The organism is Candidatus Eisenbacteria bacterium, assembly GCA_016930695.1.
Classification (GTDB): Bacteria; Orphanbacterota; Orphanbacteria; order Orphanbacterales; family Orphanbacteraceae; genus JAFGGD01.
The window spans coordinates 1-57,671 of sequence record JAFGGD010000055.1; the positions used below are offsets into that span (position 1 = coordinate 1).

Genomic DNA, 57,671 nt, shown 5'->3' on the forward strand with positions numbered 1-57,671 from the left:
CTGGGAATTCACGACGGCCACAACGCCGCCGCCTGCCTCCTCGAAGACGGGGAGGTGCGCGCCGCCCTGCAGGAGGAACGCCTCACGCGGGTGAAGAACGAGAACTGTTTCCCCGCCCGCGCCATCCGCAAGGTGCTGGAGATGACCGGCACCGACCCGGGCGACATCGACTTCGTGGCGATGCACTCCAGGCACATGCCCTACGGCATGACCCGCGACGAGATCCTGAAGGAGTTCGCCGAGTCCCAGACTTTCAAGAGCGCGGTGAAGCAGCTCATCAAGAAAACACCCGCCAACGAATGGTTCCGCGGGAAGCGGCGCAAGGTGCGGTTGGAGGAGATGGCCGCCGCCGGGCTCCCCCTGGACCGGGCGCTCTTCGTCGACCATCACACCTGCCACGCCGCCGCCGCCTATCACGGCTCCCCGTGGAAAGAGGGGAAGGTCCTTGTCCTCACCAACGACGGCGCCGGCGACGACTTGTGCGCCTCCGTACGGATCGGCGAGAACGGCCGGCTCGGCCCGCCGATCGCGACGGTGGACTGGTCCCACTCCCTCGGCCTCATCTACGCCCAGGCGACCTTCGTCATGGGGATGGTCCCGAACGAGCACGAATACAAGCTGATGGGGATGGCCCCCTTCGCGCCGGAGAGCGGCGCCCGCGTCGCCTACGACCGGTTCAAGGCGATGCTCGCCTTCGACGGCGGCAAGGGGCTCACCTGGCGGCGGCGCCCCGGCGTCCCGCACACCTACTACAGCTACAAGTACATCCGCGACCTGACCGAGCGGCTCCGCTTCGACTGGATCTGCGCCGGCCTGCAGCAATACACCGAGGAGCACCTCGCCACCTGGACGCGCAACGCGATCAAGGAAACGGGCGTCCGCCGGGTCGCCCTCGGCGGCGGCGTCTTCATGAACGTGAAGGCGAACCAGCGAATCTACGAACTCCCCGAACTGAACGAGCTGTTCGTCTTCCCCTCCTGCGGCGACGAGATGAACGCCGTCGGCGCCGCTTTCCAAGTCTACGCCGAGGAGCGCGCCAAGAAGGGTGAGCCGGCGGACATCCCCGCGATCGGACCGATCTACTGGGGGCCGGAGCCGACCGACGAGGAGCTGGAATCGATCGCGCCGTCGCTCCGCTCGAAGGGATACAGCGTGGAGCGCCCCGACGACCTGGAGACGACGGTGGCGGACATGATCGCCGACGGGGCGGTGGTGGCGCGCGCCTGCGGGCCGATGGAGTTCGGCGCCCGCGCCCTCGGCAACCGGTCGATCCTCGCCGACCCGACCCGGAACGACGTGGTCCGGATCATCAACGACATGATCAAGAACCGCGACTTCTGGATGCCCTTCGCGCCGGCCATGCTCGCCGAGCGGAGCGACGAGTACGTGGTCAACCCGAAGAAGATGGACGCGCCCTACATGATCATGACCTTCGACACCACCGAGCGGGTGGTCGACTTCCCGGCCGGCACCCAGCCCTACGACCGGACCGCTCGGCCCCAGTTCGTCCACAAGGAACAGAATCCGAAATTCCACCGGCTCATCTCCCGGTTCGCGGAGAGGACCGGCCGCGCCGTGGTGCTCAACACGTCCTTCAACCTGCATGGCTATCCGATCGTCTGCACCGCCGCCGACGCGGTGGACGTGCTCGAGAAATCGGGCCTGGAGAACCTGGCGGTCGCGAACCACCTGATCCGGAAGTCGAAGGGAAGCTAACCCGCACGGGCCGCCCGGCGCGGCGGTCCGGCGACGGAGGGACCCATGAGCCGTGAACCCTACCTGATCTTCGAGGACCCCGAATGGGACCGCCGCCCGGGGCGGCGGGTCCTGGTCTTCGCCAACCTCTACCCCCATCCGGGCGCGGAGAACTACGGCACCTTCGTCTACGACGAGGTTCGGATGCTCCGCCGGCTCGGTGTCGCGGCGGACGTCTTCTACCTGAACGGCCGGGCGAACCGGGCGAACTATTTCCGCGCCGTGCCCGGGTACTTCCGGCGCCTCCGGGAAAAGCGGTACGAAGTGGTGCACGCCCACCACACGCTGAGCGCGGCGGTGGCGGCGCTCCAGCGGCGGCTGCCGCTGGTGATCACCTTCCACGGGCCCGAGGTCTCCCAGTCCTACACCGCCCCCCTCTCCCGTTACCTGGCGCGGCGCGCCGAGGGCGCCATCGCGACGAGCCGCTGGGTGGAAAGCCACCTCGGCCGGAAGGCGGACGCCATCATTCCTCCCGGCGTCGACTACGACCTCTTCCGCCCCATGGACCAAGGCGAATCGAGGGCGAAGCTCGGCCTTCCGCCGGACCGCCGGCAGGTTCTCTTCGTCGGCCTCGACCGTCCGGAAAAGCGGGTCTGGGCGGTCCGGGAGGCGACGGAGAAGCTCCGCGCCGCCGGAGAGCCGGCGGACCTGCTCCTCGCTCAAAACCTCGCGCATGAAGAAATCCCTCTCTACATGAATGCTGCGGACGTGCTGGTGCTCGTCTCTGAAGCGGAGGGGTCGCCGATGGTGATCAAGGAGGCGATGGGCTGCAACCTCCCGATCGTCGCCAGCGACGTGGGAGACATCCGGGAGGTGATCGAGGGGACCGAGGGGTGCTTCCTCTGCGAAAAGACGGTGGAGGGGACCGTGGAGGCGATCCGGAAGGCGCTCGCCTTCGGCCGGCGCACCGACGGGCGGACCCGGACCGCGCCGTACTCGCTGGAGACGAGCGCTCGCAGGGCGATGGAAGTGCACGAGAAGGCGCTGGCGAAGAGGGAGGGCGGCCGGTGACCGACGGCGGCGAAAGCGATCGGCGGATCCGGATTCTGATTCCCCTCGGCGAGGGAGGGCACTCGAAGGAGATCCTCCACTTGGTCAGCCTCCTCGGAGACCGGTACGATTACCATTACATGATGGTCCGGGAGGACCCGATGAGCACGGACCGGCTTCCCGTGAAGGGGCGGGTACACCGCTGCCACCGCCCCCACCTGAAGGAGCGCCACCAGTGGAAGGCGCTCCTCGGCTACGGCGTGCTCGCCCTCCATTCCGCGGGGATCCTCCTCCGCGCCCGCCCGCACGCCCTGGTCCACGCCGGCCCGGCGATGACCATCCCCGTCTCGGTGCTCTGCAAGATCTTTCGCATCCCGATCGTTTTTATCGAAACCGGTTCCCGGGTCCACACCGCCTCCCGGACCGGCCGTTTTCTCTACGGTTTGGCGGACCTGTTCCTGGTCCAGTGGCCCGAACTGCAAGAGGAGATTTTTCCCGATGCCTGCTACGCCGGCCTCCTCCTCTGAGCCGCGCGGCGAAGGCGGCATCGTCTTCGTCACCGTGGGAACCACCGACTTCGATCCGCTCCTCCGCGCCGCCGACGAGGCCGCGCCGCGGCTCGGCCTACCGGTGGAGTTCCAGATCGGCATCGGCGCCTACGAACCACGCGGCGGCGCCTGGGTCCGGCACGTCCCCTCCCTCGACCCTTACTACGACCGGGCGGCGGTGGTGGTCGCCCACGGCGGCGCCGGCACGATCCTTGAGGTCCTCCGGCGCGGCATCCCCCTCGTCTCGGCGGAAAACCCGGACCGCCCGGACCGGCACCAGCGCGACCTGATCGGCCACATGGCGGAGCGGGGCCGGCTGATCTGGTGCGAGGACCTCTCCCGCTTGGACGACGCGGTGAAACGGGCACTTGCCATGCCCCGCCCGGAACCGCTCGTCACCCCTCCCCCGCGAGTGCACGAGGTGGTGGGAGATTTTCTCGGCGCCATCGCCCGACGCGAGGATCGGCGCGCCGCCGCACGGCGCTGGCGGGGCAAGCGGCTGGAGTAGTCCGGCAACCAGATACCTTTTCTGCTCAGATCTCTTTTCTGCTATCGGCATCGAACCGATCGGACCAATCGGTAACCAGATACCTTTCCGCCCTTGGAAGACGAGGACAGAACAAGCATCTGGTTACGAGCGCCCAGACTCCCTCGTAGTCTTCGTAGTGAAGGAAACCGTGCAAGAAAAAGAAGAGGGCCCTACGCCTTCCGGTGATACCCGAAACAGAGAATCAACGGCCAGGCGAGGATGGCGTAGAGCGCTCGGTAGCGCCCGGGGAGGTTCTCCTTCCACGCCCGGTCGGGCCGGAAGGTGAGGGTCTTCGACTCGGCGGCGAGGAGAATGCTGCCCGACACGTTGTGCCCGAAGGAGAACGGCTCGCCCCGCTCGATCCGGCCCGCCATCTCCGAAAGATCGAGATCGAGGAATCGGCCGAGCCGCTCGATCTCTCGCCGGGGGTTCTCGCACAGATCCTCGTAGAACAACCGGTGGACCCGCCCCGGATTCATCCACCCGTAAAGGATCGACAGCGAATTGGAGGCGGCCCATGCCCATGCGGTCAGGGCCATCGCCGGCGCGTGGTGCTTCGGATGGGTGTCCCGCCGGAGCACCTGGAACGGCTTGCCCGCGCGGAGCCGCTTCAGCCGGGACCACAGTTCCCCCCGGCCGTCGCGGACCATGTGGATCACCTTCGCCTTCCGGAAACGCTTCAGGAGGAGCGCCGCCCGGGCGAGGTCCTTCGAGGAATCGACGACGAAGCGCGCGCCGGCGCGGCGGGCGATCGTCGCGTAGAGGTCTCGGTTCATCGGCAGGTACCGGTCCTTCACCCAGGCCGGAAGCCCGACGCCGGTCAGGATCGCCGGGATCCGCTGGGGCATGTCGATCCGGCCGAGCATCCGCCCGAACTCTTCCCAGCTCGTATCGGGATGGCGCTCCCCCAGCTCGCGCCGGACCGGACCCCAGAAAGGGCACTCGTCCAGTCTGGCGCCGCAGGTGCAGGGACAGTCCGGCACGCGGAACCCGTTGGTGATTTCCCCGGCGGTGACCACCTCCGGGTGGTTGCCGAGCACCAGGTCGAGGGTGGTCGAACCGCTGTGGCCGCGGCCCATGATGTAGAGGATCGTCGGATCGTCCGTACCGTTCATCGACCGCGCTCCCTGAGTGAAATCTTTCGGGAAGGCGTCCGGGCAAGCCTTCGTCGGTTCGTCGACAGGTGATTCTATCAGCCGGTCCCGGAGGGGACAAGGAACGGGCGGTCAGTCCCCCACCGGCCGCCACCGTTTCAGGTCGATCGAGTTCAGCACCACCGAGACCGAGGAGAGGGCCATGGCGAGCCCGGCGATCTCCGGCGGCAGGAGGAGACCCCAGCGTGCGAAGAGACCCGCCGCGAAGGGGATCATCAGCACGTTGTAGAGGAGGGCCCAAAAGAGGTTGATGCGGATCTTGCGCAGGACGGCGCGTCCCAGCTCGACGGCGACCGCCGCGTCCGCCGGATCGCCGTGGACGAGCACCACGTCCCCCGCTTCCTTCGCCACGTCCGTGCCGGCGCCGATGGCGATCCCCACGTCCGCTCGGGCCAGGGCGGGGGCGTCGTTGATCCCGTCCCCCACCATGGCGACCGGCCCGCCCGCTTCGCGGCGCGCCTCTTCGACGATCTCCGCCTTCCCTTCCGGCAGCACCTCCGCCCAAACCCGGCCGACGCCGATCCGCGATCCGATCGCCTCGGCGGTGGCGCGCCTGTCGCCGGTGACGAGACCGGTGGAGATCCCCATCGCCCTGATCCGCGCGATGGCGTCCACGGCCCGATCCTTCGGCTCGTCCCGGAAAGCGAAGAGCGCCCGCGCCGCGTCGTCCACGGCGAGCCAGAGCGTCGTTTTCCCTTCCCGCTCGAGCCGCGCCGCCTCCGCCGCGAGCGCCCCCGGGTCGATTCCCTCTTCGCGCAGGAGCCTCTCCGAGCCGAGTAGACCGCGCCCCCCGTCGACCGCGAAACGGATCCCCCGCCCGGCCAGTTCCATCCCCTGCCGGGCCGGCTCCCCCGCCGTCCCCTCCGCCGCGGCGCGCCGGACGATCGCCAGCGAGAGGGGATGCGTGCTGACGGCGGCCGCGGAGGCGGCGAGGGCGAGGACGTCTTTCTCGTTCGTCCCCTCCGCCGGCAGGATGTCGGTGAGCGAAGGAACACCGCGGGTGATCGTTCCGGTCTTGTCGAAGAGGACGGTCCGCACACGGGCGATCGCCTCGAGCGCCGAGCCGCGTTTGAAGAGAACGCCGCGGCCGAGAGCGACGCCGGACCCGACCAGAATCGCCGTCGGCGTGGCGAGGCCGAGCGCGCAAGGGCAGGCGACGGCGAGCACCGCCACCGCTCGGGAGAGCGAAAAGGAGGCGCCGGCGCCGAGCGCGACGAGCCAAACCAGGAAGGCGATCGCCGCCACGGCGACCACCGCCGGCACGAAGCGGTGCGAGACCCTGTCGGCGTAGCGCTGGATCGGCGCGCGGTCGAGCTGGGCCTCCTCGGTCATGCGGACCACGCGGGCGAGGAAGGTGGCGTCCCCGACGGCGACGGCCCGGAGAACCAGATTTCCCTCCAGGACGAGGGTGCCGCCGGTCACCTCTTCGCCGGGGCGATGCCAGACCGGCACCGATTCGCCGGTCACGTACGCCTCGTCCACCGCCGCCTCTCCCTCCTCGATCACGCCGTCCACGGCGACCCGCTCTCCGGCGCGCGCGCGGACTCGATTCCCCACGGCGAGTTCCGCCGCGTCCACTTCCCTCTCCCCCCCGGCGTCGACAAGGAGCGCTCGGTCCGGCCGCCGCCGGAGGAGGGCGCGCATCGCGTCGCCGGCGCGCCCCTTGGCCCTCGCCTCCAGATAACGGCCGAAGCGGATGAAGAGGATCAGCATGGCGGCGGTTTCGAAGAAGGGTCGCTCCCCCGGGGAGAGGTCGGGGAAGAGGACGAGAAGCGCGCTGTAACCCCAGGCGGCGGTGATGCCGAGCGCGACCAGCACGTCCATGCCGGCGAAACCGACCCGCATCGAGCGGAAGGCGCCCCGGTAGAAGCGAAGCCCGCCCGTGAACTGGAGGATCGTGGCGAGGGCGAGCATCACCCAGGGAGCGCGGGGAACCGAGGCGGCTCCTTGATGAATCAACAGAATGGGAAGGGCGAGGGCGGCCACGCCGAGGAGCCGCATCCTCTCGTCGGTCGGGTTTCCCTCCTCCGCCTCGTCCGCCGGCACGGCGCGGTAGCCGGCGCGCTTCACCGCCTCCAACAGGTCTTCCACGCCGGCGCGGGCCGGATCGTAACGGACCGACGCGGCCTCCGCGGCGGCGTTCACCACCGCGCCCGCCACCCCCGGCACGGAACGGAGCGCCTTCTCCACCGCGCGCGCGCAGTTGGCGCAGCTCATCCCCCGCACGGCGAGCCGGGCCCGCATCAACTCCTCCGGGCCCGCCTCGGGCGCGGGCGCCTCCGGCGGCGGAGCGGACGTCGCGCGGCTCTTTCCGCCCTTCATCGGTTCCCTCTGTGGACAGTGTTGGACCATAACCTCAACATAATGGATCGGGAAACGCTCATCGAGAACGGCGGGCGCGGCCCCTCCTCACTCCCCCCGCTCCTCTTCCGCCCAAACGGCGAGGGCGCGGGCGAAAAATCGCAATTGGCCCCGCTCGCTCAGCTCCGCGATCCGCCCGAGCGCTTCCTTATAGAGGCGCGAACGCTCCGCGGGGGAAAGCGACTCGCCGAGCCGTCCCGGATCGCCTCCCTTTTCCCGGTCCGAGCCCTCAAAAACCGGGCGGGTCTCCTCGGCGGCTTGGAGCGCCTCGAACAGTTTGCGCGTGGAGGATCGTTTCGACATGGCGTAACGGAACACGCCGTCGGCGGCGCACCACGATTCGAGCACGTGCATCGTCCGCCCGCGCGACTCCTCGTCCATCCCACCGAGGAATTCGGCGAGACGATCGAAGAGGAGCTTCCGCCGCTCCTCTTTCAGCATCTTGCCGAACGCCTCCGGCCGCATTCCCATCCAGGGCTCCTCCGGATCCTCGCCGACCGACTCGATGAAGATCGGCCGAAGCTCCGGCAGCGCGTGAAAGGCGGCGAAGGCCGCGTCGGGGTATCGATCGGCGAGGCGCACCAGGTTTCTTCGAATCATCTTCTCCTCCGATGCGCGCGGCGGGACGGGGCGACGCCGACCGGCGCCCGCCGCCGCGGTCCATTCGTCGGCCCCATTGTGATCGGACGGGCGGGCCGATCCAAGCCGAATCGTTCCGGCCTCCATCGCGCGGGGGAGGGGCGGGGCGGAAAAACTGGACAGGCCGCCGCGCGGGGCGTAGTCTAACGTATTCAATCTCAACGAATAAGACCTTCCCCTTCGGGGGCGGGGCGGAGATTACGAAGGTGCGCGTCCTGCAGATCAGCCGATCCCTCGAGCCGACCGGAGGCATCGCCCGTGTCGCCCATCACCTGGCCAGGGAGTTCCGGCGCGCGGGCGTGGCGGTGGAGAACATCGGCTGGTATCCGCGCGAGCTTCCCGCCGAAACGGACCTCGGCGCGCGGCGGGCTCCTCCGGCGATCGCGCGCGTCGCCGGTGCCGCGCGGAACCGCCGCCTCCGTGTCTTCCTCGAGGTGGTTCTCTTCTCGCTCTGGTCGGGCGGCGCGGCGCGGCGCGCCCTGCGCGAAGGGGACATCATCCTCTCCCACGGTGATTCCTTCATGGGTGACGTTTTCGTGGCGCACAGCTGCCACCGCGCCGCGGTGGAGGCGAAACGCGCCGCGGGGGAGCGGCGCTGGATGCTCTACCCCCTCCACTGGTTCGTCCTCTTCCGCGAGGCGTTGGTCTTCCGCCGGCGGCGGCCCCATCTGATCGCCATCAGCCGCGGCGTGGCGGACGAGTTTCGCCGTTTCCACCGCTATCCCGACGACCGCATCCACTTCATCCCCAACGGCGTCGATCGGGAACGTTTCCGGCCCGCCGCCGACAAGATCGCTCTCCGCCGCGAGCTGGGGCTCCCGGAGGAGAAAACGCTCCTCCTCTTCGTGGGGCACGAGTTCGCGCGTAAAGGTCTTTCGATCATCCTGGAGGGGATGGCGGGGTGCGCCGCCGCGGAAGGCGCGCTCCTCCTCGTCGCCGGCGGCGACGACCCCTCTCCCTACGTCGAAAGAGCGCGCGCCCTCGGGATCGCCGGGCGGGTCCTTTTCCTCGGCGCGCGCAGTGACGTGCACCGCCTCTACGCCGCGGCGGACCTCTTCGTCTTCCTCTCCAACTACGAGTCCTGCCCGCTGGTCGGGCTCGAAGCGCTCGCCTCGGGACTTCCGGTGATCACCACGCGGGTGAGCGGCATGGAGGATTTCATCCGCCACGGCGAGAACGGTTTCTTCGTCGAACGGAACGAAGCGGCGTTCACCGCGACGCTCGGACGGGTGATCGGCGACGCGGATCTCCGGGCGAGGATAAGCGCCGCCGCCCGCCCCTCCACCGAGCCCTACGCTTGGGCGAAAATCGCGGCGCGCACCATCGAAACGATGGAGAGGATCGGAGGGATGCGATGAGGCGGGACTGGGCGCGCCTGAGCGCGGGCGGCGCGGTGGGAAAAGGGATCGGCGCGGCGCGGGAGATCCTTCTCGCCCGCTTCTTCGGGACCGGCGCCGTGGCGGACGCCTACCGCGGCTCTCTCACCCTCACCCTATCGCCGGTCCACCTGCTCACCACCAAGGCGGTGCAGAACTGCTTCGTTCCCCTCTACGCGCGCTACGCATCCTCGAACCCCGCGAAGGGGCGCGCCCTCTTCCAGTCCCTCCTCCTCTTCTTCGTCGCCCTCGGCCTCCTCCTCGCCGGCGCGCTCGCCCTCTTCGCCGGCCCGCTGGTGGAATTCGTGCTGCGCGGTTTCGACCCCGAGCGTTCTCTCTTGGCGGAACGGATGCTCCGCATCTTCGCCGCCGGAGTTCCTTTTTACATATACTGTTCCGTCCTGGGCGCGCTCGGAGCGGCGCAAAAGGATTTCCTCATCCCCTCGCTCCGGCCGGGGCTGCAGAACCTCGGCATGACGGCGCTGATCGTCGTCGCCGCCCGGCGGGGCGAGCCGGCGCTGGCGGCGTACGGGTTCACCGCCACCTACGCGGCGCTCGCCCTCTGGGCGACGGCGCATCTCGCCCGCCGCGGCCTTCTCCCCCTCCGGCCGGCGTTGGACCGCGAACTGGCCCGCGAAGCCTGGGCGCGCCTCTGGGTGCTGCTCCGGCCCCTCGTGGTCCTCTCCCTCCTCGTGGAAGCGAACATCCTGATCGAGCGGAACATCACATCGCGCATCGGCCCCGGGAGCGTCGCCGGCGTGGACTACGCCCGCTTCCTGACCGAGTCGGTCCACTTCCTCCTCGCCGTCCCCCTCGGCCTTCTCGGCCTCGCCTACTTCGCCGACCTGGGCGACCGGGAGACGTCGGAGAGGGCGGACCGGATGGTCGCGCTTCTTCTTCTCGCGACGGTTCCCATCTCCGTCTTCCTCGCGATCAACGGGCGGGACGTGCTTTCGATCCTTTATCTACGAGGAAAGTTCGACGAGCATTCCCTGGCGATCACCGGCCGCGCGCTGATCGGCCTCGGCGCCGGGCTCTGGGCGTTCAGCGCGAGCCACGTGCTGCAGCGCGTGTTGAACGCGCGCCTCAGGAACGGCGAGGTGCTCCGCGGCGAGGCGCTTTCGGTGGCGCTGAACGTGGCGTGCAACGTCCTTCTCTACCGGTCCCTCGGCGTGCTCGCCATCGGAATCGGCGCGGCCGTCGGCCCGCTCGCTTCCTTCCTATACTATCTGCGGCGTATCGGGCCGGGGGACGGAACGCTCCGACGGACCGCCCTCCACCTGCTCGCCGCGGCGCCGTTCTACGCGTTTCTCTCCCTCGCCGCCGGGCGCCTCGCGGGAGGAGGCGCGATCGGACTCGCGACGCAGTGCGTTCTCGCCGCCGGATTCTGGGCGGCGGTTTTCTCGGCGCGCGCCGAAACGCGCGGCCTGATCCTCGAAAAAGCGGGCCGGAGGGACCATCGATGAGGCGCGGGCGGATCTGGTTCGTCACCCGCGCCCTGCCGGAGCACGGCGGCGGCGGGATGGAGCGGGTGGTCCGGGAAACCGCCTTCGGGCTCGCCGCGCGCGGTTGGCGGATCGACCTCGTCGTTCCTCGTCCTCCGATCCCGGTGGACGCCCCCGAGGGAGTGGAGATCCATCCGCTGGACGCTCCCCACCACGTTCCCACCGCCCGCCTCGGCCGCGCCCTGCTCGGCTGGGCGGCGGACCGGAAGGAGACGCCGGACCTTCTCTTCTCCGCGGTTCTGTCGGCGGGAACGCTCGCCGCGCGCCGCCCCGAAATCCCCTCCCTCTTCCAGGCTCACGGAAGCTCCTGGGCCGAAGCGACGACCAAGCTCCGCGCCGGAGACCCGCGCGGGCTCTTTCGGTTTTGGCTCTGGGCGGGCGCGGAGCGGCGCGCGCTCCCCCGCTTCGACCGGATCGTCGCGGTCGGGCCGGCGGTGCGCGCCTACTTCGAATCCCGCGCTTATCGGTTCCTCGATCCGGCGCGGATCGTCGAGATCCCGAACGGCATCGACCTCCGTCTCTTCGCGGACGGCGAGGCGCGGCGGCGGCGGGTACGGCAAGAGTTCGCCGTCGGCGCGGAGGAGCGGGTGATCCTCGCCGCCTGCCGGCTCATTCCGGAAAAGGGAGTGGGCGATCTTCTGCGCGCTTTCGAGAGGATGGAGGGGCGGGAGAGAACGCGTTTGTGGATCGCGGGGAGCGGGCGCGACGAGACGAGGCTCCGCGCCTACGTCCGCGAAAAGGGGCTGGACCGCGTCGCTTTTTTCGGCGCGCTCCCCCGGGAGAGGGTGATCGACCTCGTCCACGGCGCGGACCTGACCGCGCAGGTCGGGACGCGCCCCGAGGGGCTCCCCCTTCTCGTGCTGGAGTCGCTCGTCGCGGGAACGCCGGCGCTCGTCTCCGAGCGGATGCCCCTCCCCCTCTTCGGCGGCGAGTCATCGGTAATGCGCGCCCGCCCGGGAGACGCGGACTCCATCGCCCGCGCCGTCGCGGAGGGGCTCCGCCTCGGCGCGCCCCGGCCGGACACGGCGGCGGCCGCGCGGGAGCGCTTCAGTCTGGAGCGCACCCTCGACGACTATGAAAAGGTGATCGCCGAAATATTAGAGGAACGAAGAAAACCGGGCTAGTGGGTTTCCGCGCCGCCGGTGACGTTGATCGCCTGGCCGGTCATCCCGGTTGCGCGGGTCACGAGGAAATAGACCACCTCCGCCACCTCCTCCGGGGTTACCGCCCGCCTCAGCATGCTCTTTTCCGCGAGCAAGCGCTTGACGTCCTCGGGTGTCCTGCCGGTGACACGCGAGGCGGCGGCTATGGAGTCGCTCAGCAGCTTGGTCTCCACGTATCCCGGGCAGACCGCGTTCACGCGAATCCCGTCCCGGGCGGCCTCGGCGGCGAGGGATACGGTGAAGGCGTTCAGCGCCGCCTTGGAGGCGCAGTAGGCGCTGTTCAGCGCCGCCGGCGATTTTCCCATCCGCGAGGAGATGTTCACGATCTGGCCGTTACGCGAGCGGGCGAGGTGGGGGAGGCAGGCCTTGCTGAAGAAGTACGCGCCGAAGATGTTGACGCGAAAATCTTCAATCCAACGTTCGGTCTCGGACAGGGCGACCGGCGAGATGTACTGCGCGCCGGCGTTGTTCACCAGGATGTCGACGCCGCCGAATGTGTCCGCGCAGGCGTCGACGCACTCCCGAACCGACCGCTCGTCCGAAACGTCGACGGGAACCGCGACGGCGCCCCCGCCGAGGGGGGCGAACTCGTCGGCGAGGCGGGCGATCTCCGCTTCGGTGCGGGCGGCGAGCACAAGCGACGCCCCCTCCCGCGCGAAACGGCGGGCGATGGCGGCGCCGATCCCTCGACCGGCGCCGCTCACGATCGCCGCGTGTCCGCTCAGTTCGCCCATGGCCTCCTACCCGGCCAGATAATTACCGATCCGCTCCAGCGCCTTCCGGATGTTCTCCACCGAGTTGGCGTAGCTGAGGCGCAGGAAACCTTTGCCGTTGGACCCGAAGGAGGTGCCGGAGAGGGTGGCCACGCCGGCCTTCTGGAGAAGATCCCCCTCGAGCTCCTTGGAGGTGCGCCCCGTCCCGGTGATGTTCGGGAAAGCGTAGAAGGCGCCGCCCGGCATCCGGCAGGAGACGCCCGGAAGGTCGTTCAGTCCCTTCACGATCACTTCGCGCCGCCTGGCGAACTCGTCGCGCATAGTGGCGACCGCGTCCTGCGGCCCCGTGATCGCCTCGAGGGCTCCCCATTGGCTGAAATGGGACGTGCAGGAGATGGTGTTGATGTTCAGCCTCGTGATGTGCTCCACCAGCTCCTCGGGGAAGTGGCCGTAACCGAGCCGCCATCCCGTCATGGAGTAGGACTTGGAAAAGCCGTCCAGCAGGATGGCGCGCTCCGCCATCCCCGGGAAGGAGAGAATCGACTCGTGCTTTCCGTCGTAGATGATGTTGATGTAGACCTCGTCGGTCAGCACATAAACATCGTGTTCGACGGCGACCTCGGCGATCGCCTCCAGATCCTTCTTGGAGAGGACGCCGCCGGTCGGGTTCTGGGGAGAGTTGATGATGATCAGCTTGGTTTTATCCGTCACCAGCGACCGGAACTCCGCCGGATCGAAGCGGAAATCCCTCTCCTCGCGAAGCATCATCGGCACCGGCTTGGCGCCGACGAACTTGATCATCGATTCGTAGATCGGGAAGCCCGGGTTCGGGTAGATCACCTCGTCGCCGGGCTGGGCGACCGCCTGGATCAGGTGGCTCATCACCGGCTTGGCGCCGGGGGTGACCACCACGCGCTTCCAGTCCAGCTCCACCCCGCGTCGCTTGCCGGCGTCGGCCGCGATCGCCTTCCGGAGTTCGGGGATCCCCGGCGCCGGGCAGTAGCCGGTCTTGCCGTCGCGGAGCGCCTTGATCGCCGCTTCCTTGATGTTGTCGGGCGTGGTGAAATCGGGCTCGCCGATCTCGAGGTGGATGATATCCTTCCCCTCCGCTTCGAGGGCCTTCGCCTTGGCCAGCACCTCGAAGGCGGTCTCGGTGCCGAGCCGCGACATGCAGTCCGCCAGCTTCCTCATCGTCCTTCTCCTTCTATCGATGGATGGGTGTGCCTCGCGTTTCAAGCGTCCATTGTGTCATTCGCCGGCGCCGAGGGTCAAGACGGATCGGGGGCGGCCGGCGCTCATCCCCGCCGCCGCACCTCCAAAGAGCGGAGCCGATTCAGCGCGGCGGCCAGCTCCAGGGAGCGAAAGGCGGCGTGGTCGCCGGCGGGACGCGGGGAGAGGAGTGCGAGCCCCTCCCGCGCCAGATCCTCCTCGACGGCGTCCAGGATCTCTTTCACGGTGCGGCGCCCGTCCATGTAGCGCTCTCGGGCGTAGAGGATCGCCTCGGCGATCGCCCGCGTCTGACTCGGGTCGACGATCTGCGAGACCGCCGAAAGGTCCACCGTTTCCTCGCCGAATTGGATGGTCCGAAGGCCGCGAATTTTGACGCTCATCTCCCGGCGGCCGCGGCTCGGGTCGACGCTCGCCCGGCTCGGGATCCTCTCCGCCACGTCGCCGAAGCGATCTCCCCCTTCGGGGCGGCGCTCGGCGCGGTGCCTCTCGGCGATGGCGCGCGCGTCGGCCGTGGCGTCCCGCGGGAGATACGCCTCCATGGCGATCACCGTGTCCGCCGCGTCGAAATAGTCGCCGCTCCCGCCGGCGACGATGACGGACGAAACGCCCCGCTCCTCGAAGAGCTGCCGCACTTTATCCACGAAGGGAGTGATCGGCTCCTTCTCCTTGGCGATCAACTCCTGCATGCGGTGGTCGCGGATCATGAAGTTGGTCGCCGCCGTGTCCTCGTCGATGAGAAGGACCGACGCGCCCGCCTCGAGCGCCTCCAGGATGTTCGCCGCCTGAGAGGTGGAGCCGCTGGCGTTGTCGGTGGTGAAGTCGTCGGTGCGGCGGCCGTAGGGGAGTTCACCGATGAAGGGGGAGATGTCGGCGCCCGCCACGCGGCGGCCGTCCTCGGCGCGGATCTTCATCGCCCGCCCGTCGGCGACGACCCGTTCGCGGCCGTCGCCGGGAAGATGGTTGTAAACGCCGCGCTCCAGCGCGTGCAAGAGCGTCGACTTCCCGTGGAAGCCGCCCCCGACGATCAGCGTGACGCCGCGCGGGATTCCCATGCCGGTGACGGCGCCGGCGTTCGGCAGGCCGACGGAGACGCGGAGCGATTCGGGCGAGCGGAAGGGGACGGCCCCTTCGACGAGGGGGCGGTCGTCCACGCCGGAGCGGCGCGGCAGAACGGCGCCGTCGGCGACGAAGGCGATCAGGCCGCGCTCCGCGAGCGCCCCGCGGAGATGGTCCGCGTCCTCGTTCGTCCGAACCGCGCGGTCGATCGCCTCCGCGTCGAGGGCGGCGTACAGGAGGGAGGCGTCCACGATCTCCGGGAGGTCGCCGAGGAGCATCGCCTCCGCTTGGCGTCCGAGGACCCGGCGCCCCGCCGCGGGAAGACCGACCACGAAACGCGCCTCCACCCGGTCCCCGCCGACGATCACGGCGGTCCTCTCCAGCACCTCCTGGCCGGGCCGATCGATCTCGATGAGACCGCTCTTGCCGGACCCGCGGCGCTCGGCGGCGCCCCGGGCGGCGCGGGCGAAAGCGCGGGCGAGGACGCCGGCGAGGGCGATCGCGCGGCTCCTGTTCCGGCGCGTCGATTCCGGAAAGGCGGCGCGCGCCATGGGAACGAAGACGCGGAGCCTGCTCGGCGCCGCGAAGGGATCGCCCTGTACGTGGTCGATGGAGAGTTCGAATCCGGGGAAGGCGTACCGCCCGCGGATGTCCTTGTACGCTTTGTATCCCCGGCCGTCGATGCGGCGGAGGAGGTCTCGGAGGGTTTCGCGGTCTTGGGTTCTCATGGATGGTTCCATCCGGAATGGGTTGCGATCCCATTTCCGATTCTCACAAGCGCCCGCTCTCTTTCAGCACTCCCACGATCGCTTCGGCGCGGTAGCTGCTCCGCACGAGCGGGCCGGATTCGGCGTGCAGGAAGCCGAGCGATTCGGCGTAGGCGCGCCACGCCTCGAAGCGCTCCGGCTCCACATAGCGGACCACGTCGGCGTGTTTGCGATCCGGCCGGAGATACTGGCCGATGGTGACCGCCTCGCAGCCGGCGTCACGCAGATCGCGGAGCAGCTTCTCCACCTCGTCGTCCCTCTCGCCGAGGCCGACCATGAGCCCGGACTTCACCACCTGCCGCGGCCGTTTGATGCGCACCGCCGTCCGGAGCACGCCGAGGGAACGCGCGTAGGTATGCTTGAAGCGGACCGTCGGGTAGAGGCGCTCCACCGTTTCGGTGTTGTGACCGATCACGAGCGGGCCCGCTTCGATCACCGGGCGAAGGAGATCCTCCTCGCCGTCGAAGTCGGGGATCAGCACCTCCACCTCGGCGCCGGGAATCCTCTCCCGGATCCACCGGACCGTCTCGGCGAAATGTCCCGCCCCTCGGTCCGGAAGGTCGTCCCGGTCCACCGAGGTGACGACCACGAAGCGGAGGCCCATCTCGGCGGCCGCGCCCGCGACCCGCTCCGGCTCCGCCGCGTCGGGAGGCGCCGGCCGCCCGCTGGTCACGGCGCAGAAGGCGCAGGCGCGCGTGCAGATCTCCCCCAATATCAAGAAGGTGGCGGTCCCGGCGTTCCAGCACTCCTGGTGGTTCGGGCAGCGCGCCTCCTCGCAGACCGTGCAGAGTCCGCGGCTCCGGAGGGCGCCGCGCACCGCGCCGTAGGATTCCTTCACGCCGAGGCGGATTTTCAGCCAGGGAGGTTTGGGGGTCGGCCGTTCAGCCATGATGCGTTTCCTCGCGCGCGGCGCGGTCGAAGACCTCGGCGAAGCGCTCCGTCAGGCGGTCCGCCGCCTCGTCGACGGCGATCGGGCGGCCCGCGAGACGGGAGAGGGTGGTGACGCCGCGGTCCGAGATGCCGCAGGGAACGATGTGGCCGTAGGCGTCCAGATCGCAGCAGACGTTGAAGGCGAAACCGTGTGACGTGACCCAGCGGGAGATGCGGACGCCGATGGCGGCGACCTTCTCCTTCCCGGCCCAAACGCCGGTGAGCCCCTTCACCCTCTCGCCAGCGACGCCGAAGTCCGCCATCGTCCGGAGGATCGCCTCCTCCAGGTCGCGCACGTAGCGCGCCACGTCCTTCCGGTCCGGCGCGAGATCGAGGATCGGATAGCCGACCAGCTGCCCCGGCCCGTGCCAGGTGACGTCCCCGCCCCGGTCGGTGTGGACCAGCTCGATCCCCAACTCTCGCCGCCGCGCCTCGCCGATCCTCACATGACCCAGGTCGCCGCGCCGCCCGAAGGTGTAGACCGATCGGTGCTCCAGCAGGAGAAGCCGGTCTTCGATCTCGCCCGCCTTCCGGCGGCGGACCATCTCGCGCTGCAGGTCCCAAGCCTCCTCGAAACCGACCGTCCCGAGGCGGCTCACGACCAGGGGCCGCCGATCCTTCACACCATGACCTCCTCGGGGAGGTTCTCGATGCGCTCTTGGAAGCGGGCCATGAAACGGTCCGCCACGGCGCCGTCGATCAGACGGTGATCGAAGGTGAGCGAGAAGTACGCCATCTCGTGGACGGCGATCGCCTCCTCGCAGGTCACCACCGGGCGTTTCTTGACGCCGCCCATGCAGAGGATCGCCGCGTTCGGCTGGTTGATGACGGGTGTGCAGAAGAGCGCCCCGTAGGGCCCCGGATTGGTGACGGTGAAGGTGGCGCCGCGCACCTCTTCCGGCTTCAGCCGCCCGGCGCGGGCGCGGCCGCTCAGGTCCGCCAGAGCGCGCGCGACATCACCCAGCCCCATTCGTTCGGCGTTCCGGATCACCGGCACGATCAGGCCGTCCTCGAGGGCGACCGCCACGCCGATGTTCACCGATTTATGGAAGCGGATCGCGTCCCCCTCCACCGAGGCGTTCATTACCGGGAACTCGAGAATCGCCGGCACCGCCGCATGCGCCACGAAGGCGGTGATGGTCGGCCGCGCGCCGTGCCTCTCCTCGAAGATCTTCTTGTATTTCGCCCGCAGGCTCTGCACGCGGGTCATGTCGATCTCGAACACGGTGGTGACATGCGGCGACGTCTGCTTGCTCCGAACCATATGCTCGGCGATCAGCTTCCGCATCTTCGTCATGGGAACGAGGCGGGAGCCCTCTTCGTCGGAAACGGAGGGTGGTGTGGGGGTCGACGCTTCCTCCGGTTTCGACGGAGGCGCGGGTGCGGGCGGCGCATCCCCCTTCGGCGGCTGGGCGGCGGCCCCGCTCTCGCCGGAAGGCCCGACCCGGGCGAGCACGTCCTCTTTGGTGATCCGACCGGCCCGCCCCGTTCCGGAGACGGCGGCGAGGTCGACCCCGTGCTCGCGCGCGACGTTCCTCGCGAGAGGCGAGGCGTGCACCTCCTCGGCGGGTTTCGGCGGGGCATCCTTCTTCGCGACCGGCGCCTCGGACGGTTTCTTCTCCGGCGGCGCGGGCGCGGGCCCCGCCCCCTTTTGGGGCGCTTCCGCGGGCCCCTCCGCTTCCTCCGCCCCCTCCGTCTTCAGGGCCGCCACCCTCTCCCCCACCTTCACCTCCGCCCCTTCGGCGACGACGATCTTCCCCATCACGCCGGCGGCGGGGGATGGGATCTCCGCGTCCACCTTGTCCGTGGAGATCTCGAAGAGAGGATCGTCCTTTTCGACACGGTCCCCCTCCTTCACGAGCCACTTGATCAGCGTCGCCTCGGTGACTCCCTCGCCGAGTTCCGGAAGCGTCACGTCCATGTCGCTCTCCATCCTTCCCCGAAGGACGCCGCTCGCCGGCGCCCGCATTCGATTTAGATGTGAATCGGTCCCTCGCCCGCGGCGTCCAGCGCCGCCTCGTGAATCGCCTCGCTCAGCGTCGGGTGCGGGTGGATCGTCCGGGCGAGCCCGTCGATGTCCCCCTCCGCTTCCATGAGCGCCGCGAGCCCCGACACCATCTCCGTCACGTGGTGCCCGATGAGGTGCGCCCCCAGAATCTCGCCGTACTTCGCGTCCGCGATCAGCTTGACGAAACCGGCCGGCGCGCCCGCCACGGACGCCTTGGAGTTCGCAGAGAAGGGGAAACGCCCGATCCGGATCTCGCGGCCGCCCTCTTTCGCCTGCTCCTCGGTGAGACCCACCCACGCCACCTCCGGCGTCGTGTAGACGCAGGCGGGGACGCGGTCGTAATGGATCGGTTTCGGGTCGCGGCCGGCGATCATTTCCACCGCGACCACACCCTCCTCGCTCGCCACGTGGGCGAGAGCCGGTGTGGGAACGATGTCGCCGATGGCGTAAATCCCCTTCACGGCCGTCTCCATCCGCGGGCCGACGGAGACGAATCCCCGCTCGATTTTCACTCCGGCTTCTTCAAGGCCGATCCCTTCCGTCACCGGGCGGCGGCCGACGGCGACGAGGAGTTTCTCGGCGCGGACCGTCTCCTTTTCGCCCCCCTCCTTCTCCATCACCACGTCGAGGGGCCCTTCCGAGCCGCCGGAGAGGGAGGCGAACTTGGTGCCGACGCGGACGTCGATGCCCCGTTTCTTGAGGGCGCGGCCCAGTTCGGCGCCCACTTCGGCGTCGCCGAGGGGGTTCAGCGTGGGGAGCATCTCCACGAGAGTGACCTTCACGCCGAAACCATGGAAGAGCGAAGCGAACTCGACCCCCACCGCGCCGCCGCCGAGGACGACCATCGACTTCGGGAGTTCTTCCAGCATGAGCGCGTCGTCGCTGGAGATCACGCTTTTCCCGTCGAAGTCGGCCCCCCGGATCGACGCGATCCGCGAGCCGGTGGCGACGATGATCTGCTTCGCCTCGACCTCCGACGCTTCGCCCCCGGCGGGCGTGACGGCGATCTTTCCCGGTGAGGCGATACGGCCGGCGCCGCGGATCACGTCGACGCCGTTCTTCTTCATCAGAAACTCGATACCCTTGGTGTTCTTGGTCACCACCGCCTTCTTGCGGCGTTGCAGCGCGGACCAGTCGAATGCGTGCTCCTTCACGCTCACGCCGTAGGGCTTCATCCCGCCGATCCCCTCGACCATCTCCGCGGCGTGGAGGAGCGCCTTGGTGGGGATGCAACCCCAGTTGAGGCAGGTCCCGCCGAGGCTCTCCTCCTTCTCGACGATTACGGCGCGCATGCCCAATTGCGCCGCCCGGATCGCGGCGACATACCCGCCAGGCCCGGCGCCAATTATCGCAATATCATAAGGTTGGCTCATCCGTTCTCTCCTCCCCACGTCGCCTCCCCGGGGGGAAATGGAGGCGCGGCTTTTTAGTTTAGCACAGGGAGGGATCGCGTTCCCGTCCGGCGGGACGGGGCGGGACGGAACACGTAACCACACACCTTTTCCCTCGCTTCACTCGGGAAAAGGTATCTGGTTACGGATCGGTTCCGGATCTCACTCGTTGGTGAGAATCACGTCGAGGTAACCGGTGGGATCATCGCCTCTCCCGCGGATCTCGTAGCGGTCCGGTTCGGCGATCCACGCGGTGATTGCGCCGCAGATCGTTTCCGCCTCTTCGTTCCAGGAAAAGGGGCTGGAAAGAAATACATGACCATCATCCAGGTGGTATGGATTGTAGGGGATATGCGCGCCGGGAAGGAGATCGACCACCCGCCTCCCGTCGGAGAGGGTATCGGCGGCGGCGGTCGGATAGATTCCCCCGTTCGCGTCGGCATAGGCTTCGAAAGCCTTTTGGATGGTCCGCATGTTCCGGGCGAGTTGATCATTCAAGGGAGGCGTGGTCACCATGGTGTCGATGAGTCCAGAGGATTCCCTTCCTCTCCCGCGAATGGTGTACTCGTCGATCCTGGCTGTCGTCGCGGCTATGCTGCCTGAACTGGCCGCGGGTGCTGCGTTCCAGTTGAATACCGTCGTACACCCCGTGTACGGATCTATGGGATATACCGTTCCCGGCAGAAGATCCACAAGACAGTCTCCCTCGTACGTCGGGTCGGCCGCGGCCGTCGGATAGACTCCTCCCGACAGCTCCGCGAAACGCTCGAAAGCCCTTCCAATGAGAATCATATTCTCGACCACCGCGGCTTCCATGTCGGCCCATCTTTCGTCGATGTAGATCGTGTGCAGGGTAGCCGTCCCGGTTAGATTTATTTCGTAATACAGAAGATCCTTCGGACAGAAACCAAGAAAGGCTGTCTCCCCAGGAGGAGCGATCGCGGTGAATTCGATCCTCTGACGAATCCACGTTCTGATCCATACAAACCCCTGAAGCGTGTCTTCATACTCGATCAGGATGGACCGCCCCGATTGCCGAGGCCGGATTTCTCCTTCCTCTTCCAGAACGAGAACGGTGTTCTCCGGATCATGCGTGGTCATGCAGACTGGACTGGACAGCCGGCACCAATCCGGAAAGTAAATTGTGCTCGGAAGCTCGGCGATTCCCGAGTCCCCCTCTTCCGGGAGACAGCTGGAACCGGGCGTGGGAAGGGATTGAAAATCGAAGACGGCCAATGTTCCCGCGACGGCCCGGAACGCGTCCGGATCGCGGGTAATCATAATGTGCCGTGTGTTCGGTTCGAAGTCCTCCCCCGCGATCGAGGGGGGAGAGAGCTGAAGGGAAGGATCGGGCGCGGAAACAAGATCCTCTTCGCCCCCGCATCCCGCGAGAGAGAGAACCACCACCGACGCCGACGCGAGAAACACCCAGAACCATCTCATCGATCGACTCCTTCATATGGGTAACCAGATACCTTTTTCAGGATTCCTATATCTCAATCATCGGCATTCCTGGCGGGTGAAGTGAGAGACATCGCAATCGGTTCCGAGGGGCCGATGGGCAAGGAATGAACAGGCCTTCATTTCGTAACCAGATACCTTTTCGCTCGCCATCCCGGTACCGGACACCTTTTTCCCTCCCTGTGGTCGGGAAAATGAGAGTCAGGTACCGGGGGCTGTTCCGGCTTCCTCGTAACCAGATACCTTTTCGCTCGCTGCGCTCGCGAGAAGGTATCTGGTTACGATAGGCACACCTCTTCGCCTCGATGGGGAGCGCCGGTGGCGGAAGGGGCAATCGATTTCGATTTCGATTTGGATTTCGACACCGATACTGATAGGTCTGCTCCTGGATGATGGTTGCGAATGAACCTTGACGCACCCCCTCGTCACCCCTACACTCCCCTCCCGACAACCCATCTTCTCCGGCCCGAGGGAAGACGGTGCGAATCCGTCGCGGGCCCGCCGCTGTAACCGGCGACGAAACCCACGAAACGCCACTGCGGGATCGACCCGCGGGAAGGCGTGGGCGGTAGGACGACCCGGGAGCCAGAAGACCTCGTTCCGGAGACGAGAACCGTCGGCTCGAGGAAAAGCCGTAGGCGGGGCTCTCTCCTCGACCCGTTGCGCGACGCGCGCCCGGGTCTTTCTTTTCCCCCGACTCCGCGTTTCCTTCCGCCGGCAGCGAGATCGCCATGTCGATTCGCGCCATCGCGCGCCCGGCGGCGTGGGCCCCGTCGGGACAGTGGATCGCCCGCGTCCTGATCGCGTCGGCCGCCCTTCTGGCCGCCGCGGTCTCCGCATACGCCGAGCCGTCCGCGCAAGCCGCCCAAGCCGAGCAATCCACCGAGCCGGAGCCGGTCTACGGACCGGTCGACACGATCCGCGTCGAGGGCGCCCCCTGGACCGTCGAGACGGAAGCGCTCCGCCTCCCCTACTCCTCCGAGACGCGCGGCGTCGACGCCGGGACGGAGCGCCTCATCACGCTTGCCGACGTGCTCGAGGAGGCGGCGGGAGTGCGGGTGCGGCGTTACGGCGGCCTCGGCTCCTACGCCGTCGCCACCATCCGCGGAGGCTCGCCCGGCCAGGTGGAGGTCTACCTCGACGGCGTCCCTCTGAACAGCGCCCAGTGGGGAGCGACGGATCTCGCCGAACTCCCCATCGGCGACCTCGCCCGCGTCGAGGTGTACCGGAGCGGCGCGCCGGCCCGCTTCGGCGTCGCGGGAGTCGGCGGCGTGGTGAACCTGGTCACACGCCCCGCCGGCCCGGCCCGCTCCCTTCTCTCCCTTTCGGGAGGCAGTTACTCCACATGGAAAACATCGGCGCTCCGCTCCGGCTCCTACGGCGGCGCCGGATACCTGATCGCCTATCACCACATGCAGAGCCGCGGCGACTTCTCCTTCCTCTACGACCCGGGCACGTCGGTCGCGAACACCGAGGACGACACGACGATGACCCGCGAGAACAACGCCTTCCGGGAGCACGCCGTCCTCTTCAAGGCGGAGGCGCCGCCGGTCCGCGGCTGGCGTCTGTCGATGCAGGACGATTGGTTTCTGAAGAGAAGCGGCAACCCCGGCCACGGCAACCTCCTCTACGAAGAGGCGAGCTTCGACGGCCTCTCCCACCGGGCGTCTCTTTCCGCCCTTTCCCCTCGTTTCGCCGGCGGGCGACTGCGTGCCGACCTCACCGCCCACGCCCGCCGGCGCCGCGACCGCTGGCGGAACCCGGGCGCGGAGCCGACGCTCCACCTCTCCGACTACGAACACCGCATGGAAGGCGAGGGGGCGAGGGGGATGCTCACCGGATACTGGACCGAGGCGCGGCACGTGATCCGCCTCGGCGCGGAGATCGGCCGGGAATCCTTCATGCCCGTAGATTCCGACCCGCGGATCGGCGAGGGATTCCGCCGGGAACGCCGATCCCTCGCCCTCGCCGCCGAGAGGGAGATCGTCCTTTGGGGAGGGCGTTTCGTCTGGCTCGACGCCTATCGCTATCGCGAGACGCGGGACAACTACCACGGGACCAACCCGTACCACCCGGACCCGTCGGCGCTCGAGGAACCCCATTGGACCGCCTGGCACGGTCCGACCTTCGGCGCGACGCTCCGGCCTGCGCGCGGCCTCGCGCTCCGGGCGAACCGCGCCGCCGCCTCCCGGGCGCCCACGCTCTTCGAGCTTTTCGGGACCAGCGCGCAGGGCTCGATGTCGGACGTGAACCCCAACCCCTCCCTCGTGCCGGAGGAGTCCGTCACCTGGGAGACGGGAATCCGCATGGAGAGACGGCGCGGCGGAACATGGAACGGGTCGATCGACCTCACCGCCTACCGCGCGACAAGGGATTCGCTCATCTATTTCGTCCAGAACGCGCAGGGGAACTTCACCGCCAAGAACCTGGAGCGTTCCGTCGCCGAGGGGATCGAGGCGCGCTTCGACGCGGACCTCCTGCGCGCCCTTTACTTGGAGGGGAGTTTCACCGTCCAGGACGCGCGGCACACCGGCGATGTGCCGCACTGGAACGGCAAGCGACTCCCCTACGTCTCGCCGCGCGAGCTGTTCCTGCGGGCATCGGCCCGGCGGGGACGCGTCTCCTTCCGGTACGAATATTTCTGGTACGACCGTTACTACACCGACCGATACAACTCGGAGGAGACGCGCGCCGGGGAGAAGCGACTGCACAACATGGGAGCGCGCCTTCGCCTCTGGAAGAACCGCGCCTCTCTCGATATCGAGGTCAAAAACATTACGAATCAAACGATCGCCGACGTGTACCGCTATCCCATGCCGGGGAGAAGCCTGTACGTGACGGCGGAGATCGATTGGACGGAGGGACCGCTCTAAGCGACCCGTCCGGAAAGGAACCCCCTTCCATGCGCCGAACCCTCTTCGCCGTCGCCGTCCCCGCGGCGCTCTCCCTCGCCCTCGCCGCCGGCGCGTCCCGCGCCGAGGACCGCCTCTTCGCCGTCACCACCGACTATGAGACGATCGGGAGCTGCGCCGAAATCGACCTGGACCCGCCCTTCCCTGCCGCCACCGGCCTGGAGCCGGTCGGCGCCGATCCCCTCGTTCGCTTCTGGCGCAACGAGGTGTATGTGATCAACCGCCTCTACGCGGACAACATCCAGGTTCTCGATCCGGACTCGGGATATGAAACGACGCTCGAGTTTTCGGTCGGCGCCGGGAGCAACCCGCAGGACATCGCCTTTCTCGCGCCGGACCGCGCCTACGTCAGCCGCTTCGAATCGGCTTGGCTCTACGAGGTGAATCCCGCGACCGGCGCGATCCTCGATTCCATCGACCTTTCCCTCTTCGCCGACGCCGACGGCCTGCCGGAGATGTCGTCGATGGCCGTTTGGGACGGCTTCGTTTTCGTCCAGATCCAAAGGATCGAGAGGCCCTACTGGACGCCCGTCTCACCGGCGTGGCTCGCCGTGATCGACCCGTCCACCAACGCGCTCGTCGATGTCGACCCGGGAACGCCGGGCGTGCAGGGGATCGAGCTGACGGGGTTGAACCCGCGGGGGCAGATGATCCTGGACGAAGAGAACGGCGACCTGTACGTCGCCGAGATGGGGGAGTACTTCTCTCTCGACGGCGGCGTCGAGAGGGTCGATCTGAACGGATGGACGGCGGAGGGTTTCGTGGTCACCGAAGCGGCGCTCCACGGCGACCTGGGGCCGATCGCCCTGTCCGGAGGCGCGGGATGGGCGGTCGTCTCCGACGACTGGTTCTTCACCAACCACCTGGTCGCCTTCGACCCTTCGACCGGCGCACTCCTCGACACGCTATACACCACGACGGGTTATGTGTCCGATCTGGAGGCGGACGCGCCGACCGGCCGTCTCTTCCTCTGCGACCGAAAGGAGACCGCGCCGGGGGTGCACGTCTTCGACGCCGCCTCGGGCGCGCGCCTCACATCCTCGCCCGTGAACACCGGGCTCCCCCCCGCCGACGTGGTGGTTGTCCGGCCCATCACGGCCGGCGTGGCGACGCCCGGCGAGGAGGATCGCTTTCCCGCGGGCCGCGCCGCACGGGCCCTTCCCAATCCCTTCCGTTCCGGGACGACGATTCTCTTCCACGCGGGCGCGGGAGCATCCCCGCCGGCCGCCGCGTCGATCTACGACATCCGGGGCCGTCTCGTCCGCGACATCCCGATCCCGCCTGGCGCCGGTTCGATCGACTGGGACGGCCGCGACGCCTCCGGCCGCGACGCCGCGCCGGGCGTCTACTTCTACAGGATCGATGCGACCCCCGCGCTCCTCACCGGCCGCATGGTCCGCGTCCGGTAGGCGGAGGTCATCCGCCCTGTTTCCCCTCGCGCATCGAGGGCACAACTCGAGCTTCTAGAAGAAGTTCACGGATGGACGGCGCCGGAGGATTTCAAGAGAGCAAGTGAGATCGCCGCCGCCGTACGGTTCCCACGGGTTTTTTCTTCTTTAATCTTCAACTTCTACGCACGCGCGCGCTCGATGCGGGGATGGGTTCGTGGCGGGGACGGATGGAGGGGAAAGAGAAAAGGACCGACCATCGCGGCCGGTCCTTTTCTTGCCCGAGAGAGTTTTCCGTCCGAAAAAACCTCTCGATATCAAGAACACCCCGACGTGGACCCGCAGTTCATGCACTTGTAGCAGGCGCCGTTTCGGACCATGAAAGAGCCGCACTCATAGCAGGTCGGCGCGTCCGCCTGCCCCTGGATCACCCACGCCTCTCGGAACATCGGGTCTTCTTCCGGAGCGCCCGGAAGGGCGGGCGGGGACTGGGCCGACTCGGTCCGGGGCGCCGCGCCCGGCGGGAAAAGCTCGGTCTGCAGCTCGCTCTCGTCGGCGCACGCCGGACGATCCTTGAAAAACTTGAGGGTCAACCAACGGAAGATGTAATCGAGCACCGACTTGGCGATCGGGATCTCTTTGTTCCCGGTGAAGCCGGCCGGCTCGAAACGCATGTGGCTGAATTTATTGCAGAGAACCTCCATGGGGACGCCGTACTGCAACGCCATGGAAACGCTCGTGGCGAAGGCGTCCATCAGCCCCGAGACCACCGAGCCTTCCTTGGACATGGTGATGAAGATCTCGCCGGGCATGCCGTCTTCATAGAGACCGACGGTGATGTATCCCTCGTGGCCGCCGATGTTCATCTTGTGCGTGATGGCGCGCCGCTCCATGGGGAGTCGATGCCGGATCGGCTCGTAGCTCTCCTTCGCCTTCTCCTTCTCCCTTTCGGTGCTGAGCGGCTGGGTCCTCTTCGATCCGTCCCGGTAGATCGCCACCGCCTTCACGCCCATCTTCCACGCCTCGAGGTAAGTGGTGAAGACGTCGTCGACGGCCGCCTCGCTCGGCATGTTGACCGTCTTGGAGATCGCCCCGGAGATGAAGGGCTGCACCGCGCCCATCATCCGCAGGTGGCCCATGTAGGGAATCGAGCGGACGCCGTCACGAGGTTTGAACGCGCAATCGAACACCGGTAGATGCTTCTCTTTGAGGCCCGGCGCCCCCTCGATCATGTCGTTTTTATCGATGTAATCCAGAATTTCGGCGACGTGCGCGCCGTCGTAGCCGAGCGCCTTGAGCGCCTGCGGCACCGTCCGGTTCACGATTTTCATCATGCCGCCGCCGACCAGCTTCTTGAACTTCACCAGCGCGATGTCCGGCTCGATGCCTGTGGTGTCGCAGTCCATCATGAAACCGATCGTGCCGGTCGGGGCGAGCACGGTGACCTGCGCGTTCCGGAAACCGTGGCGCTCGCCGGCGCGGTACGCGTCCTGCCACACCTTCTCGGAAGCCTCCCAGAGAGCGCTCGGCAGGTGGTCGGCGGAGATCGCCTTCGCCGCCTCCCCGTGCTTCTTGATCACCCGAAGCATGAACTCCCGGTTCTTCGGATACTCCTCGAAGGGACCCATCCGGTCGGAGACGCGGGAGGACTGCAGGTACGCCCGTCCGGTCAGGAGAGAGGTAATCACCGCCGCGTAAGCGCGGCCCTGCTCCGAGTCGTAGGGGAGGCCGTTCGACATGAGGAGCGCGCCCAGGTTGGCGTACCCGAGACCGAGGGGCCGGAAGCGGCCGGCGTTCTCGCGGATCGCTTCGGTCGGATAATTCGCGGCGTCGACGATGATCTCCTGCGCGGTGGTCAACACATCGATGGAATGGAAGAAGTGTTCCACGTCGAAGGAGCCGTCTTCACGGCGATAACGCATGAGGTTGAGGGACGCCAGATTGCAGGCCGAATCGTCGAGGAACATGAACTCGGAGCAGGGATTCGACGCGTTGATCCGCCCGCTCATCGGGCAGGTGTTCCAGTCGTTGATCGTGGTGTCGAACTGGATGCCCGGGTCGCCGCAGATGTGGGCCGAATCGGCGATCAGCCGCATCAGGTCTCGGGCGCGGTGGGTTTCCATCACCTCGCCGTTCGAAACCGCCCGGAGCGCCCAGTCGCGGTCTTCCTGAACGGCGCGCATGAAATCGTCGGTCACCCGCACGCTGTTGTTCGAGTTCTGGAAAAAGACCGACCCGTAAGCCTCGCCGTCGAGCGAGCCGTCGTAGCCGTTGTCGATCAGGATCCAGGCCTTCTTCTCCTCCGCCGCCTTGCAGGTGATGAACTCCGTCACGTCCGGGTGGTCGATATTGAGAATGACCATCTTGGCGGCGCGGCGCGTCTTGCCGCCCGACTTGATCACGCCGGCGAATGAGTCGTACCCCTTCATGAACGAGACCGGTCCGGAGCAGCTGCCGCCGCTGGAGAGGACCTCCTTGGAGGAGCGGATCGGCGACAGGTTGGTCCCCGTCCCGGAGCCCCACTTGAAGAGCATCCCCTCGGTCTTGGCCAGCTCCAGGATCGACTCCATCCGGTCCTCCACCGAGTTGATGAAGCAGGCGGAGCACTGGGGCTTCTCCTCGATCCCCACGTTGAACCAAACCGGGCTGTTGAAGGAGGCGTTCTGATGGAGAAGGAGATAAATCAGTTCATGGTGAAAGATGTTCCGGTCTTCCTCGGTGGCGAAATAGCCGGCCCGCCAACCCCACTCGGCGAGGGTTCCCGCGACGCGGGTGATCAGCTGCTTCAGGCTTCGCTCGCCCTCCGGGGACGGCCGTGTTCTATGAAAATACTTGGACACGGTGACGTTCGTGGCGAGCTGGGACCAAAAGGTGGGAAACTCCAGGTCCTTCTTTTCGAAGACCAGTTCCCCCTTCTCGTTGATGATCGACGCTTCCCTCTTCTCCCACTCCACCTCGTCGAAAGGATGCACGCCGGGGGTCGTGTAGACCCGCCGGAAGGAGAGCCCACTCCGCGCAGGTCCGTTCGCGTGGCTCCTCGCCGCGCTCTCATCCGCGAACACGTCGGCGTCCCCCTTCTGTTCTTCCGGCACGGCGGCCCCGCCCGCGGGAATCCTATGCGCCTCCATGAGACCTCCCCCAACTCGGGGCAGGGCGAGCGGGAGCGCTGCACATGGGAAGTAACTTCCGCCCATCCTGCCGGATTACTACACAATCGTCAAGTAGAAAGACGGACTTCTCTCTGTCCCCGCGGGCACGGGGGATCTCAACACCATCTACCACAGGGGGTTAGCGCCCCAAGGTTAGGTTTCGGCTCACGAGGAGGCTCGAAACGCTTCAATATGTGGTATCTAGAGAAGCCGGAAACACAACATCTACCACTACTCGGCACTATAGAGGCCGGTCGGAGGGGCTGTCAAACAAAAAGATAAAAAAAGTCGATTTAGCCTAAACACAATATTTTTAAGTGGTTGCGGGTTTTGACCGGTCCAAATGGGCCCATTCGGGCCCCGGGAACCTCCTCCGCCCCACCGGGAGGGGGAACCGGGGGACGCCGGGGGGCGAAAAGAGGGGAAAAGGGGCCGCGCGCCACCCGAAACGAGGGACGCGGTGCCCTAAAACGGGCCATGGGATGCCTTGTTCGGGGGAAGCGGAGGGTCGAGGGGACGGGAAAGCGGCTCGGGCCCACGCGCCGTCCCCCGCCGTCAGAAACCGTGATCGGAGAGCCAGAGGCGGACCAGCCCCTCCCGGGAGGGGTCGGCGCCGGCGGCGATTTCCAGATAGACGCGGAACGACGCGGCCGCCTCTTCGGCGCGGCCGGCCGCGTCGAACGCAAGCGCACTGTTGTAGTGCAACTCGGGTCTGTCCGGCGCGAGTTTCACCGCGCGAATGTAGGCCTCGACCGCGTCCGCGGCGCGACCCGTCTCCTCCAGCGCGGCGGCGAGGCCGGCCCAAGCGCGCCAGTCACGCCGATCTCGGCGCACCGCCCCTTGGTAGATCCTCACCGCCTCCTGCGCGCGTCCCGTCTCGACCAACGCGGCGCCCAAGTTGGTTCGGGCGCCGACATGGTCGCGATCCGCGGCTATCGCCGAACGGCTCCAGCGCTCCGCGTCTTTCCACCTGCCGAGGCGAAGCGAGAGGGAAGCGATCTGGTTCGCCGCCCGCGCCGACGTCGGGTCCTCCCGGAATGCGCGCATCGCGTCCTCGATCGCGCCGGCGGTATCGCCCCGGCGGGAACGTTCGATGGAGCCGGCGAGATCGCGTATCGATCGATTCCTCTCCGCCTCGCCCGCCTCGGAAATCCGCGCGGCGCTCCTGACCCGCCTCTCTCCCAGCGGCCGCGGAGCGGCGGGGGTTTCCGCGGTCGACCGCTTCGGCGCGGGAGCGGCCGGCTCCCGAACGGTGATTTCGGCCGCTTCGACGGCGGCCGGTGGCGTCCGGTCGATGCTCCCGGCGGGCCCCTCGGAGGAAGGTCCCGGTGCGACCGCTTCTTCCACGACCGGCGCGCCCTCCGCGGGGAGCGCCTCATCCGGAAGAGGCGGGCCGACGAGCGCGGGCGCAGCGGGCGCCGGGCGTGCGGAGGAAACGCGGATCGCGAACCCCTCGTCGTCGATCTCCGGAAGGAGCATGTCGCCCAAGGGACCCTGCCAGAGTCGCCAACCGATCCCCCATCCGACGGCGAGGCCGACGACGCACACGATCAACACCAGCGCGCGCCGCCGGAACCGTTCCCGCCGGTTCTCCCGAAACCGGATCGGCTCCGCGAAGCGAACCCGGTAGAGAGCGCCGGCCGGCGCGGCTTCCTCCGCCCCCGGTCCGGGCGGCGGCGCGGCCGCGGGAGAAGGCTGTGAGGCCGGCGGACTCGTCGTCCGGGCGCCCTCCTCGGCCGACGGGGAAACCGACTCCCTCGCGTCCCCTTCCCGCTCCAATCCTTCCCGCTCGCTCTCCTTGAGAGCCGAAGCGATCCCCTCTACGTCGTCGTCGGGTAGGAGGCAACGATCCACCCGCTCCGGCCCCTCCCGAACCATGGTCTCCTCGCGGCTCCGGTCCACGATCACTTACCCCCCAGGCGATCCATTTCGCTCCGCGCATATCGATCCGCGTCCTCGCCCACGACAAGCTGCGGCCGGAGCGTGATGACCAGTTCCACCCGAGTCGTGACCTTGTCGGTACGGCGGAACAGGTGCCCCAGCACCGGGATCTTGCCGAGGAAGGGGACCATGCTCACCTGTTCCGTGGCCCGGTCCTTCATCAGCCCGCCGATGATCAGCGTGTTATTGTTTCGCACGCGAACGACCGTGTCCACTTCGCGGATGTCGAGAACCGGCGCGTTGGCCAGCACGTCCGCGCCGGTCGCGCCGGGCGGGAAGACGTCCTCGCCGACCAGTTCGGTGAGCGACGGGTGGATGTTCATCATGATCTCGCCGTCGGCGCTGATCTGGGGAGTCACGTCGAGCACGAGGCCGATGGTCACCCGCTCCGGCTCGACGGTGAAGATCGGCGTCGTGGTGCCGTCGGAGTTCGTCTCGTAATCGATCCGCTGGGAGAAGAAGCTCTCCTCCCGGGCCACCTTGATGATCGCCTTCTGGTTGTTCATCGACGCCAACCGCGGCGAGCTGACCACCTTCACGTCTCCCTGGCTGGCGAGCGCGTCCAGGACGATGTCGAAATCCCCCTCGGACCAAGCGATCTCGAAAACCGCGTTCTGCGGGCTGAGCCTCTGCGCCGCCGCGCCGTCGTCGTTGCCGAAAACGCTCTGCACGTTGTTGCCCGTCCCGGGGATCCGGCTCCAGTCGATCCCCTGGTGGAACTCCTCGCTGAGGGACACCTCGAAGATGCGCGCCTCGATCAGCACCTGCCTGTGGGCGCTCCCCTCGATTCGTTCGAGGAAATCGGCGACCCGGTTCAGCTTGGCGAAGGGGGCGGTCACCATCACGATGCCGGAGAGCGGATTCACGACGAGCCGCTCCGCGCCCGCCCGCCCTTCATAACGCCCCGCGCCGAGAGGAAGACCCGGCGCGGTATTGATCACCACGCCCGTTTCGGCGTCGTCGAACACGATTTTCTCCAGCCCGGCGATGATGTCCGCCCAAGGATCGGCGGAGGTCTCGAGGTCCACCTGGACCCGGCTCTCTCCGTCCGACCCGCCGGAAGAGGAGGTCTGGGCGTCTTGGCTGCCGCCGCTCGACGCGGCGAGCCGCGTCTGGCCCGTCCGCACGCCCGTCACATAGTCCACGGTGAATATGCGGGTCTGCAGGCCGTCGCCATGCACGCGGAGAAGCCCGTTCCGAATGGTATAGGTAAAACCCGCCTGCTCGATGATCGCGTCCAAAGCTTCTTGGATCGGTATCTTTTGTACTTCGAGCGTCACCCGCCCCTGCACGTCCGAGTCGAGCACCAGGTCGAGGCCGGCCTGTTCGGCGACGGCGAAGAGCACGTTCCGGATCTCCGCCTCTCGGGCCACCACCGACACGGGCCGGTGCTCGGGGAGCGGAAGCGGCTCCTCCGACTCGGACGCGGTGATCCGAATCCGCTCCATCGGTTCCCGCTCTTCCGCGGGCGTTCCTCCCCCGGCCCGGTCCGGCGGCGCGGGAGGCGGCGCCTGGGATGCGCAACCGGCGAGCAGCGCCGCCGAGAGGACGGTCCAAATCATTTTATGTTTCATCTACCCGCTCCGTTCACCCGTACTCCGCGATTAAGGGGGACGATCTCGATCCATTCCCTGCCGTTTTCGCCTTCCACCAGAACGCGGCGGCCGTCCACGCCGATCACCCGGACGCCCCCCGCTTCCTGCCCGATCCGCGCCGCCCCTCCGCCGAGGAGGATCACCGGCTTCCCGCCGGCGTTGATCAGCGCGCGCACGTCGGGAGGGGAATGCTCCGCTCCCCCGGGGGCGGACGACGCCGTCGCGCGCGCTCCGATCGACCGGTGCTCCGGCCCGTAGCGTGCTTCCTCCGGGGCGGTGAGAAAGGGGGTGTTCCCCCATGGCCGCCCGGCGAGCGTCGGCGCTCCCATTTCTCCCCCCTCCGCGGCGGGGCTGAAAGAGGGAACCGGGTCCTGCATGCTCGCATCGGCGGCGATCTCCTCGAGCAGGGAGACGGGAACCGCCGTGAACCGTTCGCCCCAGAACCCATAAGAGGCGACGGCGAGACAGAGCGCGGCCGCGGCCCAGAGAGGAGCGGCCTCCCGCTTAAAGAGCATCGGGATCCCTCCCGTAGGTGGCGATCTCCATCTCCACGTCCAGCCGCGGATCGCCGCGCCGAATCTCCGCCGCGCGGATCTCCACGATGCGCGGCATCCGCTCCAACCCGTCCAGGAAGCGGACCAACGACCGGTAGGACGCGGCGAACCGCACCTCGTAGCTGTAGCGCGAACGGTCCGCCCTCACGCCGGCGGGGACGGCGTCCTCTTCCCAGGGATCCTCCCAACCATCCCCACCACCATCCTCGTCCTCCTCGACGTCGCCCGAGATCGCCCGCGTCTCCTCGAAGAGGGGCGTGGGCGGCCTCTCGACCAGACTGAAACCATCGAGGTCCACTTCGTCGGCCAGCTCGTTCAGCGCCGAGGAGAAGGAGAGACGTGTCTCGCCGGCGGGCACCGCTCCCTCGTAGGCGACGCGCACCGCCACCCACGCTTCCTCCTCCGTGTCCGACGGCTCGTCCCATTCGGCGATCCAATCGGCGAGCAGGCGGGTCTCCCTTTCCAGAGAAGCCCAGGCCGCTTTGTGGGAAGCGAGACGCGCGCGCTCCGCCCCCGCGCCCATGAGAAAAATCGCGAAAAGGACGACGCCGGCCGCCAGCGCGACCCTCGTGATTTTTCGTCCCTCCCCGTCGCGATGCACGCGCACCTTCCTACACCTCCGGTTCCGCGAGGACCACGAAGGAGAGTTCGCTCTCCCCCTCCGTATCCCCCCGAATCTCGATCGGCTCCACTTCGGCGTTCGCGAAGACCGGGCTCCTGCGGATCGCCTCATAGAAGCGGTTGAACTGCCGCTGCGCCTCGGTGCCGCTCGGCGCGCGGATCATCCCCTCGACACGGAGCAGAAGCGGCCCCTCCTCGTCATCGTAGGCGACCCGCTCCAACGCCAGCCCGTCGGTGGCGGCGAGGGACAACACGCGAAGCGCCTCGCCCAGGTCCTGGAGCGGCCGGCGACTCTCCTCCAGGAACGCGAGCCGGCGAAGCGCCTCGGTCCGGGCGGCGCGGATCTCATCCAACTCGATCGCCTCCCGGTTCGCCAGCTTCTGCCGGAACGCGTAGGCGCGGATCTCCGCGGCGAGCCCACGCTCGTGCGCCAGATGGACGCCGTGGAAGAGCGCCATCGCGCCGGCGAGGACGAGAAGCGCGGTCGCGCCGATCCGCACGGTCCGCCGCCGGGCGCTCCGCAGAATCGATGCTTCCGGCCGCAGGTCGATGTCCGGCGAGGCGGTCAGCCCCGAAACGGCGGCGGCGATGGCGCTCACCCAGCGGCCCGCCTCGCACTTCGCCTCCTCTCCCCCGCCGAAAAGTGAGGGGTCCAGGCCCACCGCGTCCGCCGTCCGCTCCACCCGCGCGTCGAAACGCTCGGCGCAGGCCGGAAGGATCGCATCGAAGCCCTCCAGGTCGCCGGAGATCAGGATCCGTCCGACCCCCTTCCCCTTCAATTGATGATTGAAGTAAAGAAGGGAGCGGCCGATCTCGCCGACGAGGTGATTGGACCAGGCCGGATCGAAGCGGAGAGGGCCGGCCGCGTCGTTCCCCTCCCGCGGAGAGGCGGGCATGCGGAATTCGCGGGCGAGAAGCAGGTCGCCGGCGAGCGTGAAGCCCACCGTCCCGATGGTCTCGCCGAAGTGGACGATCACCGTCCCGTGGTCGCGGTCCGTGTCGGACAGGGTCTCCCGGAGCAACCCGACGATCGCCGCCGCGGGGCTGATCAGCCGCTCCACCCGGAAGCCCGCTTCGCGTAGGCGGTTCACGATCCGCTCCGGCGCCTCCTTCTCGACGGAAACGGTGAGCAGGTCGCCCGACTCCTCTTCCCGGTAGGGGGCCCAGCTCACCTCCTGCCCCTGGGTCTTGCCGGAGGCGGGGGAGAAGTGCTGCTCCAGCGCTCGCCGGAGCCGGGCGCCCTTCATGGGCGGAAGCTGCAGCCGTTCGTGGCGGAGCGACAGGTCGGAGAGGATCGCCGTCACGCCGGGCCGGGCCGACCCCGTCGCGGCGCGCCCCCCGGCCTCCGGCTCGATCGACTCCCGGGCGACGGAGATCACGATCGCGGTCCCGTCGCGCCGGGCGCGGACCAGGCGGTCTTCTCCGGCTACATGCGCCAGTCCCCAGGCGCCGGCGTCCCGCGGGTGTCTCTTCTTCGTGTCGCGCGATCCGCCCATCATCACCCTCGGCCGTTGCCGTTCCCGTTGCCGTTGCCGTTGTTCCCTCCGCCGCCGGGCGGGGAATCCCCACCACCATCGTCCCCGCCGTCGTCGCCCCCGTCGTCGCCCCCCCCACCCGAAGGAGACCAGAGCAAAGCCTCGTACAGGTCGTCCCCCTCCCCCTCGTCATCCTCGCCGTCGGCGCCGAAGGAGTAGACCCTCCCCGAGTAGGCCGATTCTTTCTTATATCGATAGTCGTTGTCCCACGGGTCGGCGCGATCCAGCCGCTTCGAGTCGGGAGAGAGAAGGGGGTTGTCGGCGTAGACCGAACCGGCGAGCAGTCTCAGCTCCCGGAGCGCTACCACGGTCCTCTCCCGATCGAGAAGCCCCCGGAGGGACGCTTCGGGAATCACCCGCACCAGGTCGTTGGCGCCGGTCCGCCAGACGTCCTTCTTCACCGTCGCCGCGGGCTCCCCCGGCCCGTCGCTCAGCAGGATCCGGCCCTCCACGGCTTCGCCGTCCACCTTCTCGCATGCGCGGAAGACGATGCGGCCGCCCCAGGGATCGGCGAGCACGCACGACGCCGTGCCGGAGAGGTAGGGTCCGTTCCAGTCGTCCTCCTTCGAGGCGAGCAGCTCCGCCAACGCCTTGTCGTCCGTGCCGCCGGGGAACCCGCCCGTGTCGAGGTAGTAGCGCTCCACCCCATCGACGATCTCGTCGAAAAGCTCTTCCGTCTTCGCGCGCCACCCCTCATCCACGTCCTTGGTGCTGCCCGTCCGGACCATGTCCCGGTCCGTGTCGAGGACCCACCCCTTCTTGGTCCAGCGCGAATCGAGAATTCGGTCGTCGCCGGAACTGATCAGGACGAAATCCACCGGCGCGTTCATCCCCTGGACCGCCGCGGCGGGCTGGTAGGTGTAGGCCGCGCCCCAAGCGTCGAGAAGCACCTCGCGCGACAGGTTCCCGCCGCCGTTCACGTAGGGCCCATCCCATTCGGGCAGCGTCTCGGCGTTCACGACCAGCGCCGCGAGGCCGATCTTGGCGTCCGGGAGGCGGCCGCAGTCACGGTAGTAGGAGGCGAGCCCTTCCTCGAGAAACTCCATCTCCCGCTCCGTCGATTCCGAGCGGGACTGCTCGATCTGGCGGACCACGTAAGGGGTCATCGCTCCGGCGAGGATGCCGATCACCGCCAGCACCACCACGATCTCGAGGAGCGTGAAGCCGCCGGTCCTTTCCGTCCGTTTCCGTTTCATTCCTTTGCTTCCTCGCTGCCGCTCAGTGGATCGCCGAGGTGACCTCCATGAGCGGCATAAAAACCGCGAGCGCGGCGAATCCGACCATCACCACCAACCCCACGATCAGGAGAGGCGTCATGGCCGCGATCGTCTTTCGGAACAGATTCGGCATCTCCCGGTCGTAGTGCTGCGAAAGGTTCGACAGCATGCCGGGCAGGTCGCCGCTCGATTCGCCCACCATCGCCATCCTCACCACCACTTGCGGGAAACGCCCCGACCGCGCGAGGGCGCCGGAAAAGGTCTCCCCCGCGCGGATCCAGTCGAGCACGGCGCCGATTGCGCGCCCGATCACTCGGTTTCCCGTGCTGCTCTGGGAGAGGTCGAGTGCGCGCTCCAGCGAGATCCCCGACGCGAGGAGCGTGGCGAGCGTCCCCGCCATGCGGGAGAAGGCCGCCATCTTCACGATCCTCCCGAGGATCGGGAGGTTGAGGGCGATCCGGTCCGTCAGCATGCGGAAAGGGGGGTAGCGGCGGAGCCGTGGCCAGCCGATCGCTCCCAGGAAGACCGCCGCGAGAACGGCCGGCAACAGCCGCGAGCCGACGCCTCCGACGGCGAGAAGGATCCGCGTCGGGAGCGGGACCCCCACCTCCAGCGTCTCGAAGAGTCCCTCCAACCGGGGGAAGACGAAGAAGGTGAGGAGGGCCGCGAAGCCGAGAAGGGCGGCGAGCACCGTGACCGGGTAGGAGAAGGCGCGGCGCAGTTCCTGTTTCATCGCCTTGGACCGCTCCAGATGCTCCGTCAGCGAATCGAAGGCGAGAGGGAGCTTCCCGCTCTCCTCGCCGGCGCGCACTATGTTTATGTATAAATCGTCGAAAATCTCCGGGTGGGCGGCGAGGGATTCCGAAACCGAACCTCCTCCCTCGATCCGAACGATCACGTCGCCGAGGAGGTCCCGATAGGTCCGGCTCTCGCTCTGGCCGCGGAGGTCTTCCAGCACCTGAAGAAGCGGGATTCCGGCGTTGACCAGGCTCCCCATGGAGCGGGTGAATTCGATCCGTTCGTCTTCGCCGCCTCCCCGTCGCCCCAGGTCGATCCGGCGGCGTTTTCGCTCCTTCAACTCCAGAAGGGTCAGGGCGCGCTCGCCGAGAGACGCGCGCACCGTCGAGTCGTCCCGCGCGGCGATCTCCCCCCGCACCGGACTGCCGTCTGTCGCCACCGCCTCGTACCGGAATACTTTCATGATTCAACCGAATTCGTCTTGGCCATCAAGAGACCTTGGTCGTTATCCCATGTGTGGCGGAGCGCCTCCGCGACCGACGTCTCACCGCTGATCACCATGCGGCGCGCCTCGTCGAGCATGCTCACCATCCCCTCGCGCCTCGCCGCCGCGCCGATCGCCTCCGCCGCACCGCCGGCCACGAGAGCGTGCCCCACCGCGGGGGTGACGGTCAGCACCTCCGCCACGGCGCGCCGGCCGCGGTATCCCGTTCCGCCGCACCGTTTGCAGCCGCGGGCGCGATAGAGAGCGGTCGCCTCTCCCTCCGAAAGGCCGAGGGCGCTCAGCAGGATCGGATCCGGCGCGGGATCCGGCTCGCGGCAATCGACGCAGAGACGGCGGACCAGCCGCTGCGCCACCACCGCCACCAGCGTGCTGCCGAGCAGGAAGGGTTCCACCCCCATGTCGAGCAGCCTGGCGATCGCCCCGATCGCCGAGTTGGTGTGCAGCGTGGAGAGCACCAGGTGGCCGGTCATGGCGGCGCGGAGCGCGGTTTCCACCGTCTCGGCGTCGCGCATCTCGCCGACGAGAATCACGTCCGGGTCCTGGCGGAGCAGCGCCCGGAGCCCTTTGGCGAATGTGAAACCGGCCTGCACGTTCACCTGCGACTGGCGGACCACCGGCAGTTCGTACTCCACCGGATCCTCGAGGGTGGCGATCTTGCGATCCATCGTGTTGATCGCCTTGAGCGCCGCGTAGAGCGTGGTGGTCTTCCCCGATCCGGTGGGTCCCGTCACCAGGATGATCCCGGACGCGCGCTGGATGGCGGAGGAGAAAGCCCCCAGGTTTTGATCGGCGAAGCCCAGGTCCTCGAGACCGACCACGACCTTGCTCTTGTCGAGAAGGCGCATCACCACGTTCTCGCCGTGGATCGTGGGGAGCGTGGAAACCCGGATCATGATCTGGCGCCGGTCCACCTCGGCGGTGATCTTGCCGTCCTGGGGAAGGCGCGTTTCGGCGATATCCAGATCGGCCAGCAGTTTGATCCTCGCGGTCACGGCGGTCCGGAGTTCCAGAGGGAGGGTGATCGCCGAGACGAGGACGCCGTCGATCCGGTTCCTGGTGCGGACGATCCGCACCTCCGGCTCGACATGCACGTCGGTCGCCCCCCGGCGCACCGCCTCGCGGATGATGGCGTCCACCAGGCGCACCACCGGTTGCTCGCTGACGATGCCGTGGATCTCTTGATGGCGGGAGGAGCGGCTCGCCTTCGCCGCCTCCTCCACGAGCGCGTCGAGAGACTTGCGGACGTCCACGCCGAAGGCCCGGTCCAACGCCGCCAGCACCTCCGACTCCGGCGCCGCCAGCGCCTCCACCGCCCTCCCGGTGAGTTGGCTCACCTCGTCCACGGTCAACACGTCGAAGGAGTTGGCCATGGCGACGCGGAAGAGATTGGCGTCCACGTCAAGCGGGAGAAGGGATCGCTCCCGGCAGAAGGACTCGTCGAGAAGGGCGAGCGCCTCCTTGTTCGGCTCGAACTCGCTCAGCTGCACCTGTTCCAGGCCGGCCTGGTTGGCCAGACTGGAAGTGATCTCCTGTTCGGTGGTGAAACCGAGCGCGACCAGGATCTCGCCGATCCGGCCGCCCGTTCTCTCTTGCTCTTTCAGGGCAAGCGAGAGCTGCGCCTCGGAGATGCAGCCCCGTTCGACGAGCCGCTCCCCGAGGCGTCCCCCGCCCTTCGCCGTAATGGTGCGCCGTTCCGTCATGTGGATGGACGCCCCCGGGCGCGCATCGCGCGCCGTCCGCGCTAACGCTTGATCAGGAAACCCACGTCGTCCCCCTGGACATCCGTGTCGTCCGTGTCCGTGTCGAGCACGCCGTCGGGACCGGCCGAGATGATCCAGACCGGAGCGTTTCCGGCCGCCATAACGGTCGGATGAAGGCTGGCGACGTTGCACCAGTACTGGCGCCCCCACGGATCGGTCTTCATCTTGATCGCATAGGGACCGTTCCAGCGGTTTTCACCGGTGACGTCGTACTTGTTCTTGTTCTTGCCGCCCGGCTTGTTGTCCACGAGCTGGTTGTCATAGCTGTCCGTGACGTTCAGCTTCCCCCAACCCGTAACCTTCGTGCCGAGGGTGGGCGCGGTGCCGTTGGCGTTCTGGAGCAGTTCCACCTCGTACTCGCCCTTGGTGTTCCGGGTCGGCCAACGCCCCGTGTCCTTGTAGAAATCGGTGACGGACGTGGCGATCATCTCCGCGTCCTTCTGGGCCCGAACCGTTTTGGAATCCTCGAGATGCTTGACGATGGTGGGGACCATCACCGCGGCGAGGATCGCGATCACGCCGATCACGGCGACGATCTCGACAAGAGTGAAACCCTGGCTTCGACGCACGCTCCTGCTGCGCATACTTTCCTCCTTGATCTTTGATAAGTTGCACAACACACCGGAGACGCGGCTACCCGTAGCCGCGCCGCCGGAGACAATCGCTCTCGACCGGTGGTCGGTCTAAGTGAATGATCGGCAACCTTTAAGCGGGACTTGATTCGCAGGGCTTTCCGGGGCGGGCCCGGCGGCCTCGACCGGTGCGTCGAGGGACAGCTTCGTCGTTTTTTGCGGTTTTTCGCGGTTTCTCGCGGCCGGGCGGGAGCGGGATGGGGCGCGCCGCCGCCACGGTCGAGAGGGGGCTCCTCCCTCTCGTCCCGTCCCGTCCTGTACATTTTAATAGGAAAGAAAAAGCCGGGGCGCCCGGCGTTCCGGGGCCCCGGCGGCGGGGATCATCGCGAGAGGAGTCTGTCCAACCTCCAGCGAATCGTGTTCCGAAACGCGTGTCCGTTTCCGTCGTACTCATCCGACACGAAACGGATCCTCCCCTCTTCATCGATCCAGTAGACCGTGGGGAGGGCGCTCAGCCGGAAGGCGCGCGCCGTCTCTTCCCAGTCGGGCTCGCCGGCGGTGAGAAGCGTGGTGATGCCGATCTTCTCGTCCCGCAGGTAAGGACGCACGAGCCAGAAGTCCCGGTCCGTGTCGATCGTGAGGAAACGGACGTTCCGGTCCCGGTACTCGTCGGCGACCGCCTGCAGGTGCGGGAGCATCTCCCGGCATGGTTCGCACCAAGTGGTCCAGAAGACGATCACCGCCGCTCCGCCGCGAAGGTCCTCGAGAGCGACCGTTTCGCCGTCCAACGAAACGAGAGAGAAATCGGGCGCCGGACGAGGATCCGGCTCGGCGAGTGCGTCCCGTTTGCGAACCGCTTCCGCCCGCGTAGTCCGGTGTTCCACCTCCTCGCGGAGGGCCGAATCCCTCTCGACGATCCGATCCAGAAGCGGCCCCGCCTCCTCCTCGCCGCCGTCCCGCGCGCGGACGAGAGGATCGACGGCGTCGAAAGCCTTCCCCGCCTCGAGAAGCGCCGCGCCGTAATGATAGAGAACGCGCGGGAAATCGCTCTCCGCCGCGGCCCGCAGTTCCTCCAACGCCTCACCGGTCCGGCCGTCTCGGAAAAGCGCCCAGCCGTAACCGTCGCGGATCATGAGATAGGCGGCGTTCAGATCGGGCAGGACGGACGCCTCCGTGCCCGGGTCCTGGATCCACTCCCGGAGGGTCTCCTTGGCGCGCGCGCCCAGACGAACCGCCTCCGCCGTCCCTTGCCCCGACTCGGCCAGAAGGAAACAGAGGGCCGAAAGCACCTCGGGATCCTCGGTCTCTCCGGCGATGCGCGTCGCCAAGGCCACGCCCCGGTTCGGCGCCGGCGTGCCCAGATAATCCTCGACGAGACGGATGCCGATCTCCGTCGCTTTCGGACCGTCCGGATGAAGAAGCAAATAGCGTTCGAAGTTTTCGATCCGCTCCGTCGCGTCCTCCGCTCCGATCGCCTCCATGGCGGCGGTGCGCTCGTCCAAAAGATCCTCCGGCCTCATCCCGACCCGGCCGAGGGCGACCAGCGCGCGGGCGTACTCCTCACGGAAACGGGGATCGCTGCGGAACACGTCCTCGGCGAGCCGGAAAGACTCGGCCGCCGCGTCGTAATCGTCGCGCGATACTTCGGCCAAGCCGGCCAGATAGTGGGAGCGGGCGATCCGTTCCCGCTTCATCCGCCCCCATGAGCGGAGCGGTATGTCGGCGGGCCTTTCCGACTCCTCGGCGAGGGCACCCCCCCGCCGGGCGAGGGCGAGCGCCTCTTCGGCGCGAACGCCGGAGCGGAGGTACGCCTCGGCGACGATCAACACGCGATCGGGATCGTTCCCGTCTTCGGCGAGGAAAGCCGCCGCCTCGCGCTCCACGGCGCGCTGGAGAGAACCGTCCGCCGGCCGGTTCTCCGACTCCCGCCAACCGCCGCTCGCCGCCACACCGAAGAGCAGGGTGCGCACGCGGTCGCTCCAGGGGCCATCCGGGTATTCCTCCAGAAAGCCGATCATCGCGCGGGCGCGGGCGCCGGGATCCGGCTCCGCGCATGCCATGTAGAAAGCGACCCTCTCTCCGTCCTCCGCCGCGCAGACGGCCGCCGGTGCGCCCGCCGAAACGACGAGGACCAGGAAAAGGACCGACGCCGATCCCGCGATTCTCCCTCTCATCACGCTCCTCCTCTCGGGGGCGGCCGGCGCCGTCCGGCCCGGCCGTCTCCATTGACACCAGGGTAACCCGCCGGCGGTTCCGGGGCCACCGGATCCGACGGACCCGCACGCGCCTTGACCACTCTACCGCCGGAGGGCTAGCCTGGGGACGCGGAGACCCTTCCCCGTCCACGACGGAGGTGCCCGGTGTCACGACGGAAAACCGTTCTGATCGTTCTCGTCCTCGCCGCCGTTCTCTTCATCCTCGCCGCCGGCGCCGTGGGCGCTCTCTATGTGGTATTTTTCCGCCCCTCCGCGCCGGGGATCAGCGACGAATCGGTGCTCGTCATCGACCTGACCGAACCGATAGAGGAGAGAGCGGAAGAGACGCTCTGGGCCGCCCTTCACCGTTCACGACCGGTGAACCTGGTCGCGGCTTCCCGTCTGATCCGGCGGGCGGCGGACGACGACCGGATCGGGAGGGCGGTGCTTCTGGTCGGTCCGTCCCCCGGCTTCGGCTGGGCCGCCGCCGCCGAGATCCGCGGAGCGGTCGCCTTCTTCCGCGATTCCGGCAAACCGGTAGACGCCTACATCGACGCCGCCGACGACCTGGGCTATTCCATCGCCGCCGAGGCGGATCGGGTGTTCCTCTCTCCGAGCGGCCTCCTGCTCGTGGACGGCCTCTACGGCCGCGTGTTCTTCTACAAAAACCTCCTCGGAAGGGCGGACATCCGGTTCGACGAGATTCACGCCGGATCCTACAAATCCGCGCCCGAAAGCTTTACGCGCGAATCGATTTCCGGGCCGGCGCGTGAGCAGATGGACGCGCTTCTCGACGATCTGTTCGATGAATACCTGGGGGCGATCGCCGGGGCGCGGGGATCGGACGCCGGATGGGCGCGCAGGGCGGTGGACGACGGGCCCTACCTTCTCCCCGAGCGAGCGGTGGAGGCCGGGCTGGCCGACTCGGTCCTCGCCCTGCCGGATTTCGAGCGGGCCGCAGGCATCGACGAAGAGGGGAAATCCCTCACCCTCGCGGAGTACGGGAAGGGGTCGGCCGACGGTTTCCGCTTCGGAGGCGCGGAGTTCGCGTTGATCCACGTGGTCGGCGAGATCCTCCCCGGGCCGGACCGCCGGGAACCGGTCGGCGGTCCGATCGCCGGCGCGGAAACGATCATCGGGGCGATCCGGGAGGCCGCCGAGAACGACCGTTACGACGCGATCCTTCTCCGAGTCTCCAGCCCGGGAGGATCGGTCGGCGCTTCCGACGCGATCCGCGAGGAAGTGGTCCGCGCGAGGGAGAAGAAACCGGTGGTGGTCTCCATGGGAGACGTGGCCGCCTCGGGCGCGTATTGGATCGCCTCCGGCGCCGACGGGATCGTCGCCCAACCGGCCACCATCACCGGGTCGATCGGCGTTTTCCTCCTCCGCCCCGTCCTGGAACGCTTTTATGAGCGTTTCGGCGTGGGGCGAGAAGAGTTCCTCCGCGGGGAGCACGCCGATATCTTCTCCACGCCCCGGGCATGGAACGAGGAGGAGAAGGAGAGGATCGGCCGCGGAATCGACGGAATGTACTCTCTCTTTCTCGAGCGGGTCGCCGAGGGGCGCGGGATGAGCGTCGCGCGGGTCGATTCTCTCGCCGGCGGAAGGGTTTGGAGCGGCAAGGCGAGTTATAACAACGGGTTAGTGGACAGAATCGGCGGATTCGACGTGGCGGTCCGTTTCGCCGCCGAATTGACGGGGATCGATCCGGACGCCCGCGTGCGTCTCCATCTCCTCCCCGCGGAGCGGTCGCTGATCGAACGCATCCGTGAGGGGGACTGGGGGATCGCGCGCGCCGGCGAAGACGCAACCATATCTATATTAGAAAGTTATGGTCTGCCCTCCGCCGAAATCCTCCCATTCGGGCCGGAGGGTGGGCCCCTTCGGGCCCGCATCCCCTACCGCATCTCGATCCGCTGAAATACCGCAAGAGAAACAGTCGCATGAAATCTCCCCCCCCCGAACCGGCCGTTCATTATCCGTGTCGGCCGAAAGGAAACGCCGCTCGATTCACGTCAAGAATCGTAACTTCCGCCGGAAAAAATAGATCCCACCTCTTTTTATTGCAATTCGTTATGCGATATGGTAAACTGCGTCCGAGTCAAGGTAGCTCTGGCCGATTGTTCCATTGTTGGAGGTTATTGGTAATTCCTTTTGCGGGTAGCCGTTATGGGGTACCTGTCCCCGGTTACGGCCCGCAGAAAAGGGAGGAAGGGAATCGATGAGATTGCTAACGATCCTGGCTACGCTCGCCGCGCTTGGACTCCTTTTCGTTCCGGCGGCCGAGGCGGACCTGCTGCTGCTCGACTACTTCGGGTATGACTACACCACCCCCGCCCCCAGGGACTTCACTGCCGATGGACAGGAGTACATCGCCGTCGGTGATGTGACGGACATCAACCCGGCGGCGCTTGCGACGGACCCGCTGAACAACCAGTACACCTTCGTGCTCCGCGCCGGGACGCTGACCTCCGCGGATACGGTGTGGACCCCCTTTGGAGACGTCGCCACCTACCAGTTCAATGACGGCGACGGTACCTTCCACATCTACGAGGACCCGATCGCGACCGGCACGGACCGGGATTGGGGATCCTATCCGCCGAACGTCACCGCCCCCGCCTATTTTGAAGACGGAACCTTGATTCTGGGCGCCACTTTCACTAACTTGACCATTAAGGTGAAGCTGGCCGATTGGACCGCGAACCTGAACGGCACCCTCCACTTCTACTGCGGCGAGGGGTGGGGTTCGCTTCCCTGCTACGAGGGATGGACCTTCGCGGGTGAGACGATCGAGCCGGGACAGCCGGACGGCTACATGTGGACCATCGACGGTCTGGTTTACGTCGAGGAAATCTCGACGGAAACGACCAGCTGGGGAGACCTGAAGGGCCTCTTCCGCTAGAGATGATCCGGGTTTTTAAGTACGATAGCGCCGGGTTCCATGCCGGACCCGGCGCGGACTCAGGGCGTTCAGGATAGGGGGGTATCAACTTATGCGAGATTTGCTAAGGCCGATCTTGCTGGGGGCGGTTTGCCTTTGGGCCGTCGTCCCGGCGTTCGCGGTGCAAGGAGTCATCATGGATTGGGCTCCGGACAGTTATGGATGGGAGACCATCTATAACCCCGTAACCCACATCAGCACCGTGGGATCCGAGTTGACCGTTGTCGGCAAGATCGACGTGTTTTACGAGCCGTTCTTGGATCTCGACCCGGTCGCGACCGAATACACGTTCATTTTCCAGGGTCTCGTCTCCGACGGCACCCAAGATATCGGTAGCGGCATGCTGTACACGACCTACAGCGGCGGCTCCTTCGCCATTTATCAGGACCCGGCCAATAACGCCGATTTCGGCACGAATCCGCCGAACGCGGTTTCCCCGGCCACCTTCGTCGACGGCGATCTGATCCTCGAGGGGACGCTCTCCGGCTTCTTTGTCTGGGGATCGACGGGTCCCGGCGGTTATGCCGCGACCTATCAGGCTGATTTCGAGTTCACCGGACCGATGGGCGACGAGAAAGCCCGCGGCGAGTTCTACGACCGCGTGCAGGGCTGCTACGGCACCACCGGCGGCGCCATTTCCGACGATCCCGGCATCGGGATTCCGATCGGATACAGCTATGTCGTGGATGGCCATCTGACCGTGGATGACTGCCGTCCCATCGGCACGGAAGACAGCAACTGGGGCGATGTGAAGCAGCTCTTCCGCTAGCACGAATACGCAGCAGCAGCATACAGGATCGTTGATCGGCCCCGGGGCTCATCCCGGGGCCGGTTTTTTTGCCCGCCGGCGGGCGGTGCGCCCGCTCGCCTCTCCTTGTCGTGTGCGTTCTAACCTGGTCTTTCGGGAAAAAATACGGTATAATGGTCGACATCTCGCCGGGTGGAAACCAGCCGGTTTTCATCGAGTCGTTGACGTGAAACATGTAAGAGGTCTTTCCGACATGCGGATTGCTGTGATTAGCCCCCTGGTCATTGGTCTGCTCATCGCCGCGCCGATCTTCGCGCAGACGGCGGTGATCGAACTCGATATAGACGGCGTATCCGGAAACGGCCCCGACCTGTGGATGCCCTCCATCGGTGATTCGGTGGACGTGGATGTCCTCCTGTACGGCGACCCGCCCCCCGACGATGTCTGCTCCTTTTTTATCTCGGTCTTCGCGGCGGGTGACGTGGAATGTGCCCGTTGCGTCTACCGGACCCCTCCGGGATGGAGAACCACCACCCCTCGGAACGGCGACGGCCTCCTTCTTCAGGGGATGGACCCCACCTTCACATCCCCACTGCAGATGCCGGCCGTGATCGCCACGCTCACCCTCCGGGCGAGCGTCGTCGCCTCGGGGAGCGGGCTCCACATCGACGAGTCCAGCTGGTTCGCCACGGCGACCGGGAACCGCATCTACCCGGCCGTGGACGGCGGAGCGATCGAAATCGAGGCGCTCGCCGCCGAGAAGAGCTCCTGGAGCGACCTGAAACGCGCCTACCGTTAGGCGCCGAAGCCGTTATTCGCCCAGGCTCGGATGCACCCGGTGACTCTTCCCCTCCCTTCGTTCCGCGAGGGTGCTTCTTGATCTTCGCCGTCCTTCGTCTGGATATCCGCTCCAACTTGTGCTATAATTTTAACTTACTGCTCCCCCCCACTTTGCCCGATCCTTCAATTCAGGAGTAAGACATGAGACGATGGCTATCGCTGTTCATCGGAACCATCCTTCTGGTTCTCGGCGCGACCGCCACCGCGGCGATCGCGTCCGACGCGGACCGCGCGTTGCTCGCGGTCGAGGATCCGGCGCCCGAGTGGAAGGCGACACTTCTCCATGCCGGCGTGCCGGTGGTGCGCGATCTGGGCGGGTTCCTCCTCGTCGTCGCCGGTCCGGAGGAGGCCGCCCGCGTGAAGGCGCTCGGCATTCCCTCCGTGACGCTCGATTCCTCGACCGAGGGAAAGACCTACTTCGTCGCCGGCCTCAGGGACGGCGCCCTCGTCGAGACGATCGAACGGCGCGTGCGGGTTCTCTATTTCGACGGCGGCAACGCCGTGATCGAGGCCTCGCCCGACGAGGCGGCCGCCATCGCCGAGCGGGGCATCGAACTCGCCCGTGTCTTCTTCCGGCCCGTCCGGCTCCCGTCGGAAGAGAAACCGGCCGCGGCGGCCCGCTCCCGCGCCGCGGATCCTTTCATCCAGCAAATGGTCGACTCGGTCGACATCGACGTCTTCGACGCGAACGTCCAGCGCATGCAGGATTTCGTGACCCGCTACTGCACCAGCGACAGCGGCGAAGCGGCGATGCACTGGATCAAGGCCGAGTACGAGTCCTACGGCATCGACAGCGTCTACATCCACGATTTCAACGCCTCCTACAACGGGAACGTGGTCGCCACCATCCCCGGCAAAGGGGACCCGAGCAAGATCGTGCTGATCGGCGGCCACTACGACTCCATCAACCCGAGCAACAACAACAACGCCCCCGGCGCGAACGACAACGCCACCGGCACCGCCTGCGCCATGGAGTGCGCCCGGGCGCTCGCCGGCTACGACTTCAACTACACCCTCGTGTTCATGGCTTTCGGCGCCGAGGAGATCGGGCTCTACGGGAGCGACGGCTACGCGAGCATGGCCGCCGCCCGGGGGGATGACATCATCGCCGCCGTCGCGGTGGACATGATCGGCTATGTCGCCTCGGGCGATGCGATGGACCTGGACATCGTGGACAACGCCTCCTCCGAATGGATCCGCGATCTGGTCTTCCAGGCGGCGACGGACTACGTGCCCGGTTTCTCGGTCGTGGACGGCTACATCCCCTCCGGCGCGAGCAGCGACCACGCCTCCTTCTGGGACGCCGGTTACGACGCCGTCCTCTTCTTCGAGGACAGCGACAACTACAGCCCCTACATTCACAGCGCCGACGACGTGGTGGGGCTCTCCTACAACTCGCCCGCGCTCGCCGAGAATTCGGTGAAGCTGGCGGTGGCGACCATCGCTTCCATCGCCGAACCCTTCACCCTCGGCATCGTGCATGAGCCGCTCACGGACACGGAAAACACCTCCGACCCGTACACGGTGACGGCGACGGTCAACGCCGCCGGCACGCTCGACACCGACTCGCTCCTGGTGCGCTACGATATCGGCTCCGGCTGGAACGAGATTCCCCTCGAGCCGTCGGGAGGGGCGGGCGAGTACGAGGCGGAGATACCGGCCCAACCGGGCGGCACCTTCGTGGATTACTATCTGCTCGCCTCCGACGAGAGCGGCAACCGAAAGACCCATCCCGCCGGCGCCCCGGCGGAGACCCACTCCTTCTTCGTCGGCGCCATCACGTCCTTCTACTCCGACGACTTCGAGAGCGATCAGGGATGGACGGTGGGAGCGGAGGGCGACGACGCCACGACGGGGATCTGGGAGCGGGGGGATCCGCAGGGGACGACCAGCGGCGGCCAGGTGCAGCCCGAGGACGACCACACTCCGGCGCCGGGCGTGAATTGCTACGTCACGGGCCGCCTCGCCGGGACGAGCGCCGGCTCCTACGACATCGACGGCGGCATAACGACCCTCCTCTCACCCGTCTTCGATCTCTCCGCCTACAATCGCGCCGGCGTCTCCTACTGGCGTTGGTACACGAACAGCATGGGAGCGAGCCCCGGCGAGGACGACTGGCGGGTCTCGGTGAACGACGGCTCCGGTTGGGTCGATCTGGAAAACACCACCGAGAGCCGGAACAGCTGGACCGAGATGGTCTTCCGCCTGGACGAGGTGATCGATCTCACCTCTACCGTACAGTTCCGCTTCATCGCCGGCGACGAAGGCTCCGGCTCGTTGGTCGAGGCGGCGCTCGACGATTTCGCGATTTTCCTCTACGAGGAGATCTCCACGGGCGTCGCCGGGAACGGGACGGGGGCGCCGGCACGCGTCGCCATCACGGGCAACGCGCCGAACCCCTTCAACCCGACCACCGTCATCCGTTACACCCTTCCGGAGAGGAGCGACGTGCGGCTCGATCTCTACGACGTGAACGGACGGCTGGTGCGTGCGCTCGTCCGCGGCGCGCGGGACGCCGGCGATCGGGAAACGGTTTGGGACGGCCGCAACGACCGGGGGGAACCGGTCGCCTCCGGCGTCTACCTCTGCCGCCTGCGGGCGGGCGACCGTGGGGACAGCCGCAAGATCGTGCTTCTCCGGTAACGGAGCGGCGGGTCCGAGATTGATGTCTAAAAGACCGAGGGCCCGGGGGAAAGCGTCCCCGGGCCCTTTTCGTCGCGCGCGCCGGACGCAGCCTCAGCCCCGGGGCGGCGGAACGCCGAGCGCCGGGCCGATGATGAAGTCGCGGATCATGCGGACCGGCGCGAAGTGCATGTCGTTCTCCATGTTTCCGCCGGTGGTCACCACCACCATCCGCAGGTCGGGGATTACGAAGATGAACTGGCTTCCCCAGCCGTTGGCGAAAACGACACGGAGGGTATGGTCGCCGATGGTCCGGTCGGCGATCCACCAGAGGTAGCCGTAGTCCTCCTCGGCGCCGGTCGAGACCCGCCGGCCCGTCGCCTCGTCGATCCACTCCTTCGAGAGAACGCGCCCGTCCCGCCAGACACCGCCGTCCAGCACCAACCGGCCGATCTTCCCCATGTCCCGCGGACGGAGGCGGAGCGTGCCGTCGCAGCGTGGATCCTCGCCGCGCTTCATTTCGGACCAGTCCCACCGTTCGATGCCGAGAGGGGCGAAGAGCACCTCCGCGGCGAAGCGGTCCGCCGGGACGCCCGTGGCGCGCCGGATCACCGTCGCGAGCAGCGCCATGTTCTGGCTGTCGTAAGCCCAGAGAGAGCCCGGTTCGCCAGCCACCGGACGGGAGAGGGGGACCGAGTACATGTCGTCGCTCTCCCGGAAAGCGGCGAGAGAGGATTCGTCCCAACGGAGCCCGGCGCTCATGGTGAGAATATGGCGGAGCCGCACCTTCTCCCATCCCTCCCCGATCGGGCCGGCGAATTTTTCGAAGAAAGAGAGGACCGGCTCGTCCGGACCGGCGATTCGGCCACGGTCGGCGGCGGCGCCGATCAGAAGGGCGGTGACACTTTTCGTCACCGACTGCACGGAGTGGAGTTTTTCCCGGTCGTATCCGTAGAAATAGTCCTCCGCCGCCAAGCGCCCATCACGGATGACCAGAATGGAGTGCACCTCGCCGTAGGCGCCCTCCAGGAGCGCGGCGATCCCCGCGGCGTAGGCGTTCTCGTCCAGGCCCGCTTCGGCGAGCGTCGTGGCCTCCCAGCCGTCGCCGGTCGCCTCCGGCGGGCGATAGGTCCAGGACGCCCCCTTCGGCAAGGGACGGAGGCCGCCGGCCGCGTCCGCGGGAAGACGGACCATCCATACTCCCTTTCCTTTCTCGCCCTTGATGATCAGCGCGCCCCGGACCGTGTCCCCCGAGGCGCCCCACTCCCCTTCGAAACCGACTCCCGTCGACGGGAGCCGCCACACGAACCGGCCTCCATCGGATCGAACCCGGTCGAGCGGTTCCGCCATCCGGCGGACTCCATCTTTATACGTGTGAACCTCTCCCGTCATTTCCCCTTTCGCGTCAAGGCCGAACTCGAGAAGGAAACGATCGCCGCCGCCGTCCGCGGCGTCCGGGAACACCAACTCCCACACTCCCGCCGCGCGGTCGGCGCCTCCCTTCCCGTTCTTCTCCGCGGCGACCGGATGGACGGACAACGCGACGGCGACAAGGGCGATCGCCGCCCACGGCACGGCCCCATGAAAATGATGTCGTAATGTTTTCACGTCGAACCTCTCCGCCGGGGATAAAAGACCCCGTCGCGGCCGGAAGGCCGGCCGCATCGCTCTTCCGCCTTTCCCTCGCGCTCTAGTCGACCGGCGCCGTGAGCCTCCGGAATCGGCTGTAGAGCACGAACCAGAAAAGCGCCGCGAAAACCAGCGTGGTCAATCCGAAAAGGGTGCTGGTGAACGACTCGGCGAGACCCATGGCGATGACGCGCGGGCTGATCGCCTCGGCGCGGACGATGATGTTGACGGCGTTGTAGATTCCGGAGATCTGCCCGAGAACGCCGGTGACGGCGCTCAGACATCCCCAGAACAAAATGGAATGGAGTCCCCTTTCGAGCCGGGCGCGGCTCCGCCCGGCGCCGCCGAAAAGGTCCACCGCCTTCTTGATCGAGAGAATCAGAACCGCCACGGCCATGGCGAGAAGGGGCCATCCCCAGAAACCGCAACAGAGGAAGAAACGCAGCATGATCGTTCTCCTGTTGAAGCGGGCCCGAAAGAGCCCGGCGACATTCCGTTCGCTAAACGGCGGGGCGATCCCCCAAGAGGGCCGACGCGGCCGCCGTCTCGATTCGCTCCACTTGTAAAGTGAGCACGTACCAAAGAATCGCGGTGAAGAGCGCGGCGAGCAGGCCGGCGATCAGCATCGGACATACCCGGAGGAGATACTCCGCCAGATAATAGGATGCGTTCCCCGCGTCACGCGCCGCCTTTTCCGCCGAGAAACGCGACTCCGCCGCCGCGCCGAAAAAACCGACGAGGAGATTCGCGCCGGTGAGCGCCAACAGCGTGCCGAGACCGGACCGGAGACGGCGCGGGGCGTGATCGGCGCGGATCCAGAGCGCGTACGCCTTCGCCGCCGATAGAGCGGCGACCACGAAGGAGAGACCGAGGACCGGCCAGATGAACACGCTCGACTCTGTGAAGAAACGGGCGGAAACCGCCCCCCGGCCGGCGAAGGCGACGAGAAAGAGGAGAAGCGCCGCGAGGGCCGCCCTCTCCCAACGGGATCGCGCCTGCTCCGAGAGGCCGCGCATGAAGCGGCGGAGCGGGTTCTCGTGGATCCGGATCAACTCGGCGATCGCCTCCTCGGTAACGGCGAATCGCTCCTCCACGAGGCGGACCGCCCCTTCCTCGTCCTCCCCCCGAGCGACGTATACGTCGAACAGGTCTTCCAGGTCGGCGGCCATTTCCAAGATGATGCGGGATTTCGCCGGCTGGGGAAGATCCAGCTTGCCGTCGATCTCCCGGAGAATCCGCTGGAACCGTCTCATGGGTCCACCTCCCCGACGATGGAAAAGAACGTGCCGAAGAACCGGCGCCACGCCTCCCGCTGCGCGACCGCATGCTTCCGGCCCCGGTCGGTGAGGGCATAGCTACGGCGCTTCCTCTTTGAATCCTCCTTCCGCCAGTTCCCCCGGATCCACCCCTCCTTTTCCAGCTTGTGCAGAATGGGGTAGAGGGTGCCGTGGTTGAAACGGAAGAGGCCGCCGCTCCTCTCCTCGATCTCGAGGGAAAGCTGGTAGCCGTGCTTGTCGCCGTCGACGAGGATGAAAAGGATCAGCGTCTCGTTGCACTGGCGCGTGAGGTTCTGTATCTCCAACTCTTTCAAATCCAAGCTCTTATACTCCCCTGTCGCCGCCGCATCCTCGCGGCGCCCCATACATCTGGTCTCGACATATCGAGACTCTACATATTATCGTCCGAGCCGCACGATTCGTCAAGCCCTTTTCCCGGGAGGGGGCCTCCTTGCCGATTCCGCTGAAACCGCCTATCCTTATGACATCGCTCAAAAGCAACCTCCCCAGACCCCGGACCCGATCGCCCACCATGAGGAGACGACCGTCGATGAAACGATCCGCCCGCATGCCGTTCTTAATCCTTTTCTTTTTTTCCGCCCTTTCCGCGGCCGCATCCTCCTATCCGGAGGAGATCTGGATCGCCCCACTGGACGGCGGCCGATCCATCGAGGACGCCTGGTCCGCCGGCGTGGAGGCCCTCGATCTCTTTCCCGACGCCCTCGTCCTGAGCGACGCCGCCTCCGCGCGTGTCCTCCGTGAGGCGGGATGGACCGTCGAGGGCCCCGTCACCCTCGCCGGGAACGGAGCGTTCTATCTGCTCCGCCCTTTCGGTGACGAGCGGGTCGCCGCCGGCGCGGACGTGGGAGCCGTCCAAGCCCTCGATGGCGTGGACGTTCTCTGGAGCGACGGCGTGAACCTGGTCGTCCGGGCCGACGGTCCGCTCCCGCGGGAGCTTCCGGTGATCGACATGGAGAAGAAGGCGCTCCGGAGCCGGCCGGTCCGGCGCCCGGCCGCCGGGGAGGAGGGCGGATCGGTACGGACCGGGGCCACATCCTTCCCGCCGATCCTGGACGGACTCACGGCGGAGGTCGACTCGGCGACCTACATGCGGTGGATCGGAAACCTGGCCGGCGCGAACGAGGTGCTCCTCGGCGGCCATCCGTTCACATTCACCACCCGGTACACTTCCAACGCCGAGTGCGACTCCGCGGAAAAGTATGTATACGAACGGTTCCTGGACATGGGCTTCACCGACGTGGAGTACGATTCCTTCTCGTTCAACGGCATCGACGCGCGGAACGTGATCGCCACACTGCCCGGCACGGAGACGCCGGACCGGATCTACATCCTCTGCGGGCACGTGGATGCCACGTCCGTCAACGCCACGCTGCCGGCGCCGGGCGCCAATGACAACGCGAGCGGCGTGAGCGTGGTGCTCACCACCGCCGAGATCCTGCGGCGTTTCGACTTTCGCTCCACCATCAAGTTCATCGCCTTCACCGGCGAGGAGCAGGGACTACGCGGCTCCGAACACTACGCCGCCGCCGCCGCCGCCGCGGGCGACGACATCCGCGGTGTGATCAATTGCGACATGGTCGCCTGGTGGAACACGCACTACGAGGTGATCATCGAGGGACGGACCTTCGCCGGTTCCCTCATGCAGGTCTTACACGACGCCTTCGCCGAATACACGAACATCGGCACGCAGCTCGACTACAGCGCCTCCGGCTCGGACCACGTCCCCTTCCTGAACGAGGGATTCCCGGCGCTGCTCGCCATCGAAACCGATTACGCATCCTATCCGTGCTATCACCGGAGCTGCGACCGGACCGACCAGAACGACGGCGTCTTCGGGATGCAGGTGACCCGCGCCTGCCTCGCGACCATCGCCTACCTCGCCGAGCCGACCGACCAGGCCACCGGCATCGAAACGGCCGGCGTCGTCCCCGTTCCCCCATTATTCGCGTTGGAAGAGAACCGGCCCAACCCGTTCAATCCGGCCACTCGAATCGCCTTCACCCTCCCCGGCGCGGAGCTGGTGCTCCTCACCGTGTACGACGCCACCGGAAGACGGGTCGCGGTGTTGGAAGAGGGAGCGCTCGGCCCCGGCAGGCATGAACGGATCTGGAACGGACGGAAATCGGACGGCCGCGAGGCCGACTCGGGTGTCTACTTCGCCCGTCTCGTCGCCGGCGAGAGGAGCGAAACCCGCAAAATGCTGCTGCTCAAGTAAGCCGCCGGTCGCGAAGATCGACCCTTGGGGGGCGCGGGCCGAAACCCGCGCCCTTTCCCGTGCTCCCCGCCTCTGGCGTCCCCTCCGTTCTTCCGGTTACACTCATGGTCACGGCGGGCCGCAAGGAGTCGGAAACCGGCCCGGGAGGAGAAAGCGCATGGAGAAGGAATCGATACGCGACTGGAAGGAAAAGCGGAACAAGCTGAACGAACTGGTCCTCGAATCTTGTGGCTTGCCCGTAAAACGTTTTTATGGGATCGACGATCAAGCCTACCGGGAGGGAGCGCTGCCGGCGAAGACCAAGGAGCTGCTCGGCCTGATCGCCTCCTTCGTGCTCCGCTGCGACGACTGCATCCGCTGGCACGCGATCCGCTGCCACGAACTGGGCGTAACCGACGAGGAGTTGAACGAGGCGACGGCGATCGGACTCGTCGTCGGCGGGAGCATCACCATCCCGCACCAGCGCCGGCTTATGAGGGATTGGAAGGCGCTGAAGGAGGGAGACGACGCCTGATCCCGCCCCGGGGGGGCGGCGCGCCACCCCTCTCCACGACCCCGTCGCCTATTCCTCCTACTGCTCGAGCAGCTCCAGGAGGACGCTCTCGGCGTTTTCGTGGCTCGATTTTCCGATCCAATAAATCGCCGTGCTCTTCAATCCCGGATCCGTCTCCTCACGTGCGATCCGCGCCATCTGCTCCAACGCCGCCGCGTCTTCCTTCCGGGAGAGGGCGTAGAGCGATTGCTCCTTGAGCCCGCGATCTTCGTACCGGTCATAGAGGGCGCCCAACTCCTCGGATTCGATCCAGTTCCTCTCGGAGGCCATGAAGAGGGCGGTCTGCCGCGCCTCGACGGGCTCCTCCGGATCGTCGATCCGGCCGAGCGTCCAAGCGCGCGCCTCCTCCACGTCGGATCGCACGACGGCGAGCACGATCTCCTCGCGCAAGCCCGGATCATCGATCTCCCCATAGGCGTCCATCAAGAAACGGACCTGTTCATCCCCGCCCTCCGACGCGAGCACGAAGGTCACGTAAGCACGATGGGCCGTTTCAGCATCCCTGTTCCGTAGCCGCTCATGGAGTGCGGGCCAGGCCCGCGCGTCTCCCGATCGAGCGAGGGCGAAGACCGCCGATTCCAAAATCTTGGGATCCTCGGTGGAGCCGAGCAAATCGACGAGGTAATCGAAGGCGCGGGCGGAGTTCATGGTTCCGAGCCAGAGGATCGCCTCTTCACGGACATCCGGGTCCGGATCTTCGCGGACCACATCCAGCATGACCTCCGCCGCTTCTTCCCCCTCCTGCCGGGCGAGGAGGTAGAGCGTCTCCTTGCGCAAGCGCGCGCTGCCGGAGTCGCGCTCCGCGAGCACCTTGCGGATCGCCGGGAACGCCATTTCCGATTCCATCGCCAGAAGCGCTTCGAGGGTGGCGAGCTTGATCCGGTTCTCCCCGATCGCCTCCTCGCTCTCCTCGTCGAGAGCCTGCACGGCGCGCGCGTCTCCCCGAACGGCCAGCTCTTTCCGCACGCGCGCGAGAAGCGCCTCCGCCTCTCCATGGGTGGGCGCCCAATCATACTGTTTCGCGTGAAGCTCGAGCGCCTCGCGCGCATAGCGCAGATCCCTCGTCGAACCCTCTCGGTAAAGGGCGAAGGCGCGCCAGTAGAGCGCTTCGGCGCCCCGCGCCGAGTCGAGTTCCTCGCGGAAGAGTCGCTCGAACAACTCCGCCGCCCGCTCGTATTCCCCGCCCTCAAGCGCGCGCTGCGCCTTTTCATAGAGCTTCCCGCGCTCTTCCGCCGTCTCCTCGTCCGCGCCGGCTCGGGCGAGGAGGATCTCGACTCGTCGCTCCCTCTCGTCGCGGCGCGTCTCTTCCCGTTCCGTATTCCGGATCGTCTCCGCCGGCCCGCCGGAGGAAACGCGCGCCTCCGCCTCGGACGCGACGATTGCGATCCAAAGAATCGCCGCGACCCACCGCGCCCACCTTTTCGGTCCCATCATCGTTCCGCTCCTTATATGCCGGCGGTACGAGGCCGCCTAGGAACTCGTTCGCGAAGCCGGGTCAAAAGCATCTTCTCCTCCAGGCCGTTCCGGATTCCCTCCCGGTCGACTCCGTCGGCGGCGCCGACAAGGACGAGACGCGCGAGCGCCAGCTCGAGATCGCGCAGGAGCGCCGCCGTCTCGGGATCGTGGGCGGCGGGGGAGTCGAGGAGGAGCCTCGTCTCGGCCAGTAACGACGCCGCGCGCGAGGGAAAGTCGCCCGCGTCCTCCAGGGCGCCCGGGCCGATGCGAAAATCGGTGAGGAGGATCTCCGCGCGCCCGAAAAAGGGACCGGCGGCGCGGCGGAACGCCTCGGCGCGGCGATCCGCCGAAGGGGGCCGTCCCTTGGAACCCTTCGCCGCCGCCCCGCCGCGATCCGCTTTCTTCTCCACGGTCGCGACCCGTGCTTCCTCCTCCGGCGCCGGAGCCGTGAGCCGCCCGATGCCGACACCGAGGAGGAGAACCGCCGCGGCCGCGGCGGGCACCCAGGTCCGCACCCTTCGGAGAAGACCCCGGCTGCGCGGCGCGCGGCGCTCCGCCCCCGCGGCTCCCCGCCCCGCCCGGATCCGTTCCCAGATCTCTTCGCGGGGCGTGTCGGGCGGCTCGTGGTACGACCGGACCGCATCCTCGAATCGCGTGTTCCGCCCTTTCTCGCTCATGATTCCTCCGCGCGGTTGAAAGCGAAGCCCGCCTCGGCCAGACCGTCGCGGAGAGCCGCGCGAGCCCGGTGAAGCTTCGCCTTCGACGTCCCGACCGGCATGTCCAGAATCCCTCCGATCTCGCGGTGCCGGTAGCCCTCCACGTCGTGCATGACGAAAACGACGCGGAGGTCCTCCGGCAAACGATCCACGAGACGCTCGATGGCGATGCGAAGCTCCTCGCGGCGCGGCGCCGCCGACGCGCTCCGGGCGATTCCCTCGCTCATCTCCCCCTCCCGCTCCCGAATCCGCTTCCACCGCCGGAGCCCGTTCAGGATCACCGAGAGGGCGATTCGGTGGATCCAGGTGGAGAGCGCGGATTCGCGCCGGAACCCCGCCAGGCGGTCGAACACGCGGATGAACGTTTCCTGCGTGAATTCTTCCGCCAGGGATCGG

The 57,671-nt window shown here is 67.3% G+C and carries 45 protein-coding genes and 1 riboswitch (1 of these 46 running past the window's edge); of the genes, 16 read left to right on the top strand and 29 right to left on the bottom strand.

Features of this window, described 5'->3' with window-relative positions:
• From JW958_13215 to JW958_13230, 4 genes are all read left to right on the top strand, one after another.
• On the top strand, positions 1-1,716 hold a 1,716-nt coding region (locus JW958_13215; protein ID MBN1827211.1), incomplete at its 5' end, for a hypothetical protein.
• Positions 1,717-1,761: 45 nt separating this feature from the next.
• Entirely contained in the window at positions 1,762-2,766 is a 1,005-nt protein-coding gene (locus JW958_13220; protein ID MBN1827212.1) for a glycosyltransferase, read from the top strand.
• Positions 2,763-3,272, top strand: coding sequence for a hypothetical protein (locus tag JW958_13225; protein ID MBN1827213.1), 510 nt, complete (start codon positions 2,763-2,765; stop codon positions 3,270-3,272). Before JW958_13220 ends, JW958_13225 begins: the two co-directional genes overlap by 4 nt.
• Positions 3,244-3,801, top strand: a complete 558-nt coding sequence (locus JW958_13230) for a hypothetical protein (protein ID MBN1827214.1) — start codon at positions 3,244-3,246, stop codon at positions 3,799-3,801. Before JW958_13225 ends, JW958_13230 begins: the two co-directional genes overlap by 29 nt.
• Before the next feature lie 191 nt (positions 3,802-3,992).
• On the opposite strand, the gene JW958_13235 is transcribed toward JW958_13230, so the two are convergent.
• From JW958_13235 to JW958_13245, 3 genes are all read right to left on the bottom strand, one after another.
• Positions 3,993-4,937, bottom strand: coding sequence for a sulfotransferase (locus JW958_13235; protein ID MBN1827215.1), 945 nt, complete (start codon positions 4,935-4,937; stop codon positions 3,993-3,995).
• 111 nt (positions 4,938-5,048) lie between these two features.
• Positions 5,049-7,298, bottom strand: a complete 2,250-nt coding sequence (locus JW958_13240; GenBank protein ID MBN1827216.1) for a heavy metal translocating P-type ATPase — start codon at positions 7,296-7,298, stop codon at positions 5,049-5,051.
• 87 nt (positions 7,299-7,385) lie between these two features.
• Positions 7,386-7,937 (bottom strand): hypothetical protein, encoded by a 552-nt coding sequence (locus JW958_13245; protein ID MBN1827217.1) that lies wholly within the window; start codon positions 7,935-7,937, stop codon positions 7,386-7,388.
• A 245-nt stretch (positions 7,938-8,182) separates the two neighbouring features.
• Here JW958_13245 and JW958_13250 point away from each other — a divergent pair, with 245 nt between their 5' ends.
• From JW958_13250 to JW958_13260, 3 genes are read left to right on the top strand one after another with little or no spacing between them, the layout of a single operon-like run.
• Positions 8,183-9,334 (top strand): glycosyltransferase family 4 protein, encoded by a 1,152-nt coding sequence (locus tag JW958_13250; protein MBN1827218.1) that lies wholly within the window; start codon positions 8,183-8,185, stop codon positions 9,332-9,334.
• Entirely contained in the window at positions 9,331-10,818 is a 1,488-nt protein-coding gene (locus JW958_13255; GenBank protein ID MBN1827219.1) for a hypothetical protein, read from the top strand. The genes JW958_13250 and JW958_13255 overlap by 4 nt, the downstream gene beginning before the upstream one ends.
• Positions 10,815-11,981, top strand: a complete 1,167-nt coding sequence (locus JW958_13260) for a glycosyltransferase family 4 protein (GenBank protein MBN1827220.1) — start codon at positions 10,815-10,817, stop codon at positions 11,979-11,981. The genes JW958_13255 and JW958_13260 overlap by 4 nt, the downstream gene beginning before the upstream one ends.
• On the opposite strand, the gene JW958_13265 is transcribed toward JW958_13260, so the two are convergent.
• The 8 genes from JW958_13265 to JW958_13300 form a co-directional block, all read right to left on the bottom strand.
• The gene (locus tag JW958_13265; GenBank protein ID MBN1827221.1) at positions 11,978-12,754 is read right to left on the bottom strand and encodes an SDR family oxidoreductase; all 777 of its coding nucleotides are present in this window, start codon (positions 12,752-12,754) and stop codon (positions 11,978-11,980) included. The two genes, JW958_13260 and JW958_13265, sit on opposite strands and share 4 nt — an antisense overlap.
• Positions 12,755-12,760: 6 nt before the next feature.
• Entirely contained in the window at positions 12,761-13,924 is a 1,164-nt protein-coding gene (locus JW958_13270; protein ID MBN1827222.1) for a pyridoxal phosphate-dependent aminotransferase, read from the bottom strand.
• 104 nt (positions 13,925-14,028) lie between these two features.
• Positions 14,029-15,747 (bottom strand): ABC-ATPase domain-containing protein, encoded by a 1,719-nt coding sequence (locus tag JW958_13275; protein MBN1827223.1) that lies wholly within the window; start codon positions 15,745-15,747, stop codon positions 14,029-14,031.
• A 43-nt stretch (positions 15,748-15,790) separates the two neighbouring features.
• Positions 15,791-16,675: a lipoyl synthase gene (gene lipA, locus JW958_13280; GenBank protein ID MBN1827224.1), complete on the bottom strand. Its 885-nt coding sequence runs from the start codon at positions 16,673-16,675 to the stop codon at positions 15,791-15,793.
• Positions 16,668-17,339 carry a lipoyl(octanoyl) transferase LipB gene (gene lipB, locus JW958_13285; protein ID MBN1827225.1) on the bottom strand — a complete coding sequence of 224 codons (672 nt, stop codon included), beginning with the start codon at positions 17,337-17,339 and terminating at the stop codon, positions 16,668-16,670. Before lipB ends, lipA begins: the two co-directional genes overlap by 8 nt.
• Entirely contained in the window at positions 17,336-18,637 is a 1,302-nt protein-coding gene (locus JW958_13290) for a 2-oxo acid dehydrogenase subunit E2 (GenBank protein ID MBN1827226.1), read from the bottom strand. Before JW958_13290 ends, lipB begins: the two co-directional genes overlap by 4 nt.
• 53 nt (positions 18,638-18,690) lie before the next feature.
• A complete protein-coding gene (gene lpdA, locus JW958_13295) occupies positions 18,691-20,097 on the bottom strand; it encodes a dihydrolipoyl dehydrogenase (protein MBN1827227.1) in 1,407 nt (468 codons plus the stop codon).
• Positions 20,098-20,277: 180 nt separating this feature from the next.
• The gene (locus tag JW958_13300) at positions 20,278-21,558 is read right to left on the bottom strand and encodes a hypothetical protein (protein ID MBN1827228.1); all 1,281 of its coding nucleotides are present in this window, start codon (positions 21,556-21,558) and stop codon (positions 20,278-20,280) included.
• A 487-nt stretch (positions 21,559-22,045) separates the two neighbouring features.
• A riboswitch (cobalamin riboswitch) is annotated at positions 22,046-22,172 on the top strand.
• 135 nt (positions 22,173-22,307) lie between these two features.
• Here JW958_13300 and JW958_13305 point away from each other — a divergent pair.
• Positions 22,308-24,449 (top strand): TonB-dependent receptor, encoded by a 2,142-nt coding sequence (locus JW958_13305; GenBank protein MBN1827229.1) that lies wholly within the window; start codon positions 22,308-22,310, stop codon positions 24,447-24,449.
• Between the two features lie 29 nt (positions 24,450-24,478).
• A complete protein-coding gene (locus tag JW958_13310) occupies positions 24,479-25,897 on the top strand; it encodes a hypothetical protein (protein MBN1827230.1) in 1,419 nt (472 codons plus the stop codon).
• A 296-nt stretch (positions 25,898-26,193) separates the two neighbouring features.
• On the opposite strand, the gene JW958_13315 is transcribed toward JW958_13310, so the two are convergent.
• The 11 genes from JW958_13315 to JW958_13365 all read right to left on the bottom strand — a co-directional run bounded on the left by JW958_13315 (position 26,194) and on the right by JW958_13365 (position 42,237).
• Entirely contained in the window at positions 26,194-29,004 is a 2,811-nt protein-coding gene (locus JW958_13315; protein ID MBN1827231.1) for a vitamin B12-dependent ribonucleotide reductase, read from the bottom strand.
• A gap of 576 nt (positions 29,005-29,580) precedes the next feature.
• On the bottom strand, positions 29,581-30,927 hold the full coding sequence (locus JW958_13320; protein ID MBN1827232.1) for a tetratricopeptide repeat protein: 1,347 nt from the start codon (positions 30,925-30,927) through the stop codon (positions 29,581-29,583).
• A gap of 2 nt (positions 30,928-30,929) precedes the next feature.
• Positions 30,930-32,540 (bottom strand): hypothetical protein, encoded by a 1,611-nt coding sequence (locus JW958_13325; protein ID MBN1827233.1) that lies wholly within the window; start codon positions 32,538-32,540, stop codon positions 30,930-30,932.
• The gene (locus tag JW958_13330; GenBank protein MBN1827234.1) at positions 32,537-33,076 is read right to left on the bottom strand and encodes a hypothetical protein; all 540 of its coding nucleotides are present in this window, start codon (positions 33,074-33,076) and stop codon (positions 32,537-32,539) included. The genes JW958_13325 and JW958_13330 overlap by 4 nt, the downstream gene beginning before the upstream one ends.
• Positions 33,066-33,722 carry a hypothetical protein gene (locus tag JW958_13335; protein ID MBN1827235.1) on the bottom strand — a complete coding sequence of 219 codons (657 nt, stop codon included), beginning with the start codon at positions 33,720-33,722 and terminating at the stop codon, positions 33,066-33,068. Before JW958_13335 ends, JW958_13330 begins: the two co-directional genes overlap by 11 nt.
• A gap of 4 nt (positions 33,723-33,726) precedes the next feature.
• A complete protein-coding gene (locus JW958_13340; GenBank protein MBN1827236.1) occupies positions 33,727-35,232 on the bottom strand; it encodes a hypothetical protein in 1,506 nt (501 codons plus the stop codon).
• Between the two features lie 2 nt (positions 35,233-35,234).
• The gene (locus JW958_13345) at positions 35,235-36,467 is read right to left on the bottom strand and encodes a type II secretion system protein GspG (GenBank protein ID MBN1827237.1); all 1,233 of its coding nucleotides are present in this window, start codon (positions 36,465-36,467) and stop codon (positions 35,235-35,237) included.
• A 22-nt stretch (positions 36,468-36,489) separates the two neighbouring features.
• The gene (locus JW958_13350) at positions 36,490-37,689 is read right to left on the bottom strand and encodes a type II secretion system F family protein (GenBank protein MBN1827238.1); all 1,200 of its coding nucleotides are present in this window, start codon (positions 37,687-37,689) and stop codon (positions 36,490-36,492) included.
• Positions 37,686-39,431: a type II/IV secretion system protein gene (locus tag JW958_13355; protein MBN1827239.1), complete on the bottom strand. Its 1,746-nt coding sequence runs from the start codon at positions 39,429-39,431 to the stop codon at positions 37,686-37,688. The genes JW958_13350 and JW958_13355 overlap by 4 nt, the downstream gene beginning before the upstream one ends.
• 41 nt (positions 39,432-39,472) lie before the next feature.
• On the bottom strand, positions 39,473-40,075 hold the full coding sequence (locus JW958_13360) for a type II secretion system protein GspG (protein MBN1827240.1): 603 nt from the start codon (positions 40,073-40,075) through the stop codon (positions 39,473-39,475).
• 368 nt (positions 40,076-40,443) lie between these two features.
• Positions 40,444-42,237, bottom strand: a complete 1,794-nt coding sequence (locus tag JW958_13365; GenBank protein ID MBN1827241.1) for a redoxin domain-containing protein — start codon at positions 42,235-42,237, stop codon at positions 40,444-40,446.
• A gap of 186 nt (positions 42,238-42,423) precedes the next feature.
• On the opposite strand from JW958_13365, the gene sppA reads away from it, so the two are divergent.
• The 5 genes from sppA (at position 42,424) to JW958_13390 (ending at position 49,430) form a co-directional block, all read left to right on the top strand.
• Positions 42,424-44,178 carry a signal peptide peptidase SppA gene (gene sppA, locus JW958_13370; GenBank protein ID MBN1827242.1) on the top strand — a complete coding sequence of 585 codons (1,755 nt, stop codon included), beginning with the start codon at positions 42,424-42,426 and terminating at the stop codon, positions 44,176-44,178.
• A 301-nt stretch (positions 44,179-44,479) separates the two neighbouring features.
• Positions 44,480-45,160, top strand: coding sequence for a hypothetical protein (locus JW958_13375; protein ID MBN1827243.1), 681 nt, complete (start codon positions 44,480-44,482; stop codon positions 45,158-45,160).
• Between the two features lie 175 nt (positions 45,161-45,335).
• Positions 45,336-45,968 carry a hypothetical protein gene (locus JW958_13380; GenBank protein MBN1827244.1) on the top strand — a complete coding sequence of 211 codons (633 nt, stop codon included), beginning with the start codon at positions 45,336-45,338 and terminating at the stop codon, positions 45,966-45,968.
• Positions 45,969-46,200: 232 nt separating this feature from the next.
• Positions 46,201-46,746 (top strand): hypothetical protein, encoded by a 546-nt coding sequence (locus JW958_13385; protein ID MBN1827245.1) that lies wholly within the window; start codon positions 46,201-46,203, stop codon positions 46,744-46,746.
• Positions 46,747-46,928: 182 nt separating this feature from the next.
• Positions 46,929-49,430: a M20/M25/M40 family metallo-hydrolase gene (locus tag JW958_13390; protein ID MBN1827246.1), complete on the top strand. Its 2,502-nt coding sequence runs from the start codon at positions 46,929-46,931 to the stop codon at positions 49,428-49,430.
• 93 nt (positions 49,431-49,523) lie between these two features.
• Here the strand turns inward: JW958_13390 and JW958_13395 are convergent, their stop codons facing one another.
• The 4 genes from JW958_13395 to JW958_13410 all read right to left on the bottom strand — a co-directional run bounded on the left by JW958_13395 (position 49,524) and on the right by JW958_13410 (position 52,635).
• Positions 49,524-51,017, bottom strand: coding sequence for a serine hydrolase (locus JW958_13395; protein ID MBN1827247.1), 1,494 nt, complete (start codon positions 51,015-51,017; stop codon positions 49,524-49,526).
• A gap of 82 nt (positions 51,018-51,099) precedes the next feature.
• Entirely contained in the window at positions 51,100-51,486 is a 387-nt protein-coding gene (locus JW958_13400) for a MotA/TolQ/ExbB proton channel family protein (protein MBN1827248.1), read from the bottom strand.
• 52 nt (positions 51,487-51,538) lie between these two features.
• On the bottom strand, positions 51,539-52,291 hold the full coding sequence (locus tag JW958_13405) for a hypothetical protein (GenBank protein ID MBN1827249.1): 753 nt from the start codon (positions 52,289-52,291) through the stop codon (positions 51,539-51,541).
• Positions 52,288-52,635: a helix-turn-helix transcriptional regulator gene (locus tag JW958_13410; GenBank protein ID MBN1827250.1), complete on the bottom strand. Its 348-nt coding sequence runs from the start codon at positions 52,633-52,635 to the stop codon at positions 52,288-52,290. The genes JW958_13405 and JW958_13410 overlap by 4 nt, the downstream gene beginning before the upstream one ends.
• Positions 52,636-52,865: 230 nt before the next feature.
• On the opposite strand from JW958_13410, the gene JW958_13415 reads away from it, so the two are divergent.
• Together JW958_13415 and JW958_13420 are read left to right on the top strand one after the other, a co-directional pair.
• Positions 52,866-54,551, top strand: a complete 1,686-nt coding sequence (locus tag JW958_13415) for a M28 family peptidase (protein ID MBN1827251.1) — start codon at positions 52,866-52,868, stop codon at positions 54,549-54,551.
• 157 nt (positions 54,552-54,708) lie between these two features.
• The gene (locus tag JW958_13420) at positions 54,709-55,065 is read left to right on the top strand and encodes a carboxymuconolactone decarboxylase family protein (protein ID MBN1827252.1); all 357 of its coding nucleotides are present in this window, start codon (positions 54,709-54,711) and stop codon (positions 55,063-55,065) included.
• A gap of 57 nt (positions 55,066-55,122) precedes the next feature.
• On the opposite strand, the gene JW958_13425 is transcribed toward JW958_13420, so the two are convergent.
• The 3 genes in view from JW958_13425 to JW958_13435 are tightly spaced (at most 11 nt apart) and all read right to left on the bottom strand, a layout consistent with a single transcriptional unit that may run on beyond the window.
• Entirely contained in the window at positions 55,123-56,538 is a 1,416-nt protein-coding gene (locus JW958_13425; GenBank protein ID MBN1827253.1) for a HEAT repeat domain-containing protein, read from the bottom strand.
• Positions 56,539-56,549: 11 nt separating this feature from the next.
• Complete coding sequence (locus JW958_13430; GenBank protein ID MBN1827254.1) at positions 56,550-57,236, bottom strand: hypothetical protein; 687 nt, start codon at positions 57,234-57,236, stop codon at positions 56,550-56,552.
• Positions 57,233-57,671: the 3' portion of an RNA polymerase sigma factor gene (locus tag JW958_13435; protein ID MBN1827255.1), read on the bottom strand. The gene runs 116 nt beyond the window's last position; only the last 439 of its 555 coding nucleotides appear in the window; its start codon lies off the right edge, out of view — the gene reads right to left on this strand; the stop codon is at positions 57,233-57,235. Before JW958_13435 ends, JW958_13430 begins: the two co-directional genes overlap by 4 nt.

Coding starts and splice junctions, on each gene's coding strand:
- JW958_13345 (MBN1827237.1), bottom strand. CDS start 36,467: ATGAAACGGAAACGGACGGAAAGGACCGGCGGCTTCACGCTCCTCGAG.
- JW958_13310 (MBN1827230.1), top strand. CDS start 24,479: ATGCGCCGAACCCTCTTCGCCGTCGCCGTCCCCGCGGCGCTCTCCCTC.
- JW958_13360 (MBN1827240.1), bottom strand. CDS start 40,075: ATGCGCAGCAGGAGCGTGCGTCGAAGCCAGGGTTTCACTCTTGTCGAG.
- JW958_13420 (MBN1827252.1), top strand. CDS start 54,709: ATGGAGAAGGAATCGATACGCGACTGGAAGGAAAAGCGGAACAAGCTG.
- JW958_13330 (MBN1827234.1), bottom strand. CDS start 33,076: ATGCTCTTTAAGCGGGAGGCCGCTCCTCTCTGGGCCGCGGCCGCGCTC.
- JW958_13260 (MBN1827220.1), top strand. CDS start 10,815: ATGAGGCGCGGGCGGATCTGGTTCGTCACCCGCGCCCTGCCGGAGCAC.
- JW958_13385 (MBN1827245.1), top strand. CDS start 46,201: ATGCGGATTGCTGTGATTAGCCCCCTGGTCATTGGTCTGCTCATCGCC.
- JW958_13265 (MBN1827221.1), bottom strand. CDS start 12,754: ATGGGCGAACTGAGCGGACACGCGGCGATCGTGAGCGGCGCCGGTCGA.
- JW958_13415 (MBN1827251.1), top strand. CDS start 52,866: ATGAAACGATCCGCCCGCATGCCGTTCTTAATCCTTTTCTTTTTTTCC.
- JW958_13390 (MBN1827246.1), top strand. CDS start 46,929: ATGAGACGATGGCTATCGCTGTTCATCGGAACCATCCTTCTGGTTCTC.
- JW958_13380 (MBN1827244.1), top strand. CDS start 45,336: ATGGATTGGGCTCCGGACAGTTATGGATGGGAGACCATCTATAACCCC.
- JW958_13255 (MBN1827219.1), top strand. CDS start 9,331: ATGAGGCGGGACTGGGCGCGCCTGAGCGCGGGCGGCGCGGTGGGAAAA.
- JW958_13300 (MBN1827228.1), bottom strand. CDS start 21,558: ATGAGATGGTTCTGGGTGTTTCTCGCGTCGGCGTCGGTGGTGGTTCTC.
- JW958_13240 (MBN1827216.1), bottom strand. CDS start 7,298: ATGAAGGGCGGAAAGAGCCGCGCGACGTCCGCTCCGCCGCCGGAGGCG.
- JW958_13340 (MBN1827236.1), bottom strand. CDS start 35,232: ATGGGCGGATCGCGCGACACGAAGAAGAGACACCCGCGGGACGCCGGC.
- JW958_13350 (MBN1827238.1), bottom strand. CDS start 37,689: ATGAAAGTATTCCGGTACGAGGCGGTGGCGACAGACGGCAGTCCGGTG.
- JW958_13315 (MBN1827231.1), bottom strand. CDS start 29,004: ATGGAGGCGCATAGGATTCCCGCGGGCGGGGCCGCCGTGCCGGAAGAA.
- JW958_13290 (MBN1827226.1), bottom strand. CDS start 18,637: ATGGACGTGACGCTTCCGGAACTCGGCGAGGGAGTCACCGAGGCGACG.
- JW958_13405 (MBN1827249.1), bottom strand. CDS start 52,291: ATGAGACGGTTCCAGCGGATTCTCCGGGAGATCGACGGCAAGCTGGAT.
- JW958_13245 (MBN1827217.1), bottom strand. CDS start 7,937: ATGATTCGAAGAAACCTGGTGCGCCTCGCCGATCGATACCCCGACGCG.
- JW958_13355 (MBN1827239.1), bottom strand. CDS start 39,431: ATGACGGAACGGCGCACCATTACGGCGAAGGGCGGGGGACGCCTCGGG.
- JW958_13305 (MBN1827229.1), top strand. CDS start 22,308: ATGTCGATTCGCGCCATCGCGCGCCCGGCGGCGTGGGCCCCGTCGGGA.
- JW958_13270 (MBN1827222.1), bottom strand. CDS start 13,924: ATGAGGAAGCTGGCGGACTGCATGTCGCGGCTCGGCACCGAGACCGCC.
- JW958_13220 (MBN1827212.1), top strand. CDS start 1,762: ATGAGCCGTGAACCCTACCTGATCTTCGAGGACCCCGAATGGGACCGC.
- JW958_13375 (MBN1827243.1), top strand. CDS start 44,480: ATGAGATTGCTAACGATCCTGGCTACGCTCGCCGCGCTTGGACTCCTT.
- JW958_13235 (MBN1827215.1), bottom strand. CDS start 4,937: ATGAACGGTACGGACGATCCGACGATCCTCTACATCATGGGCCGCGGC.
- JW958_13275 (MBN1827223.1), bottom strand. CDS start 15,747: ATGAGAACCCAAGACCGCGAAACCCTCCGAGACCTCCTCCGCCGCATC.
- JW958_13365 (MBN1827241.1), bottom strand. CDS start 42,237: ATGAGAGGGAGAATCGCGGGATCGGCGTCGGTCCTTTTCCTGGTCCTC.
- lipA (MBN1827224.1), bottom strand. CDS start 16,675: ATGGCTGAACGGCCGACCCCCAAACCTCCCTGGCTGAAAATCCGCCTC.
- lpdA (MBN1827227.1), bottom strand. CDS start 20,097: ATGAGCCAACCTTATGATATTGCGATAATTGGCGCCGGGCCTGGCGGG.
- JW958_13400 (MBN1827248.1), bottom strand. CDS start 51,486: ATGCTGCGTTTCTTCCTCTGTTGCGGTTTCTGGGGATGGCCCCTTCTC.
- JW958_13230 (MBN1827214.1), top strand. CDS start 3,244: ATGCCTGCTACGCCGGCCTCCTCCTCTGAGCCGCGCGGCGAAGGCGGC.
- JW958_13425 (MBN1827253.1), bottom strand. CDS start 56,538: ATGATGGGACCGAAAAGGTGGGCGCGGTGGGTCGCGGCGATTCTTTGG.
- JW958_13325 (MBN1827233.1), bottom strand. CDS start 32,540: ATGAAACATAAAATGATTTGGACCGTCCTCTCGGCGGCGCTGCTCGCC.
- JW958_13430 (MBN1827254.1), bottom strand. CDS start 57,236: ATGAGCGAGAAAGGGCGGAACACGCGATTCGAGGATGCGGTCCGGTCG.